Source organism: Paramagnetospirillum caucaseum (assembly GCF_000342045.1).
Taxonomy (GTDB): domain Bacteria; phylum Pseudomonadota; class Alphaproteobacteria; order Rhodospirillales; family Magnetospirillaceae; genus Phaeospirillum; species Phaeospirillum caucaseum.
In genome coordinates this window covers 1-51762 of the sequence record NZ_AONQ01000030.1, presented here as the reverse complement: position 1 = coordinate 51762, position 51762 = coordinate 1, and the positions used below count along the sequence as shown (strand labels likewise).

The following is a 51762-nucleotide window of genomic DNA, read 5'->3' as shown; positions in this document are numbered from 1 at the left end:
AGGGAGCTTTCTTTTCGGGCCTTTCTTTTTCCCCCTCCCCCGGCTGCGCCGGGGGAGGGCGGGGGAGGGGGCGTCACATGACCATCTCCTCCGCCTTCACCCGAAGCCCCGCTCTCCCGCGGGGCTTCGATGTCTCGGGGGGCGGTCTCTATCTGCTGCCCGCCGGCCTGGTGTGGGGCGAGCAGGCCGCCGCCGCCGTCATCTCGGGCAACGCCTGGCCCCTGGCCGACGGCTGGGCCGCCTTCACCGCCCTGGGGGTGATCACCCGCCGGGCGGCGGACGGAGCCGACATGGCCGTCGCTCCCTTCGCCGAGGTGGTGGAGTGGGCCGAGGGCGAGGACCCGCGTCTCGCCCGTCTGGTAGCCGGTATCATCCACCGCATGGGGGCGAAGCGCCGGCCCTGGGGTGGGTTGGAACTGGACCGGCCGCGCCTGATGGGCATCGTCAACGTCACTCCCGACAGCTTTTCCGACGGCGGCGAGGCGTTCGGGACCGAGGCGGCCGTGGCGCGCGGCCTCGCCCTGGCCGGGGCCGGCGCCGACATCATCGACGTGGGCGGCGAATCCACCCGGCCCGGCGCCGATCCGGTCGGCCCGGAGGAGGAAGCGCGCCGCGTTCTGCCGGTGGTGCGGGCCTTGGCCGAAAAGGGCCTCGTCGTCTCCATCGACACCCGCCATGCCGCCGTGATGGGAACGGCGGTGGAGGCCGGGGCCAGGATCATCAACGACGTCACCGCCCTGCTGGGCGACCCGGAGTCTTTGAGAGTGGCGGCGAAAAGCGGCGCCGATCTCTGCCTGATGCACATGCAGGGCGACGACCCGCGGACCATGCAGGCCGCACCGGCCTATGCCTGCGCCCCCCTGGACGTCTTCGACCATCTGGCCGGGCGGGTGCGCGACTGCGAGGCGGCCGGTATTCCTCGCGACAGGATCTGTCTCGACCCCGGTATCGGCTTCGGCAAGACGCCGGAGCATTGCGCCCAGGTGCTGGGCTCCCTGGCCCTGCTGCACGGCCTCGGCCTGCCGCTGCTGCTGGGCGTTTCCCGCAAGAGCTTCGTGGCGCGCCTCAGCAAGGGCGAGGCGGCTTCGGCCCGCCTGCCCGGGACATTGGCCGCCAACCTGGCGGGGCTGGGTGCCGGAATGCACATCCTGCGAGTCCATGACGTGGCGGAGACGGCGCAGGCGCTGGCTGTCTGGACAGCGGTGCGGGCTGATTGTTGAAAAGAGACATGACCGCATTGCATGCAATCAATAGGATATGATCTTATTGATTTTACGCCAATAGTATTGTAGATATACCGTCTGCTGACCTTATTCATAAATAGAAGATAGCGTTTCGCTCATCTTTTAAGTGTCTGTGGCCGGCTGGTCTTGGAAGTTTCAGAGCGTCAGAGGGAGGTCGTGATGGGTATTGAAGTCAGTAATCTCCAGACGAACATGAATGTTGCGCAGACTCCGGAAGAAGCTGCCCGGTTTTTCCTTGGAGAGGTGTCAAAAGGTCTTGCCCAGCTTGTTGCTGACAAACTTGCTGAAGTAAAGAGTCAGATCTTACTTGGCTCCAAAAGCAATTCAAGCATTGCGGGATGGGAGGAAATGATAACTGGTGGATTGTTGTGCATTGATTGGGACACGGCAAAATTCAAGGGGCCGCAACATATCCTGTGCAGTTTTGCTGCTGGCAGGGCCGATTCCGTTTCTCCGGCATCAATCGATATGTCCATTGGTATCAGCATTCGGGCGAATTTCTGAATGGCGAGGTTGAGGGGGCATCTTTGCGATGCCCCCTTCCCGATTGGCTGAACGCGGCATTGGCAGATATCCGTGCGACTCGTTCGACCTGTTTCCCCGTCTATCTCGATGGTGGCGGCAGGATGGATGCAAACAACTCGCCCGGCTGCCTGTGGTGGACAGAGGCCAGGGTGGCCACCGTGTCGCCCGGTTCGGCCGTGATACCCGCTCGCTTCAGGCGGGCCAGCACCTCGTCGGTACTGCTGCCGATCACCGGCGCCAGTTGGGCGATGGGTGCCCGCTCCGCCGCCCGTGCCAGACGGATCAATGGATTGCCCGGCGGCTTGGGCGGCACCAGGGCGACGAAGGCGGCGATCCCCAGGACGGTGACGCCGGCCAGCACCTGCATGTGGCGCTGGCGCAGCATCTGGGCGAACGAGCCGCGATGGCGAACCACATGCAGGACCGCCACCGCGGCGAAGGCCATGCCCAGCCATTCATGGATGGCCTCGACCGGTCCTTTGGCCAGATGGAAGAACAGGATCACCCCGGTGATCCCCACCACCACCGACAGGATGGCGGTTCCTGGGGTGGCGTAGCGGCGCAGCGCGGTTTCGAAACACGTCATGATGCCCTCTCGGCCGATATGATTGACCGGCGAAAGCTAGGGCAGGGCGGTAACGCCCGTATGTCGGGGGTGTCGCAGGATTGTATGGAAGTGTATCAAGCCTTTCCCCTTCCCCTCCTGCCGCCGTCCTGCTATCCAATCCCTCTTTCGGGCAGAGGGAAACGGAACACCGATGACGCGCAAGCTGTTCGGCACCGACGGGATCAGGGGCACCGCCAATACCGACCCCATGACCGCCGAGACGGCCATGAAGCTGGGCATGGCGGCGGGAAGGCATTTCACCCGCGGCGACCATCGCCACGTTGTGGTGATCGGCAAGGATACCCGCCTGTCGGGCTATCTGATCGAGCCGGCGCTGACCGCGGGGTTCATCTCGGTGGGCATGGACGTGGTGCTGCTCGGCCCGCTGCCCACCCCCGCCGTGGCCATGCTGACGCGGTCCATGCGCGCCGATCTCGGCGTGATGATCTCGGCGTCGCACAATCCCTATCAGGACAACGGCATCAAGCTGTTCGGCCCTGACGGGTTCAAGCTCTCCGACGAGGATGAGCTGACCATCGAAGCCTCCATGTTCAACGGCCTGGACTCCTACCGGGTGGGCTCGGACCATCTGGGCCGGGCCAAGCGCCTGGACGACGCGGTGGGCCGCTACATCGAATACGCCAAGTACACCTTCCCGCGCGGCCTGCGCCTGGACGGCCTGAAGATCGTGGTCGATTGCGCCAACGGCGCCGCCTACAAGGTGGCCCCCACCGTGCTGTGGGAGCTGGGGGCCGAGGTGATCCCGGTGGCGGTCACTCCCGACGGCTTCAACATCAACAAGGCTTGCGGCTCGCTGCACACCGAGACCATGCGCGAGCAGGTGGTGGCCCACGGCGCCCATCTGGGCATCGCGCTGGACGGCGACGCCGACCGGGTGGTGCTGTGCGACGAGCAGGGGCACATGATCGACGGCGACCAGCTGATGGCGCTGATCGGCGATCTGTGGCACCGCTCGGGTCAGTTGCGGGGCGGCGGCATCGTCGCCACCGTGATGTCCAACCTGGGTCTCGAGCGCTTCCTGGATCAGCGGGGGCTGAAGACCATCCGCACGGCGGTTGGTGATCGTTATGTGCTGGAGCACATGCGCCGCGAGGGCTTCAACGTCGGCGGCGAGCAATCGGGCCACATCATCCTGTCCGACCATTCCACCACCGGCGACGGTCTGGTGGCCGGGCTGCAGGTGCTGGCGGCCCTGGTCCAGTCGGGCCGGCCGGCCAGCGAGATGCTGCGGCTGTTCACGCCGCTGCCCCAGGTGCTGAAGAATGTGCGGGTGGCCAAGGGCTCGGTGGCCGAGGTGCTGGCCGCTCCGGCGGTCGAGACCGCCATTCGGGACGCCGAGGCCAGGCTGGCGGGCCAGGGCCGCCTGCTGATCAGGAAGTCGGGGACCGAGCCGCTGATCCGGGTGATGGCCGAAGGCGAGGACGAGACCCTGGTCGAGGCCACCGTCGACGGCATCGTGGAAACCATCCGCCGGGTGGCGGGCTGAGCAGACGAAAAAGGGGGCTTCTGCCCCCTTGCCGGTCTCTTGGGTTTCAGGCCGCCGCCGTGGCGGCCTCGGGAGCGAAGCGCTCCACCACCCGGTTCATGGTCTTGGCGATGTCCGGGCACAGCCGGACCAGGCGCTCGGCCAATTCGCGGGCGCGGTCGGTGTCCACCGGATGGCCGGCGACTTCCGCCTCGAGAATCTCGGCAAGCTGATCGATCTCTTCCCATCTGTACTGCATGACGTGCCTCGTGGGATGTGTGGCGATGCTTTCGTATAGGGAAATATACGCAGCCATATTGCGGTGCACAAGAGGGTGAACACCGGATATTGCAGGCTGCTACAAAATGTCACCCAGATGCAGCATATGGATGCCCACATTAAAAATGGGTCAAAAGCATTAAATCTCTCGATTGAAATGGAGAGTCGCCATGCGAGGAAGAGTTCTGATCGTCGCCGGGTCGGATTCGGGCGGCGGGGCCGGTATCCAGGCCGATATCAAGGCGGTGACCTGCCTGGGGGGCTTCGCCGCCACGGCGGTGACGGCGCTCACCGCCCAGAACACCCATGGGGTGACTGGCATCCACGAGGTGCCGCCGGCCTTCGTGCGGGCCCAGATGGAGGCGGTCTTAAGCGATATCGGCGCCGATTGCATCAAGACCGGCATGCTGGCCTCGGCCGCCATCGTCCAGGCGGTGGCCGAGGGGCTGGCGGCGCTGGCGCCCGGGGTGCCGCTGGTGCTCGACCCGGTGATGGTGGCCAAGGGCGGCGCCGCCCTGCTGGCCGACAGCGCCGCCGGAGCGCTGGTGGCGCTGCTGGTGCCGCGTGCCCGCCTGCTGACCCCCAACATTCCCGAGGCCGAGGTGTTGCTGGGCCGCCCCATCGCCGGCGTGGCCGACATGGAGCGGGCGGTGCTCGACCTGCTGGCCCTGGGGCCCAAAGCCGTGCTGCTCAAGGGCGGGCATCTGGAGGGCGACGATTTGGTGGATGTGCTGGTCGAGGCCGGCGGCGGGCTGCGGCGCTATGTGGGGCGGCGCATCGCCACCCGCTCGACCCACGGTACCGGCTGCACCCTGGCGTCCTCCATCGCCGCCGGGCTGGCCCAGGGCATGGCCCTAAGCGATGCGGTGGAGCGGGCCAGGGCCTATCTGGTCAAGGCCATCGAGACCGCGCCGGGTCTGGGCGGCGGCCACGGTCCCCTCAACCACGGGCACACGGTCAGCGGCGCTTCTTAGCAGGCTTGGCCCGCTCTACCGGCGGGAACCAGTCGTGCAGGCGGACCTCGGCCGGGAACACGGCCTCGTCCCGCCACCACGCCTGGACCGCGTCGGGGCGGTCGATGACGGCCTTCAGGCGGGGACGAAATCCACGCCGGGACAGTCATGCCCCGCCATGTGCAGGGGATGGGCCAGGCCGAATACCGCCCCGTCGAACACGTCCTTGGGCGGCATCTGGTGGTCGGGGCTGGGAGGCGGGCCGAACAGCGGCGCGTCCAGCTTGGCATAGGCGCCCATGCACCAGCGCGCGTCCATGTGGTAGAGGCCGCGGCATTTGAACGGCCGAACGTCGTAGATGGCGCAGGCATTGTCCACCAGGAAGACGCAGGGCCGCCCGGAATTCCAGGATTTCAGGCGCTCGACCAGCGGCGCTCCATCGGGACGGTGGCGCAGGGATCGGGCGATGTAGAGCACCTCGGTCACCGTGGCGCCCACCCGTTGGTGACAGCACCAGCCGCAGCCCTTGGCACAGCCGGCCGGCCTGGTGCCCAGGGCGAAGGCCGGGGTGGCGCGCACCGAGGACCACAGCCCCTCGGCATAGGCCTGGGCGTCGGCCACCGCCGCGATGACGGCGTCGGGTCCCTTGCGCAAGGCGGCCCCCGTCAGGGTGCGCACCGCCTCGAACGAGGCATCGCGGATGGGTGAGGTGCCGCCCCCCGATTTGGCGGAAGTCATGGCGTTAAGGGCGGCGGCGGCGTCGAAGGGGCTGGTCATGGCCGCGAGGATAGCAAGCGGCGTGAAATCCGCGCCAGCTTCAAATGCTTCGTTGCGAATCCCCCTTCGCCCTCATACACTCCGCCCGGGCCACGGTCCCCCAACGGGCCGCGTCCCTTCTGCGAGGGAGGGTTACCTGATTATGACCGATATTTCCAAGCCGGCTGCCAAGCCCGCCAATCCCAATTTCTCTTCCGGCCCCTGTGCCAAGCGACCCGGTTGGACGGTCGACGCGCTCAAGGACACGCCGGTCGGCCGGTCGCACCGCGCCAAGATCGGCAAGACCAAGCTGGAAGAGCTGATCAACCGCACCCGTTCCGTGCTGGGCATTCCCGCCGATTACCGCATCGGCATCGTCCCGGCTTCCGATACCGGCGCCGTCGAGATGGCCATGTGGTCGCTCCTGGGCGCGCGGGGCATCGACGCCCTGGCCTGGGAAAGCTTCGGCGAGGGCTGGGTGACCGACATCACCAAGCAGCTGAAGATCGAGGATACACGCGTCTTCAAGGCGCCCTACGGCACGCTGCCCAATCTGGCCGAGGTGGATTGCGACCGCGACGTGGTGTTCACCTGGAACGGCACCACCGGCGGCGTCCGCGTCCCCAACGGCGACTGGATCAAGTCCGACCGCAAGGGCCTGACCATTTGCGACGCCACCTCGGCGGTGTTCGCCATGGACATGCCCTGGGACAAGCTGGACGTGGTCACCTGGTCCTGGCAGAAGGTGCTGGGCGGCGAAGGCGCCCACGGCATGCTGGTGCTTAGCCCCCGCGCCGTCGAGCGCCTCGAGAGCTACAAGCCGTCCTGGCCGCTGCCCAAGATCTTCCGCATGACCAAGGGCGGCAAGCTGATCGAAGGCATCTTCAAGGGCGAGACCATCAACACGCCCTCGATGATCGCCGTGGAAGACCAGATCGACGCCCTGAAGTGGGCCGAGTCCATCGGCGGCCTCAAGGCCCTGATCGCCCGCTCGGAAGCCAACCTCAAGGCCGTGCAGTCCTGGCTGGACAAGTCCGACTGGGCCGCCAACCTGGCCGACGACGCCAAGATCCGTTCGTGCACCTCCATCTGCATGATCGTCAAGGCGGCGTTCTTCGCCCGCTTGTCCGCCGACGACCAGGCGGCGGCGGCCAAGAAGATCGTCACCCTGCTCGACAAGGAAGGAGTGGCCTACGACATCGGCGCCTATCGCGACGCTCCCGCCGGCCTGCGGGTCTGGGGCGGCGCCACGGTGGAAACCGCCGACGTCGAAAAGCTCCTGCCCTGGCTCGACTGGGCCTTCGCCCAGGTCAAGGCCGAGTTCGAGCCCAAGGTTTCCTAAACCAGAAACACCGTGAACCGGGCGCCGCCTTTCCAAAGGCGGCGCCCGAACTCCATGTGAGGAAGTCCAGATGCCCAAGGTTCTCATCAGCGACAAGTTGAGCCCCGCCGCCGTTCAGATCTTCAAGGATCGCGGCATCGAAACCGACGTGAAGACCGGCCTCGCCCCCGACGAGCTGAAGGCCATCATCGGCCAGTACGACGGCTTGGCCATCCGCTCCAACACCAAGGTCACCACCGAGATCCTGGCCGCCGCCACCAACCTCAAGGTTGTCGGCCGCGCCGGTATCGGCGTCGACAACGTGGACGTGCCCGCCGCCACCGGCCGCGGCATCGTGGTGATGAACACCCCCTTCGGCAATTCCATCACCACCGCCGAGCACGCCATCGCCATGATGTTCGCCCTGGCCCGCGAGATTCCCCAGGCCGATGCCAGCACCCACGCCGGCAAGTGGGAGAAGAACCGCTTCATGGGCGTCGAGCTGACCGGCAAGGTGCTGGGCATCGTCGGCTGCGGCAATATCGGCGCCATCGTCGCCGACCGCGCCCAGGGGCTGCGCATGCGCGTCATCGCCTATGACCCCTTCCTGTCGGTGGAGCGCGCCAAGGAACTGAACGTCGAGAAGGTGGAACTGGACGAACTGTTTCCTCGCGCCGACTTCATCACGCTTCACACCCCGCTCACCGACGCCACCCGCAACATCATCGACGCCAAGGCCATGGCCAGGATGAAGAAGGGTGTGCGCATCGTCAATTGCGCCCGCGGCGGCCTGGTGGTCGAGGAAGACCTGCTGGCGGCCCTGGAATCCGGCCAGGTGGCCGGTGCCGCTCTCGACGTGTTCAAGACCGAGCCGGCCAAGGAAAACGCCCTGTTCGGCAATCCCAAGGTGGTCTGTACCCCCCATCTGGGCGCTTCCACCTCGGAAGCCCAGGAGAACGTCGCCCTGCAGGTGGCCGAGCAGATGGCCGACTATCTGCTGACCGGCGCCGTGACCAACGCGCTGAACATCCCGTCGGTGTCGGCCGAGGACGCGCCCAAGCTGCGCCCCTACATGACGCTCGCCAACCAGATCGGCAGCTTCGCCGGCCAGCTGACCGAGACCGGCATCAAGGACGTCAAGATCGAGTATCTTGGCCACGTGGCCTCGCTCAACACCAAGCCGCTGACCGCCATGGTTCTCGAGGGGCTGTTGAAGCCCATGAACGAGGCGGTCAACATGGTCAATGCCCCGGTGGTGGCCAAGGAACGCAACATCAAGGTCACCGAGACCAAGTCCGAGAGCGAGGGCGACTACCACACCCTGGTGCGCCTGACCGTCACCACCGACAAGCGCGAGCGCTCGGTGGCCGGCACCCTGTTCGGCGGCGACAAGGCCCGCGTGGTGGAGATCAAGGGCATCTCCATCGAGGCCGAACTGGGCCAGAACATGCTCTACGTCACCAACCAGGACAAGCCGGGCTTCATCGGCGCGCTCGGTACCCTGCTGGGTGCCAACGGCGTCAACATCGCCACCTTCCACCTCGGCCGGTCCGAGTCGGGCGGCGACGCCATCCTGCTGACCCAGGTGGACCAGCCGGTCTCCGCCGACCTGCTGGAAAAGGTCCGGGCCCTGCCCCAGGTGGTGCAGGCCAAGTTCCTGACCTTCGCCTGATCAGGGCAGCCATCGATGGAAAAGGGCCGCGGCGGCAACGCCGCGGCCCTTACCATTTTGGCAAGGATTTCCCGCCATAATCATGCAAGGGAAAGTTATGTAATACATTGGTCATATTCCATCAGCTTTCGTTACGTGATTATACATAGGGCTAAGACCTTAGGGACGGCGAGCGGGGGGACGCATGGCGTGGATTTTCGGTGGCAAGAGCGGCGCCGCGGTCGAGATGCGTGCGGCTGAGGCCGTCAACGACAGTACGGAGGCGGCCGCCCGGATGGCCGGAATCGAGGCGGCTCTCGATCTGGTCATGGCCGGCAAGTACCATTCCGTTCCGGCGGGGACCTGCCCGGTGACCTCCAGGATCAAGGCCCTGGCGGCCAAGCTGGAAGCCCAGGCCCAGTCCAACCTGAAGCTGGACGTCGGCCTGTCGGTCAACGTCAACGAGGCGGTGACCAGGGCGGCCGGCATGATGCGCGACGTCAGCGAGGTGGATCGCCGCGCCCAGGCCATCGCCGCCGCCGCCGAGGAACTGGTGGCCAGCGTCGCCGAGATCGCCCGCACCTCCCATGCCGCCGCCGACGACGCCAGTTCGGCCCAGGAGGTGGCGGTGGAAAGCCACGGCGCCGCCGACCAGGCCATCGGCGCCATGCGGGCCATCGCCCAGGCGGTGCAGGCCGCCGCCGGCAAGGTGGATTCCCTGGCCCAGGCCTCGGTGCAGATCGGCGATATCGTCAACCAGATCGAGGATATCGCCAGCCAGACCAATCTGCTGGCGCTCAACGCCACCATCGAGGCGGCGCGGGCCGGCGAGGCCGGAAAAGGTTTTGCGGTCGTGGCCAACGAGGTCAAGAACCTGGCCAACCAGACGGCGCGCGCCACCGTGGACATCCGCTCGCGCATCGAGAATCTGCGCGTCGAGATGGGCGAGATCGTCCGCACCATGCAGGACGGCGCCAGCGCCGTCGAGCACGGCGAGGGCGTGATCAACGCCACCAGCGCGGGGATGAGCCGCCTGACCGATCAGGTCCGCAGCGTCTCGGTGAAGATGGCCGAAATCGCCGGCATCCTCAACCAGCAGACCGCCGCCTCGGCCGAGGTGTCGTCGGGGGTCGGCGCCATCGCCACCCTGTCGGCCCGCAACGTCGCCACCATCAACGACGTGGTGGACGAGATGGACGGCGCTTCCAAGGGCATCATCGCCGCCCTCAACGAGATGGCGGCGCTGGACATCGAGGACTTCACCCTGCAGGTGGCCAAGTCGGATCACATGCTGTGGCGCAAGCGCCTGGCCGACATGGTGGTGGGGCGCGAGGTGCTCAATCCCGACGATCTGGCCGACCACACCAAGTGCCGTCTGGGCAAGTGGTGCGCCACCCTGTCGGATGAGACCATCCTGCGCCATCCCGCCTATGCCGCGCTGGAGGCGCCCCACCGCGAGGTTCACCGTCACGGCATCGATGCCGCCCGTGCCTTCAGGGCCGGCGACCTGGACGGGGCGCTGGCCGCCATCACCCGGGCGGCGGAAGCCTCGGTCGGCGTGATGAAGTGTCTGAACGATCTGGGGGACCGGCGTCGCTTTTAAGGCCCGTCATCCGCAATTGTGTTTGCCCCTGGGGGCCAAACGCGATACATCGGCAGATGCCAGATAACCGGGCGGGCGCCCCTCGGGTGCCCTCCCTTTTTTCCAGGTTGCGACATCACAGATGACCGAGTCCGCCAATCGGGCCCTGCTGCCCGCCGGCCTGCGCGACATGCTGCCCCCCGACGCGGAGTTCGAAGCTTCCGTCGTCCACAGCCTGATGAGTCTTTTCGCCCGTCATGGCTATGACCGGGTCAAGCCGCCGCTGATCGAATTCGAGGAAAGCCTGCTGGACGGCGCCGGCGGCGGAACCTCGTCCCAGACCTTCCGGGTCATGGACCCCATGAGCCAGAAGATGATGGGCCTGCGCGCCGACATGACGCCGCAGGTGGACCGTATCGCCGCCACCCGTCTGGGGGCCCAGCCCCGGCCGCTGCGCCTGTCCTATGCCGGGCAGGTGCTGCGCGTCAAGGGCAGCCAGCTGCGCCCTGAGCGCCAGTTCGGCCAGGCCGGCATCGAGCTGATCGGCTCGGACGCCGCCACCGCCGACGCCGAGGTGCTGGTGATGACCGCCGAGGCGCTGATCGATCAGGGCGTGCCCGGGGTATCCGCCGATCTGGCCCTGCCCACCCTGGTGCCGGCGGTATTCGCCGCCTATAGCATCGTTGGCGAGACGGCTGAGCGCTTGCGCGCCGCCCTCGACCACAAGGATTCCGCCATGGTCGCCGCCCTGGGCGGGGCGGCCGCACCGCTGCTGCAGGCGCTGATCGCCGCCGCCGGGCCGGCCGGGCGCGCCCTGGCCGAACTGCGGGCCCTGGACCTGCCGCCCGCCGCCGCCGCCGAGCGCGAGCGGCTGGGCCGGGTGGTGGAACTGGCCGCCGCCGATCTGCCCAGCCTGACGCTGACCGTCGATCCCGTGGAAAACCGGGGCTTCGAGTACCATACCGGCCTCAGCTTCACCCTGTTCGCCCGCAATATCGGCGCCGAGCTGGGTCGGGGCGGGCGCTACCAGGGCGGCGGCGAGCCGGCCACCGGCGCCACGCTGTTCATGGATTCGGTTCTTGCCGCTCTTCCCGGACCAAAACCGGCAAAGCGGCTGTTCGTTCCGGCGGGGACGCCCCGGGCCTGGGCCCAGGCGTTCCGCGCCCAGGGCTGGGTGACGGTGTCGGGGCTGGACCCCGCCGCCGACCCGCTGGTTGAAGCAAGACGTCAGGGCTGCAGGCATCGCCTGGGCTCCGACGGTATCGTCGATGTGGAATTAGGTTAGGGGACGAGTAATGGCGAACGTGGCTGTGGTCGGCGCCCAGTGGGGCGACGAGGGCAAGGGCAAGGTCGTCGATTGGCTTTCCGAGCGCGCCGACGTGGTGGTGCGTTTCCAGGGCGGCCATAATGCCGGTCATACCCTGGTCATCAACGGCGTGACCTACAAGCTGTCGCTGCTGCCGTCCGGCGTGGTGCGCGGCAAGCTTTCCATCATCGGCAACGGCGTGGTGATCGATCCCTGGGCCTTGCTGGCCGAGATCGAACGCATCCGCGCCCAGGGCGTCGACATCACCCCCGAGGTGCTGAAGATCGCCGAGAACGCCTGCCTGATCCTGCCGCTGCACGCCCATCTGGACAAGGCGCGGGAAGAGGCCAGTGGCACCGCCAAGATCGGCACCACCGGGCGCGGCATCGGCCCGGCCTACGAGGACCGGGTGGGCCGCCGCGCCATCCGCGTCTGCGATCTGGCCGACACCAAGGTGCTGAAGGCCAAGATCGAGACCCTGCTGCGCCACCACAACGCCCTGCTGCGCGGCCTGGGGGCCGCCGAGGTGGATGGCGCCGAACTGCTGGCCAAGCTGCTGGACGTCGCCCCCAAGATCCTGCCCTTCGCCGACGTGGTCTGGCAGCACCTGGACGAGGTGCGCCATACCAGGAAGCGCGTGCTGTTCGAGGGCGCGCAAGGAGCGATGCTCGACGTGGACCACGGCACCTATCCCTACGTGACCTCGTCCAACACCGTGTCGGGCAATGCCGGCACCGGCTCGGGCGTCGGTCCGGGGCAGGTGGGCTACGTGCTGGGCATCTGCAAGGCCTACACCACCCGGGTGGGCGAGGGGCCGTTCCCCACCGAGCTGTTCGACGAGATCGGCAAGCGCATCGGCGAGCGTGGCCACGAATTCGGCACCGTAACCGGCCGCCCGCGCCGCTGCGGCTGGTTCGATGCCGTCATGGTGCGCCAGGCGGTCAAGGTGGGCGGCATCACCGGCATCGCCCTGACCAAGCTGGACGTGCTGGACGGCTTCGAGGAACTGAAGATCTGCACCGGCTACAAGCTGGACGGCAAGGTGATCTCGCACTTCCCCGCCTCCATGACCGGTCAGGCCGAGGTGGAACCCATCTTCGAGGTGATGCCCGGCTGGTCGGAAAGCACCCGTGGCGTGCGCACCTGGAAGGACCTGCCGGCCACCGCCATCAAGTATATCCGCCGCATCGAGGAACTGATCGAGGCGCCGGTGGCCCTGCTGTCCACCAGCCCCGAGCGCGAGGACAGCATCCTGGTGCACGATCCCTTCGCCACGTAATTTCGCGGCGAGTTCCCCGCGCTTTCGAAGCGAGTTGATTGTAGGACGGCCTTTCCGCCTTTAGACTGAGAAACAGTCCGGCCTCCAAACGGGGCCGGCCCATGGAAGGGGCAGATGTCGGAAATCGACGAGGCCGAGGTCGAACTCGATCCGGCCGAGGACGGCGATGGCGGTGACGTCAAGGTGGAGGTGGTCAAGCAGACCGGCCCACCCGGGGTGCTGCGCGACCGCTATACCATCCGTTCCAGCCAGCCGCTGCCCGAACTGTCCACCCCCTCGGCCGACGCCTTCGTCGCCGAGGACAAGCGCGATCCCAACCGCGCCCTGTTCGGCCTGATCTGCAAGCCGGAACTGCCGCCCCGCGTCAACGCCATGCGGGCCCTGAAGGGCGTCTCCACGCCGGGCCTGATGCAATTGGTGGAGTGGGGACCCATGAACTGGCCGCCGGCCGGCCGCCAGTGCATGACCGTGGTCTACGAGCGCCCGGGCGGCGACCGGGTGATGACCAGCATGCGCTCGGACGTGCCGCGCATCGACGAGTACCAGATCACCAAGCGGGTGATCGAGCCGCTGACCGCCGCCCTGAAGGAAATGGATTCGCGCGGCGTCCCCCACCGTTCCATCCGGCCGACCAACCTGTTCTACGCCGACGGCAATGGCGAGCGCCTGGCCTTCGGCGATTGTGTCTGCGCCCCGCCGGCCTTCGACCAGTCCGTCCTGTTCGAGACCGTCGAATCGGGCATGTGCACCCCCATCGCCCGGGGCAGCGGCGACCATACCGAGGATTTCTATTCCCTGGGCGTCACCATCGCCTTCCTGATTCTCGGGCGCAATCCGGTGGTGGGGCTGTCCGACGACGCCATCCTGGGCATGAAGATCCAGCAGGGCAGCTACAACATGCTGATCGGCGACGAGCGCCTGCCGCTGCCGATGATCGAATTGCTGCGCGGCCTGCTGTGCGACGACGGCAGCCAGCGCTGGGATGCCGAGGACCTGGACCTGTGGCTGTCGGGGCGGCGCATGTCGCCGCTGCAGCCCCGGGGCGAGAAGCGGGCGGCGCGCGGCTTCCCGTTCATGGGCAAGGAATACTTCAACGGCCGCGAACTGTCCCAGGCCATGTCCAGGAACTGGGACCAGGCTATCCCGCCGGTGGTCGAGGGCAAGCTGGAGCTGTGGCTGCGCCGCGCCGTCGAGGACAAGGACAAGGCCAACGTGGTGGCCGAGGTGGTGCGCATGGCGCTCAACTCCTCCACCGACAAGAAAAGCTCCACCGACCTGATGCTGTGCAAGGTTCTGATCCTGTTGGATCAGGCCGCCCCCATCCGCTACAAGGGCTTCAACGCCATGCCCGACGGCTTCGGCTCGGCCCTGGCGGCGGTGATGGCCAGCCGGGGCGATACCCGGCTGCTGACCGAAATCATCCTGCGCGAGGTGCCGCGCCTGTGGTTCGAGATGCGCGGCGAGTACCAGCCCGACAACTCGCTGATGGAATCCAATTTCAAGGAACTGCGCTCGTACCTGTCGCAGACCGGCATGGGCTATGGGCTGGAACGCTGCCTGTACGAGTTGAATGACGCCCTGCCCTGCCAGAGCTTGCTGCTGGGCGAGGAATACGTGGTCGAGGTCAAGGAGTTGCTGCCGGCGCTGAATGCCGCCGCCTCCAAGCGCGCCGACGGCAAGCAGATCCCCGTCGACCGCCATATCGCCGCCTTTCTTGGCGCCCGCATGCGCTCGGACATCGACCGCAACCTTACGGCGCTGAGCGATTCCAATCAGGGCGTCGCCATGATGGGGGCGCTCAACCTGTTCGCCGTGCTGCAATACCGCCTGGGGCCGGAATCCCTGCCGGGCCTGGCCGCCTGGGTCGGCGCCATGATCGCCCCCATCGTCCAGGGCTTCCACGGGCGGGAAAAGCGCAAGGAGCTGGAAAAGGAGATCCCCCGGCTGGTGCGCAAGGGCTCGGTGGTGGAGATCTACAACCTGCTGGAAAATTCCGAGGAGCGGGTGCGTGACGAGCAGGAATTCACCTTCGCCCAGGCCCAGTACGCCGCCGCCGAGGAAGAGATCAAGCACATCATCACCGAGACCGAGGAACGCGCGGCGGAAGCCGACAAGATCGGCCGCCAGACCGCGGCGGTTTCCGGCATCATCGTCGCCATGATCACCGCCTCGGTGGTGGTGATCTCGGCGGTTTTTTAGCGGGATCGGCCTGAGCTCCCGCGCCTGCCGCATTGCCATCGGCGGGCGGTGGTGCCATGCTTCGCCCCATGGCCAAGAAGATATCGGCAGTGGATCGGGCGCGGGCGGCGGCGGCGGCCAAAAAGGGCGGCGGCGCACCGGCGGGCATCAACCGGGGCGTGGTCCTGATGGTTCTGGCCGCCCTGGTGCCGTTCTCGCTGCCCACCGTGGTGCTGGTCGGCTTCGGCATGCTGCCGACCCTGGCTTCATGGGCGACCGAAAAGGGGCCCAACAAATACGCCTTCCTATGCGTCGGCGGCCTCAACTTCGCCGGCGTGTTCCCCTACCTGTTCACCCTGTGGTTCGGCGTCCACACCCTGGACGAAGCCTTCCGCATGCTGACCGATCCCATCATGCTGATGACCGCCTACGGCTGCTCGGCCATCGGTTGGGGTATCTATGCCGCCATGCCGCCCATGGTGGCCAGCTACCTCTCCGCCAGCAGCCAGCGCCGGGTCAACAACCTCAAGGCGGCGCAGAAGAAGCTGATCGAGGAATGGGGCGACGAGGTCGCCAAGAAGGGCTGAGGCGACGCCCGGGAATATTCGCCCTTTCCGCATAAGAAAAAGCCCCCGACCATGGGCCGGAGGCTGTTTTCGTCGTCCATGAGGGGCGTTACGCCCGGTTCTGGGCTTCGGCCTGGGCGGAGGCGGACTTCACCGACTTCTGCAGCTTCTCGAAGGCGCGGACCTCGATCTGACGGACCCGCTCGCGCGAGATGCCGTAGCGCTGGGACAGATCCTCCAGGGTGGCGGGGTCCTCGGTCAGGCGGCGCTGGATCAGGATGGCCCGCTCGCGGTCGTTGAGCGCCGCCAGCGCACTGGTCAGCATGCCCCGGCGCTGGCCAAGTTCCTCGCGTTCGCCCAGTTCGGTCTCCTGGTCCTCGTGGTCGTCCACCAGCCAGTCCTGCCATTCCCCCTCTCCCTCGGCGCGCACCGGCGCGTTCAGCGAGTGGTCGGGGCTGGACAGCCGCCGGTTCATGGTGATGACCTCGTCCTCGGTGACGTCCAGCTTGGTGGCGATCTTGGCCACGTTCTCGGCGGACATGTCGCCTTCCTCGATGGCCTGCATCTGGCCCTTGAGCTTGCGCAGGTTGAAGAACAGCTTCTTCTGGGCGGCGGTGGTGCCCATCTTCACCAGGGACCAGGAATGCAGGATGTATTCCTGGATGGCCGCCCTGATCCACCACATGGCGTAGGTGGCAAGGCGGAAGCCGCGGTCGGGATCGAAGCGGCGCACCGCCTGCATCATGCCGACATTGCCCTCGCTGATCAGCTCGCCCAGCGGCAGGCCGTAGCCGCGATAGCCCATGGCGATCTTGGCCACCAGGCGCAGGTGGCTGGTCACCAGCTTGTTGGCCGAGGGCAGGTCGCCGTGTTCGCGGAAGCGCTTGGCCAGGAGGTACTCTTCCTCCGGCGGAAGCATGGGAAACTTGCGGATGTCCTGAAGGTAGCGCGTCAGGTTGCCTTCGGGCGCGAGCGACAGACTGGAAGCGATTGCCGTCATCGTCTCATCTCCTCTTTCGGCGCGGAGGGTTTTCCCTCGTTTTCGGACCGGCCCGTCAGGGAGGGTCCGTCGTCACCGGCTGATGAGACGATAATGTCATAGCTCTGGGCTCAAGTATAGGCGTTTTTTATAGAACCTCTAAAAACTGTATCAATGCATTGATATCAGCAGGCATACGGCTTTCGAATCGGATATCATATCCTTTAGTAGGGTGCGAAAAACCAAGCAGGTAGGCGTGCAGGGCCTGGCGCGGGAAGCCGCCCAGGGTTTCCCGCACCTCAGGTGGTAGGACCACCCGCCGGCTACTGCGAATGCGCCCATAGACGGGATCGCCGATCAGGGGGTGGCCCTGACTGGTCATGTGGACGCGGATCTGGTGGGTGCGCCCGGTGGCCAGGCGGCATTCCACCAGACTGACGGCGCCGCCGGCGAAACTCTTCAGCACCCGGTAGCGGGTCAGGGCCGGCTTGCCGCCGCTCCTGACCACCGCCATCTTCTTGCGGTCGTTGGGGTTGCGGCCGATATTGCCCTCGATCTCGCCCTGGCGGGGCGACGGCGTGCCCCACACCAGGGCCCAATAGGCCCGTTCCAGGGTATGCGCGGCGAACTGGGCGGCCAGCCCCCGGTGGGCGGCGTCGGTCTTGGCGGCGACCAGCAGGCCGCTGGTGTCCTTGTCGATGCGGTGGACGATGCCGGGCCGCCGGACGCCGCCGATGCCGGCCAGGGACTCGCCGCAATGGGCCAGCAGGGCGTTGACCAGGGTCTCGTCGGGATTGCCGGGGGCGGGATGCACCACCATGCCGGCCGGCTTGTCGATGACGATGAGGTCCTCGTCCTCGTAGACCACGGTGAGCGCGATGTCCTGGGGCTCGGGCTCGGCCGGGGCGTCGGGGGGCACCTCGACGACGAAGCACTGGCCGGGTTTGACCCTGAGGGAGGGGTCGGATATGGTCGTGCCGTCCAGGCCGACCCGGCCGTCCTCGATCAGGGCCTTGACGCGGGTGCGCGACAGCTCCGGCAGGCGGACCGCCAGCCAGCGGTCCAGGCGGGTGCCGGCCTCCTCGGGCTCGACGGCGGCGGGCGTCAGGCGCTGGGACACGGGGACGTCCATCCATGAACAGGGATTGAAGCGGGGACCATGAGAGCGATCAAGACGTTGGTGGTATTCCTGGGGGTGCTGCTGCTGGCCGGTCTCGGCCTCCTCGGCTATGGGCTTTACAGCAAAGCGCCGGTGAAGGGAACGCCCTCGGCCACATCGGGCGCGATGGCGACCGCCTCTGCGGCTGAATTCGGCCAGCTGGCGGTGCCGGTTCCCGCCGGTTCGCGGGTCGAGCAGATGGTGGTGGCCGGCGAGCGCGTCGTGCTGCGCCTCTCCGGCGGCGGGTCCGAGCGCATCCTGGTGCTCGATCCCGGCCAGGGCAAGGTGGCGGGCGGTTTCGTGCTGACCCCCGAGCCGGCAGTCCGCTGACGGGGCGGGGAAGGAGCGACGCCATGCTGGTCCTCTCGGCGACACAGATGGCCTCCATCGCCGCCGCCGCCGAGGCCGCTTGGCCGGCCGAAGGCTGCGGCCTGCTGATCGGCCGGGGACGGCGGGTGATCACCGTCACTCGCGTCGTGCCTGCCGGCAACCTTCTCAAGACCGAAGGCAACGACCGCTTCGAACTGGACCCGGCGGTCCGCTTCGCCGCCGAACGCTCGCTGCGCGGCACCCAAGAACGGGTGATCGGCCACTGGCATTCCCACCCCGATGGCAGCGCCCACCCCTCGGCCACGGACCTGGCCCAGGCCTGGGAGCCGGATCTGATCTGGCTGATCGTCGGAACCGCCGCAGACGCGGACGGCCGTCCGCAGGCCGTTCAGATGCGGGCCCACCGCCTGGACCGCGCCGCCGGGCGGATGTTTCCGGTCCGTATGGAAATGGCGGAAAAAAGAGCTTGCCAGGACCCCGTCTTTCCGACATAAAGCGGGCCTCGCGCCTCGACGTCCCCATCGTCTAGAGGCCTAGGACACCGCCCTCTCACGGCGGTAACCGGGGTTCGAATCCCCGTGGGGACGCCATGGCTGCGATTTTCCTATAAAATCAAGCAGTTAGCACTCGCCAGAGACCGGCGTGTGGCACAGGTCTGTGGCACGTTTTGTGGCACATTCCTGATCAGATCGGGTGTTTTCCGCAGCGGAAAACTGCTTCAGCAGCCATGGACCTTCCCAAGGCAGGCGGCCCGGACCAGAATCGCATCACCCGGATCGGTCATCCAGGCGATTGCCGCGATGTAGCCGACATGGTTCAAGATCGTCCGGCAGTGCAGCGGGGTCAAATCACCACCACCATTGTCGGTCAGCAGCCATTGGGCACGGCACAGGCCCAAGACCCCGAGCAGGTAGCTATGCCCCTCTTCGTCCATGCCCAGTGGCAGGGAGAACGGATAGTCCGTGGACAATGCCCGCAGGCGGCGTTCGATGGCCGCCTCTGGATGGTCAACTGTTGAAACGCCCAACGTCACCCACCATGCCGTTCGACATGACGCAGCCACTGATAGACAATTTCATCAACCCCGCCGGGTTCCCAGGCGATACAGCGAAACTCAATTGCGATTTCGTCAATCTGGACCGGGCAACCACCGAACCCGGTGCCCTGTCTGTTGCTGGGCCAATTGGCAACCGACCAGGGTTGGGCCGGGCAAGGTATCGGCACCGGCCTTCTGGCCCACGCCTTGATCCGGTGTGTTCAAGCTGCCCGGTTGATTGGCGGATGGGCATTGGTGGTCAATGCCCTCGACCCTGATGCGGCCGCTTTCTGGGAGCGACGAGGCTTCCTGCCGTCGAAGGACGATCCGCTGGTTTTATTCCGGTCTATCGCCGATATCGCAGCGTCGGTCAGGACCGCCGGGGAATCAGGCTGAAGGCGTCTACAGCCATGGGTAATTGAGGCTGTTTACGGGCTTCTGGCCAATGACGCCGGGGAGGAGGCCAAGCGACATCTCGCCGCTGGTCGCGCCGTTGGCGATCCTCCACCAGACCACCGGGGCACCGGTCCGGATTGGCGCCGCCGGCCGGGGGCGGGCCCGGCCGGCGGCAACCTCTCGCGGGGTTACAGGGGCCGGTTGCTCAGGACCCAGTCGCCGTTCCTGACCTCGATCATGTGATAGGCGTCGTCGCCCAGGCCCAGATGGTCGGTGGGCGACATGTTGACCATGCCCGCCGTGCCGATGAAGTTCCTGGTCTTCTCGATCTCGTCCCTGACCTTGGCCTTGTCGGTGCCGCCGGCCCGCTTGATGGCCTCGGTGACGATCATCAGCGAATCCCAGCCGTGTCCCGCCAGGGTGCTGACGTCCATGGGCTTGTTCCTTTCCTCGAACATGCGCTTGAAGTTGACCACCACCGGCCGCTGGGGATCGTTGGCGGGAAGCTGCTCGGCGACGATCAGCGCGCCGGCCGCCAGGCGCATGCCGTCGGCGGCGTTGCCCACCAGCCGCAGGAACTCCCGCGACGCCACCCCGGGGGACTGATAGACCGGAATGTTGAGGTTGAGCTGGCGGATATTCTTGGTCACCACCGCCGGGCCGTTGCCGCTGCCGAACACGAACAGGGTCTGGACGCCGGGAGTGGAGCGGATCTTGGCGAGTGGCGCGGTCACGTCGGGGTCCTTGGGGGAATAAACCTCGTCGGCGACGATCTCGATGCCGTATTTGGGCGCCAGGGCCACGGTGTGGTCGTGCCCGGACTTTCCGAAGCCGACGTTCTCCGACAGGATCGCCATCTTGGTCAGGCCGCGGGACTTCATTTCCGCCAGGACCCGGTCGGCGGCCATGCGGTCGGTGGGCGGCACCTTGAACACCCATTTGCGCACCGGTTCGACGATGCTGACCCCGCCGCCCAGGGAGATGTAGGGCATCTCGGCGCGCTCGATCAGGCCCAGCACCGCCATGGAGGTGGGCGTGCCCGATCCGCCGATGATGATGTCGACCTTGTCGTTGTCGATCAGGCGCTTGACGAAGGTGGTGGCCTTTTCCGGCTCGGACCCGTCGTCATAGGTGATCAGCTGGATCTTGCGGCCGAGAACGCCGCCCTCGGCGTTGATCTTCTCCACCAGCATGTCCAGGGTCCGTTTTTCCGGATCGCCCATCAGCGACATCACTCCCGTCACCGACAGGAATGCGCCGATCCGGATATCCTCGGCGGCGCGGGCGCCTTGGCCCCCGCCGACGCACATCATGGCAGCCACAGCGGCTCCAGCGACAAACTTTGCGATCATGACAACCTCCCTCTCTGTCACATTGCTTTTTCTGTCTTCTCCCGGATGACTTTCACCCCCACGGCGGAAGTCCCGGGAATGGCACTGGTCTTGCGGACCGACACGGCGGCTCGGTGCACGCGGGGATCGGCAAGGCAAAGCCCCGCGATGCGTTCGGCCAGGGTTTCGACCAGTTCAACATGGCCGGCGGCGGCCAGATCCCGTACCCGCCGGCTGAGCCGCTCGTAGCAGACCACCGGTTCCGCCCCCAGCGGGCGGCGTTCGCAGTCGATCTCCAGATCGATGCGGACCGGCTGAAGCGCGTTCATCTCCCACGGATGCAGGCCGATGGACATCTCCAGGTCCAATCCTTCCACCAGCACCCGGTCGACGGCCGCCGCCGCCGCAACCGCGGCGGGCCGGTTCAGGCCGGCGGCGCGCACGGCGTTGCGCATCAGCATGGCGACGGTGACCGGTCCGACTCCTCCCGGAACCGGAGTGATCCAGCCGGCCACGCCGCGCACCGCGTCGGTGTCCACGTCGCCCACCACCCGGGAGCGGCCCTGGGGATCGGTGATCTGGTTGATGCCGATGTCGATGACCACGGCGCCGGGCTTGATCATGTCGGGGCCGATCAGGTGGGGCCGGCCCACGGCGACGAACACCGCGTCGGCCCGCCTGGAATGCATGGCCACCGAGCGGGTCATGTGGTGGCAGACGGTGACGGTGGCGCCTTCGGCCATCAGCAGGAAGGCGATGGGCTTGCCGACGATCTCGGAATGGCCGATCACCACCACCTCCAGGCCTTCCAGCCTGAGGCCGGTGCGGCGCAGCATCTCCACCGAGGCCAGGGCGGTGCACGGGCCGATGCTGGAATTGCCGTAGACGATGTTGCCGATGGAGGCGGGGTGCATCCCCTCCACGTCCTTGGCCGGCAGGATGGCGCCTTGCAGGGATTTCACCGACAGGTGCGGCGGCACCGGGCGCTGCAGGATGATGCCGGTGACGGAATCGTCCGCGTTCAGCCGCCTGATCTCGGCCAGGGCCTGCGCCTGGGCGACGTCGGCCGGCAGGGCGAGGCAGGAGAAGCCGATACCGGCCGTCTCCGCCGCCCGGCGCTGGTTGCGCACGTACACCTCCACCGGGGCGGTATCGCCGATGGTCATGGACACCAGACGGGGCGGCCGTCCCAGGGCGGCGAGGCGGGCCGCCTCGGCCGCCACCTCCTCCAGAATGGCCCCCGCCACCGGGCGGCCGAGCATGTCGTGATGGGTGGGGGACAGGGCAAGGGCGGCGGCGGGCATGCTTATCGGTCTCCGCTGTGGGGCCGGCGGGCCTGGCGCAGGGCCTGGGGCTGGAGGAAGGGCGAGTGGGGCATGACCACGGGGTCGAAGGCTTCCCCCGCCCGGATCAGGGATGCCGGCTCGCCCCAGCGGGCGCGGGGCAGGGCGGTGGCGCCGGCCAGCAGGGTCTCCATGGGCACGCCCGCCCCGGCCAGCAGCAGCATCTCGTCCACCAGGCCGCCGCCGTGGGGCACGCCCTGGCCGCCGGCGTCGGAACCGCAATAGAGCGCCACCCCCAATTGGGCGGCCCGCAGGATGGATTCGGCATGCCGCGCCAGGATGGTGTCGAGACAGGCGAGGATGTCCGGACCGAAGCCCGAGACGTCGGGCGCCAGATGGCGCTGCGCCGCTACGGGGGCCAGGGTGGGGGTCCAGGCGATGCCTTCCCCGGCCATGGCCCGCAGGCTCTCCTCGTCCATCAGGTAACCGTGCTCGATGGAGTCGAAGCCGGCCCGGATGGCCACCGCGAGGCCTTCCGGCCCGTTGCAATGGGCGAAGGTGGGGCGGCCGTGCCGGCGGGCGGCGGCGACGATGGCGGTGGCGGCGGCCTCGTCGAACTGGGGCTTGCCCTTGACCGTGCCGCTGGCGAAGTCGATCACCCCGGTCAGCAGCACCTTGATGTCGTCGGCGTCCAGGCACAGCTCCGACACCACCCGGGCGGCGTCGCTATCCTCGGCGATGGCGGCGCCCAGGAACGAGCCGTAGCGGCCGGGGCGGTGGAGGGCCGGGCCGGGCGAGCGCAGCCGGATGGGATGGCCGGCCGCCGCCAGCTCCCGCCGGGCGGCGTGGTTGATGCCGCGCGGGTCGCCGGCGTCGCGGATCAGGCCGAGCCCGGCCCGCCACGAGGCTTCGGCGTTGGTCCGGGCGACGGCCAGGGATTCGGCCTCGCCCGCCGCCATGGCCTGCTTGCGCCGGGCCGGGTCCAGCTCGGCGCCGTCCAGGAAGATGTGGACATGGGCGTCCACCAGGGAGGGCATGGCGAAGGCGGCGCCATCCCGGGCGTCGACGCCGCCTTCCACCCGCTCGACGCCCAGGATGGCGCCGCTCTCGTGGAGGATGGCGTAGGGACCGTCCGCGTGATGGCGCTCGCCATCGAAATAGGAGCCGACGACGAGGCGCTTCATGCCTTGTACAGCTTTCTGACCTGACGCAGGGCGTCGAGGCCCGAGCGGGTGATGAAGTCGCGGAAGACCTCCATGACGAAATCGTCCTCGGGCAGCAGATGGTACTCCTTCCACGGCGTGCCGAGGATGGTGTCGAAGCCCAGGGGGGTGGCGATGGTCAGGAAGGCGCATTCCAGCTTGTGCTTGAGGTCGGCGCCCTGGGTGGTCTTGGCCGGCAGTTGCTGGCCGATATTGCTGATGCCGCCGGTGATGTGGACCCCGGCCAGATCGGGATCGGAGCCGATCGTCCGGATGGCGTCCAGCGCCATGCGGGTCAGGCCCTCGCTGTCGGCGGCCATGGCGCTCACCGAGACGTCGATGACGAGGTCGTCGTGGGGCACCCCCAGCCGGTCGGTGTGGGCCACCATGCGCCGGGCCACGTCGATCACGTCCTGGGCCTTGACGTTGCGCCGTCCGGCGCCGTCCTCCAGGCGCTCCGAGGCCATGACGATCACCTTGCAGGGCCGGATGGCCAGCATGTCCAGCATGTCCAGGCGGGTCTCGGCGATGGAGTTGATCATGGGCTTGGCGCCACCCGCCTTGTCGGCGTCGTAGGTGGTGAGATAGATCCGCTGCAGCTCGGGCGAGGCGGAGTCGAACGACAGCGGGACGGGAACTGCCTCCTGGATGGCCTTGACCATGTCGCGGGCGAAGCCGTGATCCTTCTCGCCCGCCATGCCGGCATTGACGTTGAGGTAGCGGGCGCCGGCCTCGGCCTGCCTGACCGCCAGGGCCTGGATACCGGCGATATCCTTGGTCTCGAACAGCGCCTTGGTGCTCTTGAAGCCGGGATTGATGCGCTCGCCGATAATGGTCCATTGCTCGTTCAAGGAAAGCCTCCGTTGGTTACAGACCCATCCGGGCGATGAAGCGTTTCTGGAAGTCCGGGCGGGCTCCCAGGTCCAGGTGATGGGCGGTTCTGGCGATTTCGCCGGCCCGCCGCCGGGCGCCGTGGCAGGCCAGCATGCGGCCGACCCCGGCACCGGCCGCGTTGCCCAGTTGGCTGAAGCGCCCGGCCTCCAGGTCGGGCAGCATGCCGATGGCCACCGCGTCGCCCAGGTCGATGTATTTGCCGAAGGCGCCGGCCACCAGCACCCGGTCGAGAGCGGCCGGGCCGATTCCCTCGTGCTCCAGCATCAGGTCGAGGCCGGCGCGGATGGCGGCCTTGGCCAACTGCACGTTGCGGATATCGGCCTGGGTGAAGGTCACCGGCGGCCCGCCGGTCTCGGCCTCGCCGGCCAGGACCACCTCGCGGACGTGGCCGCGTTCGCGCACCAGGGGATGGTCGCCGCCGAGCCGCCCCCGCCGGTCGACGATCCCGGCCTTGCGCAGCTCCGCCATCAGCGACAGCACGCCCGATCCGCACAGCCCCACCGGGTCGGCGTCGCCGATGACGCCGAAATCGGCACGGTCGCCATGGATGCGGACCCGCTCCACCGCACCCGGCGCGGCCCGCATGCCGCAGGTCAGCGCGCCGCCCTCGAAGGCCGGCCCCGACGGGCAGGAGGCGCTGACCAGCCGCCCATCCCGGAAGAGCGAAATCTCTGTGTTGGTGCCGATGTCCAGCAGGGCCCAGCAGCCCTGGGGCTCTGAATCCAGGACGTCCAGCAGGGCCGCCACGTGGTCGCTGCCGACAAAGCCGGCGATGTTGGGGCCCACATGCAGCCGGGCGCCGGGGGCGAGGCCGAAATCCTCGGCCGGCCGGTCGTGGGCCTCCGACAGCAGCGGGCGGTAGGGCGCCTTGACCAGCCCCTCCACCGCCAGCCCCAGCAGCAGGTGCTGCATCACCGAATTGCCCACCACCGCGAGATGATGCACGGTCTCGGGTCGGCCGCCGGTCACGGTGTGGGCCAGGGCGGCGATCGCCGTCACCGCCAGACGGCGCAGCTCGCCCGCCGCCTCGGGGTCGCGAAGCGCCCGCCCTCCCCGGCTGATGACGTCGCCGCCGTAGATGGCCTGGGGATTTTCCAGCGCCGCCTGGGCCACCACCGCGCCGGTCTCCAGATCGATCAGCGAGGCGGCGAGGTTGGTGGTGCCCAGATCCACCGCCAGGCCGAGGCCGGACGCCGCGACCGGTTCGGCGATGCCGACGCGGGTGGCGGTCATGGCCTGGCCGTGCATCACCGCCGCGCCGTGGGTGCGGGCCGAGACGTGAACCCGGCAGGACTGGGAAATCCGGGTCTGGCAGGCGCGGCGCCAGCCGGACTCCAGCTCGGCGGCGGAAAAGACCTCGCGGTCGGGGGCCGATGCCTCGGGCAGATGATCGCCTTCCAGGCGGATGGCGCAGGAACGGCACTTGCCCCGCCCGCCACAGCTGGCTCCGATCCGCGCGCCCAGGCGCCGCGCCGTCTCCAGCAGCAATTCGCCGGCGGGCGCGCCGCCGTCGATCCCCGAGGGCTGGAAGGAGACGCGGATGCTCATCGGCAGACCTGACGGGTTTCCGCCGGCTTGCGGCAGCGTTCGAAATAACGGCATTCCCGGCACGAGCTGAGGCGGCTCCAGCGCTTCAGGTCGTCGCCCAGCGCCACCACCATGGACAGGGATTTCAGCGGCGACAGCAGGCCGCCCGCCACCACTTCGATTCCGGCGTCGGCCGGACGGCCGATTTCGGCCAGCACCGACTGGGCGGACAGCGGCAGGCCGGGGTCGCCGGGAAACAGCGCGCCGCCGGCCCGCAGGCCGTCCTTGCGCGCCTCGAGGCGCAGGCCGGCCAGCAGCCGCTGGCCCAGCCGCCACACCGCCTTGGTGCCGATCTGGTCGTACAGGGCGGCTTCCACCGCCGCGCCGCGGGCGAAGCAGGCGGAGGTATGCTCGGCGAAGGCCGGGCCCAGGGTGGCGAACACCACCGCCGCCTTGCGGGCGCCCTTGAAGCGGTTGACGAAGCTGCCCCTCAGTTCCGGCCCGTCCGCCAGGCGCAGGCAATCACGCCCCTCCATCCGGGCGGAAACCACCCGGACCGAGGCCCGTGGCATCAGCAGGGTCTCCATCTCGGCGGCCAGTCCGTGCAGGCGGCGGGTGACCGCCGGGCGCGCGCTGGTCTGGACCGAGGCCATGGCCTGGCGCGCCAATCCCCGGGCGAGGCGGGCGGGATCGATCCGCATCATGCTACCCGCCGGCGCTGACGCGGGCCGGCAAGGCCGGCCGCGGTGATGACGCCCTCGATCATCTCCAGGTGATGGTGGAACATCAGATGGACCCCGGCCACGCCGTCGATCCGGCGCAGGGCGCCGATCAGCTCCACCGCCAGGGCGGCGCCCTCGGCCACCGGGTCGGCGGCCTGTTCCAGCCGGCGCACCACGCCGTCGGGGATGCGCACCCCCGGCACCTTGGCGGTCAGCCAGCGGGCGGTCCGCGCCGAGGCCACCATGCCCACCCCGGCGATGACGTGGCAGCGGCGGTGCAGCCCGGCGGCCCGCAGCCGTTCCATGTACAAGGTGAAAGCCGGGATGTCGAAAACGTACTGGGTCTGGACGAACTGGGCGCCGGCGGCCACCTTGGCGGCCAGCCGCTGGACCCGGGCGGGCTCGGGCGGGGCGAAGGGATTATCCACCGCCCCGATGAAATAGCCGGGCGGCACCGTCAGGGCGCGGCCCGACAGGAAGCGCCCGCCGTCGCGCAGGGTCTTGGCGGTGGCGACCAGGGCCACCGCGTCCAGGTCGAAGACCGGCTTGGCCTCGGGATGGTCGCCGTTGAGCACGCCGTCACCGGTCAGGCAGACCACGTTCTCGATGCCCAGGGCGGCGGCGCCCAGCAGATCGTTCTGCAGCGCGATGCGGTTGCGGTCGCGGCAGGTCATCTGCATCACCGCGTCATGGCCGGCGCGGCGCAGCAGGGCGGCGGCGGCCATGCTGGACAGGGCGCAATGGGCCGCCGATCCGTCGGTGACGTTGATGGCGTCGACCCAGGGGCCCAGCTTGCCGGCCTGGGCCAGCAGGGCCGAACCGTCGGCGGCGGTGCCGGGGCCGATCTCGGCGGTGACCACGAAGTCGCCGGCCTCCAGCCTGGCCTGCAGCCGTCCCTTGGCGAACGCCCGGTCGGGCGGCAGGTCGGGGGCCGCCGGCTTGGGGTCGAGAATCTCGGCCAGCCAGGCGGACCGGCCGGCCCGGCGATGGTCGAGCAGCGGCTGGCGCGGCGGCAATTCCCCGTCCAGCCGCGACCAGATGTCCTTCCAGGCGCAGGCCATGGAGGCATCCAGCTCGCAGGTGCCGTTGGACCGCACGCCGCCGCACGGGCCGTTGCGCAATCCCTTGGGACAACGCATGGGGCAGCCCATGCCGGTGGCGTCCAGCGCGCACTGGCCGCACATGCGGCAGCCGAACAGCCGCCGCTTCAACGCCCGCTCGGCCCAGGCCAAAGGCTGCTCCAGCCGCCGGCGCCCGATCAGGCTCACCAGGGGGCGCAGCAGCGAAAGAGCCTGATGCCAGCGGGCGGGGGTCATCTCAGCCGCCGTATTTGCGGGCGGCGTCGAACATGGCCCGCACGTTCTCCACCGGGGTTTCGTCGGGAATGCCGAACGCGCAGTCGAGGATCAGGCTGCCGCCCTTGTTGAAGACGTTGTCCACCAGATGCTTGACGGCGGCGTCCACCTCGTGGGGCTGGCCGGTGGTCATCATCGACGGCGACAGGTTGCCGCGCAGCGCCACCACGTCGCCCAGCACCTCGAAGGCCTTGACCATGTCGGTGCGCTCGAACCAGTAGATGCACTTGCCGGCGGGAATGTCGGCGATGTGTTCGAGCCGCTTGGTGCAGTCGCTCTCCCACATGGGGATGGGGATGATGTCGGCGGCGATCAGGTCCAGCAGCATCTGGCGGAAGGGCGGCCACCAGAAGGTCATGAACTGCTGGTCCGACATGAAGGAATCGGGGGCCCAGTGGGTGGGGATGAACACGAAGGGATTGCCCGACGCCTTGACCGCCTCGATGGTGGTCCTGGTGATGATGATCCGCACCTTCTCCAGCATCTGGTGCAGCTTGTCCTTGCGGCGGAACAGATCGGTCATGATCTGCTTGGCGCCGCGGAAATAGTCGGCGATGTAGTCGTAGGGCGAGATGGACGAGAACATGTAGGAGGCGGGATAGCCCAGCGCCGTCATCTTGTTCTCGAAGGCCATGTGGCGGTTGAACAGCCGCTCGGCCTCCTCCCCGGCGGTGACCATCCGCTCCAGGGCCTGGCGCACGGCGGGCTTGGCGAAGGCGCGGGAGCCCATCACCAGGCGGGTGTAGTACATGCCGGGAAGGGTGGGCAGTTCGTCGAGCCCCTCGAACACGCCCGCCACCCGGGGCAGGTATTTGCGGAAATAGAAGCCGGTGGGGTCTTCCAGGAATTCGTCGTACTCGTCGGCCTTCATGTATTCCCGGTCGAGATACTGGAACGGCTGGTTGTCGCCGACCCCATGGCCCGGCCACTGCAATTGCTTGAAGTCCATGGCCTCCAGGGCGCGCCCCGAGGCGCTGGCCAGGAACATGGGGCTGTGGCAGTCAGGCTCGAACTCCAGGATGGCCCGTTCGGCCACGGCGGCGGTCCGCTCATAGTCGTACATCAGCTCGCGGCAGGTCATGCCGCCGTACTTGGCCAGCCAGAAGGTGGGCTGCATGCCGATGGGCATGCGGTCGGGCCGGCGCAGTTGGACGCAATCCATGACGCGGGCCCAGCGGGCGTCATAGGCGGCCTTGGCCTCGGGAGTCTGGACGGTATCGGTCATGGTGGGGGTCTCCATCAGGCGGCCTTGGCCCGGCCCAGCCATTCCTGGCACAGCGACACCGCCGCCATGGCGTTGAGGCCGAAGGCGTCGGCGCCGGTATAGGCGCGGACGGTCTCGTCCACCTGGCCGCCGCCGATCATGATCTTGAGGCTGTCGCGCAGGCCGGCGGCGGCGATGGCGTCGACGGTTTCCTTCATGGAATCGAAGGCCAGCGTCAGGAAGCCCGAGAGGCCGACCACCACCGGCTGGTGCTCCTTGATCTTGTCGATGAAGGTCTTCACCGGCACGTCGATCCCCAGATCGACCACCTTGAAGCCGTTCACCTCCAGCATGAAGGTGACGATGTTCTTGCCGATGTCGTGGAGGTCGCCGTGGACCGTGCCGATCATCACCACCGGCCCGGCCGACGCCGCGGCATCGGCTTCGCCGGCCAGCATCAGGGGCTTCACCATGGCGCCGATCTGCTCGAGCATTTCGCCGGCCATCATCAACTCGGGCAGGAAGTACTCCCCCTGCTCGAAGCGCGCGCCGACGATGTCCATGGCGGCGCGGCACAAATCCAGAATGTGCTGGGGCTCGCATCCGTCGTTCAGCGCGCCGCGCGCCAGTTCGAGAGCCACGTCCTCGTCCATGTCGGCAATGGCGGCCACCAAGGCTGAATCGTCCAACGCCATTTCGCTCCTCCCTCTCTAATCGGTGCTCGGCCCAAGGCCTTTTTCTGCGCAGGGGTATTGTCACCATATTAGTAGGCATACTGTCAATATTTTTAGGGGCGATTATCCGGACGGACTCTAGGGGTGATGAGGGGGTGTTTTCTGATAAATCCCGAATATACGGGGTATTTCCTACTATTTTTGGGGTCTGGCTGGCGCGGTTGTGGAAATATTGCACCGCAAAAACGATATCTTTTGTCATATAAAAAGTGCGTATACTGTCGAGTTAGCGGGTGCAGCATCCTCCCTGAAGGGCGCGTCCACGCGGGACGGGCCGTCCGTCAGGGGGGGCAGGGTGTCGGGCCGTCTTTACGGGGTCTGCAGCGCCGCCCGCAAGGCGGCCAGCCGGGCCTCCAGCGCCTCGGGCGTGTAGGGAGAGGCGGGAACGGCGCCCCACACCGGCTTGGGCCAGGCGGCGTCCCCGATGTTGCGGGCGATGACGTGGACGTGCAACTGGGCCACCACGTTGCCCAGGGCCGCGACGTTGATGCGGTGCGGCGCCACCGCCCGGCGCAGCGCCGTCGAGGCTCGCCCGATTTCATCCAGCAGGGCATGCTGGTCCTCGGGCGCCAGATCGGTGATCTCCACCACGCCGGGGCGCCGAGGGACCAGCAGCAGCCAGGGATAGGCGCTGTCGTTCATCAGCAGCACCCGGCAGAGCGGCCATTCGGTCACCGGGATGGTATCCGCCGCGATTCTGGGGTTAAGCTCAAACATGTATCGCGTCTCCACGTTGCGCGCGCCTTGGTGTTCAAGGTATCAGGAGGCGCCGTTTCCGAAAGGGCTTTTCCATGCGCCGCAACCGCACCAATCCGTTCCGCCGGCTGTTCTCGGTCCTGGGCCTGCTGCTGCTGGCCCTGGTGGTGGGAATCGGCGGGCTGGAACTGGTGGCGGGCTGGGTGGTGAAGCTGATCCGCGACAAGCGCCCGGCCTTTGCCGTCCAACTGAGCGACGACGATCTGCGCAAGCTCTACAACGCCGAGGACGTGGCCCGCTACCGCGACCTCCTGAAGCAGGGCTGGCGGCAGTTCGATACCGTCTACACCCCCTTCGTCGAATACCGCACGGCGCCCTATCAGGGGGCGCATTTCACCGTCTCCGACGACGGAATCCGCGGTAACGGCGCCGGCCGGCCCGATCTGGCCGCCGAGGGGCCGAAGGTCTTCGTGTTCGGCGGCTCCACCACCCTGGGGGCCGGTGTGGCCGACGACGAGACCATTCCCGCCCACCTGGAGCGGGCGCTGGGCGCGGCGGGGTTCGGTGACGTCAAGGTGTTCAATTTCGGCACCGTCTCCTATCACTCCACCCAGGAGCGCATCGCGCTGGAGCGGCTGCTGACCGCCGGCATCAAGCCGGACGTGGCGGTGTTCGTCGACGGCGACGCCGATTTCTATCACTGCGCCGTGCCCGACAGCAGCGCCTGGAACGAGCGCCTGTCCCAGATCACCCAGGCCCGGTCGCGCCAGCCGCTGTGGCGGGAACTGGCGGCCCGGTCCCATGTGCTGCAGATGATCCGTCACCTGGCCGGCGACAAGTCGGTGCTGGTGCGCGAATGGGGGCGGTTCTGCGAGACCGACGCCGAGGTGGACGCGGTGATCCGCCGTCTCGACACCAACCGCCGCATGATCGACGCCATGGCCGAGCGGCTGGGCTTCAGGGTGCTGTTCGTGCAGCAGCCGGTGCCCACCTATTCCTATGACAACCGCAAGCGTCCCTTCCCGGTCAAGGAGGAGGCGCTGGGCTATCACATGAATGCGGCGCGCGGCTATCCCCGCATGGCCGAGATGAAGGCCAACGGCCTGTTGTGGGACAAGGGGCTGCTGTGGCTGGCCGAGCTGGAGCCCCTCGAGGGCAACGCCTATATCGACGCCATCCACTATTCGCCGGCCTTCAACAAGGCCATCGGCGAGCGCATCGCGGCGACGCTGTCCGAGGGCGGCCCCCTGTCCGCCGCTAACTCCCGGTAGCGTTTCGCGGCGCAGCAGTTCAGCAATACAATTCATAATCTTGCTGCATCGGTGCCCTGCAATTCCTTTTGTTGCACACGCCGTCCGAGGCGGACAGAATGACGGCAATCAACGGGGCGGGAGCCTTGGGGCGCGGGATCGCCCGAAGGGGTCGTCGATCAGGATAGAGTCTGGGAGGACGCATGGTTTCGGCCAAGCCGGGCAAGACCATTGCTGCAACAGCTTCGGCGGCTGAGGCCGGGGCGTGGGATGATGCCGCTTTTCGGTGGAACGACGCCTTGGCCGAACTGGCGGGGGCGCCGGACGGCGCCCTGAACATCGGTTCGGTCTGCGCCGATCGCCATGTGCGCCTGGGCCGCGGCGCGGCGACCGCCATCAGCTGGCTGGGCCGCCGCCAGGAACGGCGCGACATCACCTATGGCGAACTGGCCGAGCAATCGGGGCGTATCGCCCGGGTGCTGGCCGGGCAGGGGCTCGAGCCGGGCGAGACCGTCGCCGTACTGCTGGGCCGGATTCCCGAACTCTACGGCGCGGCGCTGGGCATCTGGAAGGCCGGCGGCGTCTATTGCCCGCTGTTCGCCGCCTTCGGCCCCGGTCCCATCAAGGCCCGACTGGAACTGGGCAAGGCCGCCATCCTCATCACCTCGGATGAACTCTATGCCCGCAAGGTGGCGTCGTCGCGTGCCGCCCTGCCGCACCTGCGTCAGGTTCTGCTGGTCGGCGAGGATGGTGCGATTGCCGTCCTGCCGCAGGGGTGCGCCGATCTTCGCGCCCTGGTGGCCGCCGCCCAGCCCATGGAGGCGGTGCCGACCACCCCCGACGCGCCGGCCTTCCTGCACTTCACCAGCGGCACCACCGGCACGCCCAAGGGCGTGCTGCATCCCCATCGGGCGGTGCTGGCCCATCTGGTCACCGGGCGCAAGGTGTTCGGCCTGACCGAGGCCGACGTGTTCTGGTGCACCGCCGATCCCGGCTGGGTGACCAGCACCTCCTACGGCATCATCGCGCCGCTGGTCTGCGGCGCCGCCCTGGTCGCCGACGAGGCCGAACTGGAGCCCCGGCGCTGGTACGGCATCCTGCATGACGAGAAGGTGACCGCCTGGTACACCACGCCGACCGCCATCCGCACCATGATGCGCTATGGCGCCGCCCTTGCCCGCTCCTACCGCGAGAATTCGCTTCGCGTGGCGGCCAGCGTCGGTGAGCCCCTCAACGCCGAGGCGGTGATGTGGGGGCAGAAGGCGCTGGGCGTGCCGTTCCTGGATACCTGGTGGCAGACCGAGACCGGCGCCATCACCATCGCCAACGGCCCCGGCACCGACCGGCGGCCGGGCAGCATGGGCCGGCCCCTGCCGGGTGTCGAGGCGGTGATCATGCGTTGCGAGGCCGGCACGCCGAAACAGGTGGACGGCATTGACGTGGTGGGCGAACTGGCCATCCGCACCTGCTGGCCCTCCATGTTCTCCGGCGCCCTGGGCGAGGAGACCCGTTACGGCGATTGCTTCCGCGACGGCTGGTACTTCACCGGCGACCTGGTCAAGCGCGACAAGGACGGCTTCATCTGGTTCGTCGGCCGCGCCGACGACATGATCAAGTGCGGCGGCCTGCAGATCGGCCCCTTCGAGGTGGAAGGCAGCCTGATGGACCATCCGGCGGTGGCCGAGATCGGCGTGGTGGGCAAGCCCGACATGCTGGTGCGCGAGGTGCCGGTGGCCTTCGTCTCGCTCAATCCCGGCTTCGAGGCCGGCGACGCGTTGCGCGCCGAGCTGATCTCCTATGCCCGCCAGGAACTGGGGGCGGGGATGGCGCCGCGCGAAATCCACTTCGTCGAGGAACTGCCCAAGACCAATTCGGGCAAGATCATGCGCCGGGTGCTCAAGGCCAAGGCCATGGGCGAGCCGGACGGCGGCGACATCCTGTCGACCCTGCCGCCCTGTCCGGGCCGCTACGACGACGAGTGAACAAGAAAACGGGGCCGAAAGGCCCCGTTTCAGTGTGGGTGTCGCCCCATCATCCCCGCTTGCCGCAGGGACAGCCGCCCTGGCCGCCGCCGCAACCGCCCTTGCTCTCATCCACCAGTTCGCGGACGGTGGAGACGCATTTGCCGCAGCGCGGCTTGGAGTCGAGGTGGCGAAACACCGCCTGGGGGCTGCCGGCGCCTTCGGTGACGGCGGCGCGGACCTGGCGGTCGGTGAAGCCGTGACAGAGACAGACGTACATTAGGTGCCTCCTTGCCTATTGCCGGCCGCTGGAGCAGATGGTGTCGATTCCGGCCGCGTCGTTCACCGAGGCGATGCTCTGCAGGGCGCTGGCGCACAGGCCGAGAAGCAGGGCGAAAACCAGCAGGCGACCCGAAACCATCCGACGCTCCATGGCGTGATCCGCGACTTAATGCAGATGATAATCACTCGCATTGTTAATGCCAATAGTTATTTTGGGCAATACGCCGTTGCAGGCGCATGGCCGTCCTGGCGAAGCGGCATGGGCTGGTGTAGCTTCGCCCTTCCGATGGCATGACGGGTGACCAATGACCTTCGAACAGGGCTTGGCGTTCACCATCCTGGGCGCCACCGTCTTGATGTTCGCGCTGGACAAGCTGCGCTACGATCTGGTGGCGCTGCTGTCGCTGTCCGCCGGGATTTTGGCCGGGCTGGTGCCGCCCGACAAGGCGTTCCACGGTTTTTCCGACCCCGTGGTGGTGGTGGTTGCCGCCGCCCTGGTGGTCAGCGCCGGCATCGAGCGCTCGGGCGTCATCGAGCATCTGATGCGGCCCCTGTCGGCGCTGAAATCCCCGGACGCCCTGATCGCCACCCTGGTGGCGCTGGTGATGGTGCTGTCGGCCTTCATGAAGAATATCGGGGCGCTGGCCATCTTCATCCCGCTGTCGATCCGGCTGGCGCGGGCCGGCGGCATTCCGGTGTCGCAGATCCTGATGCCGCTCAGTTTCGCCTCGCTGCTGGGGGGCGTGATGACCCTGATCGGCACCTCGCCCAACATCATCGTGTCGCGGGTGCGCATGGACCTGACCGGCCAGCCCTTCACCATGTTCGACTTCACGCCGGTTGGGCTGGGCATCTGTCTCGCCGGCATCGGTTTTCTGACCTTCGCCTGGCGGGTGCTGCCCCACGACCGCCAGGGTAGCGCGTCCGGGAGCAGCTTCCGTATCGAGGATTACCTGGCCGAGGTGCGCATCGAGGCCCATTCGCCGCTGATCGGCGCCACGGTGGCCGACCTGGAGCAATTGTTCTCCGGCGGCACGGTGACGGTGGCGGCCATCATCCGCGACCAGGGCCACCGCTATGTGCCCGGCGGTCATTGGGAGTTCTCCGAGAACGACGTGCTGGTGCTGGAAGGCGACCCCATGACCTTGAAACCGCTGCTGGATTCGGCGGGGCTGGTCCTGATGGGCGGCGGCGGCCTGGGCACTGCGGACACCACGGTGATGGAAGCGGTGGTGATGCCCAATTCCATCCTGATCGGCAGCACCGCCGCCAGAAGCGCCCTGCGGCGGCGCCACGGCATCGCCCTGCTGGCCATCAGCCGGGGCGGACGGCACATGATCGAGCGGCTGCGCCAGACCGAGTTCAAGGCCGGAGACGTGCTGGTGGTGGAGGGCAACGGCGAGGCCATGCCCGGCACCCTGGTGCAGTTGGGCTGCCTGTCGCTGGGGCAAAAGGCCATGCCCGTCGCCCGCAAGTCGGCCTGGCTGCCGGTGGGAATCGCCTTCGCCGCCATGCTGTCGGTGGCTTTTGGCGTGATACCGGTGGGCCCCGCCTTCTTCCTGGCGGCGGTGTCCATGGTGCTGCTCGGCTGCCTGCCGCTGCGCGACGCCTACGAATCCGTCCACTGGCCGATCATCATCCTGCTGGGCGCCCTGATTCCCATCAGCGACGCCATGAAGAGCACCGGCGCCTCGGACCTTCTGGCCGGCTGGCTGGCCCTGGCCGCCTCGCAGGTTCCGGTCGCCCTGGCCCTGGGGCTGGTGCTGCTGGCCTCCATGCTGCTGGCGCCCTTTCTCCACCACGCCGCCACCGTGCTGCTGATGGGGCCGGTGGCCGCCGGCATGGCCACCAAGCTGGGCCTGGCCGTCGATCCCTTCCTGATGGCGGTGGCGGTGGGAGCGGCCAGCGACTTCCTCACTCCCATCGGCCACCAGTGCAACACCCTGGTGATGGGGGTCGGCGGTTATCGCTTCGGGGATTACTGGCGGCTGGGATTGCCGCTCAGCGTCATCGTCCTGGTCTCGGGAACCCTCCTGATCCTGACCTTCTGGCCGATTTAGTTTGACTTGTGCGCAGCGAAAGCGCAGGGTCCGCCCGTCCGGACGATTCGCGTCCGGCTTGCTCGCGGGCAGCGCGCAACGGCTTGGTCCCCCGATGGACCGCCTTCCGCCCCGAGCCTTCTTTCCCTTGCCCATAGCTTCCTGGCCGCGCGTCCGGGAGGAGCCCGACGGGAGCCGCATCATGCGTCGTCCGTCCCGCCGTCCGTCCCCGCCCAGTGTGGGCGCGAGGGATGACGGCCTGTTGATGAAAGAGACCTGATGACCGTTCTGTTTTCCGAACTCGGCCTGGCCGAGCCCCTGCTGAAGGCGCTCGAGGCCGAGGGCTACACCTCGCCGACCCCCATCCAGGAACAAAGCATTCCCCATCTGATCGAGGGCCGCGACGTCCTGGGCCTGGCCCAGACCGGCACCGGCAAGACGGCGTCCTTCGCCCTGCCGCTGCTGCAGCGCCTGGATACCTTCAAGAAGCGCGCCATGCCCAAGAGCTGCCGCGTCCTGGTGTTGACCCCCACCCGCGAGTTGGCGGTGCAGGTGGGGCAGAGCTTCAAGACCTACGGCTGCCACTACCGGCTGCGCCACGCCTTGGTGTTCGGCGGCGTCGGCATGGTGCCGCAGATCAAGACCATGGCCGGCGGCGTCGACGTGCTGGTCGCCACCCCCGGCCGTCTGCTTGACCTGATCGACCAGGGCGCCATCCGCCTGGACTCGGTCGAGGCGCTGGTCCTGGACGAGGCCGACCGCATGCTCGACATGGGCTTCATCCAGCCCATCCGCAAGATCGTCGCCATGGTGCCCAAGCAGCGCCAGACCGTGCTGTTCTCGGCCACCATGCCCGATTCCATCGTCGGCCTGGCCAATTCCGTACTGCACACCCCGGTGCGCGTCGAGGTGACCCCGGTCTCGTCGACCGTGGACAAGATCGACCAGAAGGTGCTGTTCGTCGACCGCGAGCACAAGCGCACCCTGCTGACCGACATCCTGGCCACCGACGACGTCAAGCGCGCCCTGGTCTTCACCCGCACCAAGCACGGCGCCAACCGCGTCGTCGAACTGCTGGAGAAGGCCGGTATCACCGCCGACGCCATCCACGGCAACAAGTCCCAGGGCGCCCGCCAGAAGGCCCTGGCCGATTTCCGCGACGGCCGCATTAAGGCGCTGGTCGCCACCGACATCGCGGCGCGCGGCATCGACGTGGACGGTATCACCCACGTCATCAACTTCGAGCTGCCCAACGAGCCGGAAAGCTATGTCCACCGCATCGGTCGCACCGCGCGCGCCGGCGCCTCGGGCATCGCCCTGTCCCTGTGCGACGGCGACGAAGTGGCCTATCTGCGCGACATCGAGAAGACCATCCGCCAGGCGGTGCCGGTGGATTACGAGCACGCCTATCACGCTCCCCACATTGCCACCCGTGGCCTGCCCGGGGGGCCTCGCGCCACCAAGCCGCCGCAGCCCCACCGTGGCGGTGGCGGCGGCAAGAGCGGCCACCCGCAGCAGAGCCGCGGCGGCAATCCCCATGGCGAGCACGGCTCCCATGCGGCCAAGGGCCGCGACGGCGCCAAGCACACCCACGCGGGCAAGCCGGCCTCGGCCAAGCCTTCGTCCGGCCGTCCGGCCGCCGGCAAGCCGGGCGGCGCCCGTCCCCAGGGTGGCTTCAAGGGCATGCCCGGCGGCAGCCGGACCGCGTCCGCGCGGGGATAATTTTGCGGGCAGGATGCCCGCGCTCCAGGAGCGGTTCCCGTTTCTGGAGCGCGGCCGTCCCGGCCGCTTGCCGGTTCAGCCCAGCACCATGCGGGCGAGGCGCGGCGCGTTGACGCTGACCGGCAATTCGCCGCCCTCGATCTCGGCCAGGGTGAACCAGCCGGCGGCCTCGGCGTCGTCGGCGGCCACCGCTTCCCCTTCCGGACTCAGGCAACGCACCACGTTCAGCACGTAGTGATAACGGACGCGGCCTTGCGCGTCGGGGCTGATCACCTCGAACACGTCCACCACGCCCCTGGCCTCGGCGGCCAGTCCCGTCTCCTCGGCCAGTTCGCGCAAGGCGGCGGCGGCCAGCGTTTCGCCCACCTCCACCAGCCCGCCGGGAAAGCCCCACTTGCCGCGATCCGGCTCCTTGGCCCTTTTGACCATCAGCAGGCGGCCGCCGCGCTCGACCAGGGCCAGCACGCCGGGCAGGGGATGGGACGGGTATTCTCGCGACATGGAGCCTCTCGATCTTGCCTCCCGGAGGATAGAGCCGCCCGAGGTCCATGTCACTTCCGGACGGCTTGCCTCGCGGCGGGGGCGGCCTTAGAATGGCTCGATTCGAATATTCATTCTGGTCAAGTGGGCCGACGGGGTTCTCATGGGGTTGGCCGTCTTGCGGGCACCGGAGGTGACAGCCGGTACGATTCCGAGACCGCGCGAGCGTATCGCGGCGCGGCTGGGGCTGCTTTTTGCCGCCCTGGCCGCCATCCTGGTGGGAATCATGGCCCTGGCGGTGTGGAGCCTGTGGCCCGACGAGGCCGACCGCAGCCTGGGCTGGCTGCTGGCCGGGCTGGTGCCGTTGCTGGTCGGGCTGTCGTTCCTTGGCGGTCTGGCCATCGGCCAGCGGGTCGACCGGCGCCTGGCGGCCCTGGACGGCTCGCCGCCGCCTCCCGCCGCTGAGCGGTGGAGCGACCCCCTGGGGCTCGCCGCCGCCCTGGACGACCTGGGCCGACGGTTCGAGCAATCCCAGCGCGCGGCGGAGCAGCGCAGCCGCGCCCTGGTCGCCAATGCCGAGCGGGTCGCCCAACTGGGTACCTCCGAGCGCGACCTGCAGAGCGGTATCGGCGTCTGGTCCGACGAGTTCCACGCCATTCTCGGTCTGGTGCCGGGAAGTTGCGTTTCCTCGCAAGAGGTGTTTCTCGAGTCGGTCCATCCCGGCGACCGCGCCGAGATGGCCGAAATCCTGCGTTCCACCAACGCGGAAACCGGCTGCCGCGAGGTTGATTTCCGCATCGTCCGCCCCGATGGCGAGGTGCGGATGCTGCATGGCCGTGCCGAGGTGTCGTGTGACGCGGCGGGGCGGCCGGCCCGGCTGAAGGCGACCATCCAGGACATCACCGAGCGCAAGCGGCTGGAGAACGAGCTGGACGGCCTGATCCGCGAATTGTGGCGTTCCAACGAGGAACTGGAGCAGTTCGCCTACGTGGCCTCCCACGATCTGCGCCAGCCGCTCAGGGTGGTGGGCAGCTATGTCTCGCTGCTGGAAGAGGAACTGATGGGCAGCCTGGGCGGCGAATCCCTGGAATACATGGGCTTCGTCCGCGATGGCGTGCGGCGCATGGACCGGCTGATCACCGATCTGCTGGCCTATTCGCGGGTCGGCCGGGTGATCGGCGACGCGCCCTTCACGGCGGCCGAGGCGGTTCGCTCCGCCCTGGCCGACCTGCAGATCGAGATCGAGGATTCCGACGCCACGGTGAATGTGGCCGAGGCGCTGCCGACCCTCTACGGCGACCGGGGCGAGATGGAGCGCCTGTTCCTCAATCTCATCGGCAACGCCCTGAAGTACCGCCGCCCCGACCAGGCCCCCCACGTGTCGGTGGAGTGCGAGGACGCCGGCGACCAATGGCTGTTCCGGGTCCGCGACAACGGCATCGGCATCCCGCCCGAGCATGCCGAGCGGGTGTTCGGCATCTTCCAGCGTCTCCACGCCCGCGACGAGTACGAGGGAACCGGCGTCGGGCTGGCCATCGTCAAGAAGATCATCGACCGCCACGGCGGCACCATCCGGGTGGAACCCCATGACGGACCGGGAGCGGTCCTGGCCTTCAGCTGGCCCAAGGGACCCCACCAGCCCGAAGCCGGGGGCTGATACGGATGGCTGGGCCTTGCGCCGGCCGGTAATTTGAGACAGGGTCTAGCGCGATATCGAAACATCGGGGCGGGAACGTGGCTTCCAAGGATATTCACGACATCCTGCTGGTCGAGGATGACCCGGGCGACGCCGGTCTGGTCCGTATCGCGCTGCGGCGCTCGCGCCATGTCTGCCGCCTTCACCACGTCAAGGATGGCGGTGAGGCCATGGACTTTCTGCGCCGGGCGGCCGCGCACGGCCAGGCGCCGCGCCCCGACCTCATCCTGCTCGACCTCAATCTGCCGGGACGCAACGGCCACGAAATCCTCGAGGAAATCCGGGGCGACACCACGCTCAGCTCCATTCCGGTGGTGATCCTCTCCACCTCGGGAGCGGACCGCGACGTCAAGAAGGCCTATGCCTTGGGCGCCAGCAGCTACGTGTCCAAGCCGATGGATGTGGAGGCCTTCACCGCCGCCATCCATTCCATCGAGGATTTCTGGTTCGGCACCGCCCAACTGCCCCCATGACCACGCCGCCCATCCGGGTCCTGCTGCTGGAGGACGACCCCGCCGACGCAAGGCTGGTGGGCCAGATGCTGCGCCGGGTCAAGACCCCGCCGTTCGAGGTCACCGTGACGGGGCGGCTTGCCCAGGCGGTGGAGCGCCTGTCCGATGGAGCCGAGCGCTTCGACGTGGTGCTGGCCGATCTGGGGGTGCCGGATTCGGCGGGCATCGCCACCCTGGACGCCCTGACCCAGGCGGCGCCCCGCCTGCCGGTGGTGGTGCTGACCGGCAACGACGACGACGCCGTCGCGCTGGAAGCCCTGAAGCGCGGCGCCCAGGATTACCTGGTCAAGGGCCTGGGTGACGCCTTCATCCTGTCCCGGGTGGTGCGCTACGCCATCGAGCGCAAGATGGGCGAGGAGGTGCTGCGCGAGGCCCGCGACAGCGCCCAGCAGGCGGCAAGGGCCAAATCCGTCTTCCTGGCCATGATGGGCCACGAAATCCGCACCCCGCTCAACGGGGTGCTGGGCATGGCCCGTCTGCTGCTGGAGACCAATCTCGACCCCCGGCAGGAGGCCTTCGCCGAGACGCTGGTGTCGTCGGGGGAATTGCTGCTGGGGCTGGTCAACGACATCCTGGACTTCGCCCGCCTCGACGCCGAGGGCATGACCCTGGCCGTCGAGCCCTTCGACGTGCTCGACACCATCGAGGAGGTGCGTCTGGTCCTGGCGTCCCGCGCCGCCGAAAAGGATCTGGCGCTGACCTGCCGCTTCGGGACGGGGGTGCGCCGCCAGGTGGCGGGCGACCGCCTGCGCCTGCGGCAGATTCTGTTCAATCTGGTGGGCAACGCCATCAAGTTCACCGATCGCGGCGGGGTGGAGATCGGCATCGAGCCCCTGGCCGCCGAACAGGGGCAGGTGCTGCGCTTTCTGATCAAGGATTCCGGCATCGGCATCGCGCCGGAGATCGGGGCGCAGTTGTTCACCGAATTCTGGCAGGGCGACAGCGGTGCCGCCCGGCGCTTCGCCGGAGCCGGGCTGGGGCTGGCCATCTGCAAGCGCCTGATCGACCTGATGGGCGGGGTCATCGGCTATGACAGCTTGCCCGGCCAGGGCACCACCTTCCGGGTGGACCTGCCGTTGCCGCCGGCCGAGACCCTTTCCGCCGATTACCCGGCGGCGGCGGAACGGCCCTGCCGCGTCCTGCTGGTGGACGACAACGAGGTCAACCGCGAGGTGGCGGCCGGGCTGCTGGAGCGGCGCGGCCATCAGGTGGTCTGCGTCCGCGACGGCTATGAAGCGGCGGCGGCGGCGAGCCGGGGCGGCTTCGATCTGGTGTTGCTGGACATGCGTATGCCCGGCATGGACGGCATCGAGACCGCCCGGGCCATCCGCGCCCTGCCCGGCGCGGCGGGCAAGGTGCCGCTTTACCTGCTGACCGCCAATCCGGTGAAGGAGGACGAGGCGCGCTGGCGCGAGGCGGGCATCCTCGGCTGCCTCGCCAAGCCGTTCCGCCTCGACGACATGAGCCGCCTGCTGGCCGGCGTGGGGGAGGAGCGGCCGGACGCGGGGGGCGGACCGAGCCTGGTGGCGGTGGCCGGCCTGCTGTCCGACATGGGCGACCTCGGCCGCGACCGTCTGGTCGGGCTGGTGGAGCTGTTCCGTTCGTCGTCCTCGGCCGACCTCGCCGCGCTGCGCACCCATGCCCAGGCGGGCCGGCTGGCCGAGGCCGGGCAACTGGCCCATCGCATGGCCAGCGCCGCCTCCAGCCTGCATCTGGTGCCGCTGGCCGCCAAGTGCCGGTCGGTGGAGGATGCGGCGCGGGCCGAGGACCCGAACACCCCCGTCCAGGCGGAGGAACTGGCCGATCTGTGGGAACGCTCCCTGGCGGCGGTGGGACGGGTGCTGGACCTGTGAAGGGGAGCGGGCGTCCCGCCCGTCCTTTCCTCAGCTGACCAGTTTGCGGATCAGGTCGCCGATCTCGCCCAGCGGCAGGATGGCTTTGCACAGTCCGGTCTGGGCGGCGGCGGCCGGCATGCCGTAGACCACGCAGGTGGCCTCGTCCTGGGCATAGAGCTGTCCGCCGGCCTCGGCCAGCACCCGACCACCCTTGGCCCCGTCGCTTCCCATGCCGGTCAGCACCATCGCCACCGCCCGGTTGCCCCAGGCGGCGGAGACGCTGCGGAACATGGGGTCGACCGCCGGCTTGCAGAAATTCTCGGGCGGAGCATCCGACAGCCTGATCAGCAACTCGCCGCCCTTGCGCTCGGCCAGCATATGCCTGCCCCCGGGAGCGACGTAGACCCGGCCGGCCATGATCTTCTCGCCGTCCTTGCCCTCGGCCGACGGCAGGCCGCTGGTCTGGGCGATATGCTCGGCCAGGATGCCGGTGAAGGTGGGTGGCATGTGCTGGGTGATCAGGATGGGAATCCGGGGCTTGACGGTGCGCAGCTTGGCGAAGATGTCGAACAGCGCCTGCGGACCGCCGGTGGACGAGCCGATGGCCAATACCTCCACCGGGCCGCTGGGCGGGATGGCGGCGGGACGGGGCGGGACGGTTCCGGCCGGGCGGGGGAGAGGAGAGGACGCCGGTGCGGCGGGGCGCAGCTTGCGGGCCGCCAGACTCTTGATCTTGTCGATCAGTTCACGCTTGAAGCCGCCGGTTCCCGACATGTCGGCGCCGGCCGAGGGCTTGGGGATGTAGTCGGCGGCCCCGGCCCGCAGCGCCTGGAAGGTCACCGTGGCGCCGCGCTGGGTCAGCGACGACAGCATGATCACCCTGACGCCGGGCACCGTCTTCAGGATGCCGGGCAGGGCGGTCAGGCCGTCCATCACCGGCATCTCGATGTCCAGCACCACCACGTCCACCGGAGTGCGGGCCAGGGCGGCGATGGCCTGCTCGCCGTTGGCGACCTGGGCGGCCACCGTGATGGCCGGGTCGGTGGCCAGGATGCGGGCCACCAGGCCGCGGACGATGGCGGAATCGTCCACCAGCATGACCTTGACGGAACCGGCGGCCGGTGGCGTGGAAGACCCAGGAAGCATGCGGCCCCGTCAGATGTATATTTCACTCATATTCGATGGTAGCCGCGCTTCGGTTCCCTTGTCCATGGGGATGGAATGGTAGATACGTCTATTGACATTATCACCTTTGTATGTTGGTATTAATCCCTACAGGAGGCCCGTGGCGATACCGATCGGCAGAGAACGGCAACGTCCCTTTCTCCCGCAATCGGGGGTCTATCACCAGCATCAGACCTTCGCGAAGAAGGCGTATCGCAGACTGTCGCGGATGAAGAAATCGCATCCGCGACTTTCTTTTTTCTCCTGGCGGACGTCGCGGATGGCGCAACTCCACCCGGTCCAATAGGTGCAATCCCGGCATTCCCGCCGCATGGCCTTTTCACCCGACACCTCGTGCTCCTCCTCTCCGGTGGCGGGGAAGAATAGTCGTCGAGTGCGACGGTTCCGTGACGGGGCGATGACGGTTCGGGAAAGAATGAACCGCTCAAGGCTTGACGCGCCCCGTCGCGAGGCCCCCTAATTCGGGCCCGTCCCTTCCGCCTCGCGAGGCAAACGTGCTGCCGTCTCCGGTTTCCGCCGACTTTCACCAGACCTTGCTCGCCACCATGGCCGAGGGGGTGGTGGTCCAGGATGCCGGCCGGCGGATCATCTTCGCCAACGCTGCCGCCTCGGCCATTCTCGGTCAGAGCTCCGAGGAACTGGTCGGCAGGATTTGCTGCGTCGAGGATTGGGACGCCACCCATCTGGACGGCACGCGGCTGGGCGGCGCCGACCATCCCGCCGCCGTCGCGCTGATGACCCGCCGCTCGGCCGGCCCCTTGGTGATGGGCATCCGCCGGGGAAGCGAGCGGGTGTGGCTGCGCCTGCGCGCCCAGCCCATCGCCCTCGAATCCGGCAGCGCCGTGGCGGTGCTGGTCACCTTCACCGAAATCTCGGACCTGATCGATTCCAAGGTCCGCCTGCGCGAGGCCATGGGGCGGCTGGAGCAGGCCCATGCCGCCAAGCAATCCCTGACCGAGCGCCTGGCGGAATTCCTGGGGCGCCAGTTGGACGTCTCCCTGGAAACCCTGGCCGAGAGCGAGCAGCGCTTCCGCCTGGCCATGGAACTGGGTACCTCGGTGGCCTATACCCTGGACTTGGACCTGCGCTACACCTGGGCCCATTCCTGCCAAGTGGGGTTTGGCGACGCCGAACTGATCGGCAAGACCGAGTACGACATCTTTCACCGCGATACCGCCGACATGCTATGCGCCATCTATCGCGGCGTGATCGAGACCGGCATTTCGGTGCGGCGCGACGTGCAGGTGCAAAGCCTGGCCATGAGCCGGCCGCAATATTTCGACCTGATCGCGCGGCGGCTCTACGACGCGCGGGGCGAGACCGTCGGCCTGATCTGCGCCGCCATCGACATCACCGAGCGCAAGCAGACCGAACTGGAACTGCGCCTCGCCAAGGAAACGGCGGAAAAGGCCTCCGCTTCCAAATCGCGCTTCCTGGCCGCCGCCAGCCACGATCTCAGCCAGCCCATGCAGGCGCTGCAGATGTATTGCGCCATCCTGGCCGAGCGTCAGCCCGAGCCCGGCGTCAAGGCCAAGCAATGCGCCAACCAGCTGTCGCGCCAGCTCAAGGCGCTGCTCAGCGTGTCGCGTCTCGATGCCGGCGGCATGACGGTGACCCGCAGCCGCATCGCCTTGGGCGACCTGCTCGACCAGGTGGCGGCGGCCAGCCGCCCGACGGCCGAGGCGAAGGGGCTGCGCCTGCGTGTGGTCAAGACCGCCCTGGCCTGCGAAAGCGACGCCACCCTGCTGGAACGCCTGCTGGGCAATCTGGTCTCCAATGCGGTGCGCTATACCGAACGGGGCGGGGTGGCGGTGGGCTGTCGCCGCCGCCGGGGGCGCATCCGCATCGAGGTCTGGGACAGCGGCATCGGTATCGCCGAGGAAAACCTGCCGTATATTTTCGAAGAGCTCTACCAGTTGAACAATCCGACGCGCCGCGCCGATGAAGGATTGGGGCTGGGCCTGGCCATCGTCGACAGAATCGCCCGAATCCTGGGCATTGCGGTTTCGGTCCGCTCCGTTTTCGGGCGCGGCTCCGTCTTTGCCATAGACCTGCCGTGTTCATATGACGTTTGACCTCCCGGCCGCAGTGGATATTATGCGCGCCCGGGGACGGTATGATCATGCCGGCCGGGGTTCCTTGGTTGGAGGTTTAAGGATATGAGGCGTCGTCTGCTTTCCGTGGCGGCTGCCATGGCGCTTTCGATGGTGTCGGCCTGTGCCACGCTGCCGGAAGACCCCGAGGACCGCGCCGAGGCCGAAGCCGTCAACGACCCGCTGGAGCCCACCAACCGGGCCATCTACGACGTCAACGTCTTCCTGGACAGCAATCTGGCCGAGCCCGTCGCCCAGGCCTACCACGACGTCGCCCCCAACTGGTTCCGCCAGGCCCTTCACAACCTGCTGGCCAACCTGCAGGAGCCCTACACCGCCGGCAACGACCTGCTGCAGGGCAATCCCGCCGCCGCCGCCGATGCGCTGGGCCGCTTCTTCATCAATTCCACCTTCGGCATGCTGGGCACCCAGGACGTGGTCGCCGAGAGCGGCGGGGCCAAGCGCCACAAGACCGATCTGGGCGTGACCTTCGCCGTGTGGGGGGTCGAGGAAGGCCCCTACCTGATGCTGCCGTTCTTCGGCCCGTCCAACCTGCGCGACGGCGCGGGGCGCGCAGCCGACTTCTTCGTCTCGCCCACCGGCCAGGTCTTCGCCACCCAGGGGCTCGACGTGATCAACAACGTCACCATGGGGACCGACATCGTCGATACCCGGGCCGAGCACCTGGACACCATGAGGGAGATCCGGCGGACCTCCCTCGACGAGTATGCGGCCATCCGCAGCCTGTACCGCCAGTTCCGCGCCGCCTCGCTCCAGGCGGCCCGCGACGGGCAGAAGGATAGCCGCGCACCGCAGCCGGGACAGGCCGCTGCCGCCACGTCCGGCCCGGCTTCCGCCTCGCCCGGCGGTTCCGCCGCTCCCTCGGCGGTGCAGGGACAGGGAACCGCCACGCCCAAGGATCCCGAGGTCAAGCCCAGCGCCGTCGAATTCGTCGACCCCAGGAAGTAGATTCCGCGCACCGCGTCGGACATGGAAAAAGGGGACGGGCCGTCGGGCCTGTCCCCTTTCTGCTGTTCTGGTGCCGGCTACAGGATTCGAACCCGTGACCCCCTGATTACAAAAGGGGGCTGTAACTGACAGGGCCGCAGGATAGCTGGGCTTGGGGATGGATAAGCCGGGCAAGCACGTCCAGCGACTTCAGCTATCAGGCTAACAGGCTGCGGAAAAACTCCCGTCATTCCCGCGAAAACGGGAATCCATGCACCCGCCACTCAGCACCTTGTGTCTAAGGCAAGTTTTTGCCCCAACATGGCCCCGCTTTCGCGGGGGTGACGAAACAAAAGTGGGTTGGTGGAGTTTTTCTGCAGCCTGCTAAATCGTGGAGCCGGAACCATTGCAAAACTGGCTGGAATTGCGCCGCTCGCTAGGGCTGGTCATGGCGGTCTTTACTGCGGCGGAGGCTGTCGCTTCCGCATTTTGCCTTCCGGTAGGGTTGGGATCGGGTTATCCTGCCGTCAATCAGGGGCAGATAGACCGCATATCTGGGAAATATCGACTCTAGATTGGCCTTATAGTCGCTTTATTTTCAATATCCAGGGAATTGGCACAATGAGAACAAGAATACTTATCGTTTCAGCCGCACTGTTCCTGGGCGCTTGCCAGACGACAGGCACAACCTCTTTGGCACAATTCGAGGGAAAGTTCGCCAGTGCCGCCCAGGTCGAAAAGCGCTTGGTTGGAAACACGACGTGTGGCGTGGGATCGACTGGGACGATTTCCTGCACGTACTGGATGCCTGGCGGACGACTCTCGACGCTTAGCAATCTGTCGCGAGGCGGGCCGACATCGGGCGAATACAAGATTAAGGAAAACGGAGACGTATGTCTGTCGTTCAACAGTCCTTTCATAACCCCATATTGTGGAAGGCTGGTGATTGACGCGACAACCAACGTCTCACAGACCATCGATGCAAGCGGGCAAGTCCTCTACACCGCAAAAGAAGTCCTTGAAGGCAATCCCAAGGGGCTTTAGCAGCCATGCCGCCGGAGCAGTGGTCGTGCACCGCTGTTCCCTGAGCAATCGCTTGAACGCCTTCTCCCCCTCCCTCCAGGGAGAGGGAGGAATAGCAGCTAATGGTTCTCGATCTGAGTATTGCCGCTAGGCCAAACGGTATGATGATGCTTTCCAACATCCACTATGTCCCCGGACAACCTGCGCAATGCCGTGGAGCGGCTGCCTGGACATAGTTTGGCATAGTGCACGAGCGGCCCGATGGGGCCGCTCGTGTAACTGGTTGAATTTGCGAAAAAATGGTGCCGGCTGCAGGGTTCGAACCCGCGACCCCCTGATTACAAATCAGGTGCTCTACCAGCTGAGCTAAGCCGGCGGTTCCGGGAAATTAGAGAGGAATGCCGCTTGCCGCAAGGGGGTTCGGATCAGTCGAGGCCCATGCAGAACGGCTCCTCGGCGATGAAGTTGGTCCAGCCCCATTTGCCGCGTTTGCCCGTCGCCGGATAGGCCCAGCTCCGCACCGGGGCCCACCTTCCGTCCTCGAACCGCAGCAGTAGGGCCGAGCGGGGGGGCAGGCCGGGGCCGAGCACCATGGGGCCCGCCGAATCGGTGCAGGACACCAGGGCGAGGGTGAAGCCCCTTTGCGCCATTTCGGGCAGGGTCCGTTCCGTCGGACTGGGGACGTGCGCCACCGTCAGGCCGGGGCGGCGCGGATGGGTGTGGCGCAGCAGCGATTCCAGAGCCATGCCGCTGGTGGAATTGTCCCGCGGCAGGATCAGGGCGATGCGGGAATCGGGGGCGATCTCGGCGGCCAGATTGCGGGCCAGGAAGCGCAACTGGGGCTGGGGCTGGTCGCGGTCGAAGCGTAGCAGGATCTGGGCGGCGACCGGGGCTCCCAGCATCAGTGCGATGGCGGTGCCGGCCAGGACGCGGCGGACGAGGGGAGGCGGCGCCCGCCGCCCCCCGGCCATGTCCCGCGCCGCCAGGACCAGGGCCAGGAGTGCGGCCAGCGACAGCTGGGTGTTGTAGCGGAAATAGGAATGCTCGCGGCCGAAATGCAGCAGGAAGGTCGCCACCAGGAACAGGTTGAAGAAGATGATGGTCAGGGCGCACAGCCTCAGGCTGTTGCGGCTGGCCGGACTCACGGCGGCGGGAGGGCGGACGGCCATGGCCAGTACCACCGCGAACAGGCCGAACTGGAAGGCCTTGTTCTTGGTGACCCAGGCCATGTCGCGCAGGATCTCGGCGATGCGGGAATCGCGCCAGGCCCCTGCCATGTCGCTGCCCAGTTCGCCTTCGGGAAAACGCAGGACCACATGGGTCCGCCAGGCGGCGTAAAGGACCAGGGCGGGCAGCGCGGCCAGCAGCAGCGTCCGCAGCGCCGGCCACCGTTCGCCGCGCGGCAGGGCGAGGACGGTCAGCAGGCCGGCGGCCCCCAGGGACAGGAACAGGCCGATGCCCTGCTGCTTGACGGCGACCAGCGCCGCCAGGACCAGCGCCAGGGCGGTCAGGCTTGCGGTCTCGCGGTCTCCCGACAGCAGGCGGCCGCCCAGCCAGATGGCGAACATCAGCGTGATGGCCAGCGGCGCCTCGCCATAGCCGGCGAAGGAGACGCGCGGCACGAAGCCGGGATTGACGGCGGTGGCCAGCAGCAGGCCGAAAGCCGCCATGCCCCAGCCGGGACGCCGTCCCCCGCCGAGCAGCCGGCCCAGAACCAAGGCGGCGGGCAGATGCAGCCAGAGAGTCGCCTGGGCGATTCCCGAGGGGGCGAAACCGCCGCCGGCCAGCGACCCCAGGAACGGTACCAGGGCGACGTTGTAGGGGGCGACGGGGGCATCGGAATGGGCGGGCGGCCCCAGGGCGGTGGGAAACGCCCCGTGGTCGAACAGGTAGGCGCTGTTGGGCAGGATCAGGGCGAAAACGTCGAGCTGCGACGGCTCCATGGGGGCCATCACCGCCAGCAGCGGCAGGGCGAGCAGCAGCAGGCGTCCGGCCTCCCGCAGGTCGTCGCGCCAGGGGCGCTTCCGGGTCAGGGCCGCGCCGGCCAGGGCGGCGGCCAGGAAGCCCCAGGCGGGAATGCGCAGGGAAAGGGGCGTCAGCACGCCCCACAGGGTCAGCAGCAGGCACAGCGCCCCCCAGCCGGCCATGGCCTGCACGCCGATGCCGTGGCGTCCGCCCAGGCAGGCGCGGCCCACCAGACACATGGCGGCGAAGGCGATCGCCACCTGCCAGACGGCGATCATCCCGCGCGCCGCATTTCGTAGAGGGCGACGGCGGCGGCGTTGGAGACGTTGAGGCTTTCCATCTCGCCGCACATGGGCAGGCGGACCAGATGGTCGCAATGCTCGCGGGTCAGGCGGCGCATGCCTTCGCCTTCGGCGCCGAGCACCAGCGCCACCTTGCCCGACAGCCCTGCCTCGGCCAGAGTCCTGGGGGCGTCGGCGGCCAGACCGGCGGTCCAGAAGCCGCCCTTCTTCAGATCCTCCAGGGCGCGGACCACGTTGGTGACGCGGACCAGCGGCATGCGCTCCAGCGCGCCCGAGGCCGACTTGGCCAGGGTGCCGGTCTCGTCGGGGGCGTGGCGGTCGGGGGCGATCACCGCCAGGGCGCCGAACGCCGCCGCCGAGCGCAGGATGGCCCCGACATTGTGGGGGTCGGTGACCTGATCCAGCACCAGCACCAGGGCCGAGGGGGCCATCCCGGCGCTGCGGATCACGTCCTCCATGGTGGTGGCGGGCAGGGGCTCGACCAGCAGGGCGACGCCCTGGTGTACCGAGCCGGGCGCCAGCAGCCGGTCGATCTCGGCCCGCTCCATGGCCTCCACCGGCAGCCTGGCGGGGGGCAGGGACTTGGCGGCCTCGGCGGTGGCCACCAGCCGGCGGGCGCGGCGCTCGGGATTGGCCAGGGCGGCATTCACCGCGTGGATGCCGTAGAGCCAGAGGGACGAGCCGCCGCCGCCGCCGCCGCCGCCTCGCGGACCCTTGCCGGACGATTCCCGGCGGTTGGGGTGGGGGGGGCGACGCTCATCTCTGTTTTTCATGGGGCTCTCCTGTTGCCTCGGCATTTAACCCTCTCTTTTCGGATTGACAAGCTCCGTTAAATTCCCATAAGTACAGCCCTCCCGTCGCCCCGGCCAAAAGCCGGATGACGGTGTGGAGGGGTGGCCGAGCGGTTAATGGCAGCAGACTGTAAATCTGCCCTCTTATGAGTACGGAGGTTCGAATCCTCCCCCCTCCACCATTTATCCCCCAATAGGGCCGGGTGCCCCGTTTCGGGACGGATGACGGGGAACGGTTTCTTCAGGTCGAGCACCAGGCGGTGCGGCCCAGCGGGACGATCTGGCGGGTGTAGCTCAATGGTAGAGCAACAGCCTTCCAAGCTGATGACGGGGGTTCGATTCCCCTCACCCGCTCCACTCCCCGCCGCCGTATCGACCGGGAGCATGGTTTGACACATGCGGCAGTGCGCCGCGATCGGACGGGTTGAAAAATGGCCAAGGCTAAATTCGAGCGCAACAAGCCTCACTGCAACATCGGGACCATCGGTCACGTTGACCATGGCAAGACCTCGCTGACCGCGGCGATCACCAAGATCCTGGCCGAGACCGGCGGCGCCACCTTCACCGCCTACGACCAGATCGACAAGGCGCCGGAAGAGAAGGCCCGCGGCATCACCATCTCGACCGCCCACGTCGAGTACGAGACCGTCAACCGCCACTACGCCCACGTGGATTGCCCCGGTCACGCCGATTATGTGAAGAACATGATCACCGGCGCGGCGCAGATGGACGGCGCCATCCTGGTGGTGTCGGCGGCCGACGGCCCCATGCCCCAGACCCGCGAGCACATCCTGCTGGCCCGTCAGGTCGGCGTGCCGGCGCTGGTGGTGTTCATGAACAAGTGCGACATGGTCGACGATCCCGAGCTGCTGGATCTGGTCGAGCTGGAAGTGCGCGAGCTGCTGAGCTCGTACGATTTCCCCGGCGACGACATTCCGATCGTGCGCGGCTCGGCGCTCTGCGCCCTGGAAGACAAGCAGCCGGAGATCGGCCGCGAGGCCATCCTGAAGCTGATGGCCGAGGTCGACGCCTACATCCCGCAGCCGGAGCGTCCCAAGGACAAGCCGTTCCTGATGCCGATCGAGGACGTGTTCTCG

46 protein-coding genes and 4 tRNA genes are annotated in these 51762 nt (G+C 67.9%); 27 read left to right on the top strand and 23 right to left on the bottom strand.

Going from position 1 to position 51762, the window contains the following annotated elements; genetic code table 11:
* The first annotated feature begins 77 nt into the window (after positions 1-77).
* The gene (gene folP / locus H261_RS12410; protein WP_008617984.1) at positions 78-1220 is read left to right on the top strand and encodes a dihydropteroate synthase; all 1143 of its coding nucleotides are present in this window, start codon (positions 78-80) and stop codon (positions 1218-1220) included.
* A 183-nt stretch (positions 1221-1403) separates the two neighbouring features.
* A complete protein-coding gene (locus tag H261_RS24835; RefSeq protein ID WP_152426842.1) occupies positions 1404-1748 on the top strand; it encodes a hypothetical protein in 345 nt (114 codons plus the stop codon).
* Between the two features lie 100 nt (positions 1749-1848).
* On the opposite strand, the gene H261_RS12405 is transcribed toward H261_RS24835, so the two are convergent.
* Positions 1849-2355: a DUF4405 domain-containing protein gene (locus H261_RS12405; protein WP_008617983.1), complete on the bottom strand. Its 507-nt coding sequence runs from the start codon at positions 2353-2355 to the stop codon at positions 1849-1851.
* Positions 2356-2527: 172 nt separating this feature from the next.
* Between H261_RS12405 and glmM the strand changes: the two genes are divergently transcribed.
* A complete protein-coding gene (glmM, locus tag H261_RS12400; RefSeq protein WP_008617982.1) occupies positions 2528-3883 on the top strand; it encodes a phosphoglucosamine mutase in 1356 nt (451 codons plus the stop codon).
* Positions 3884-3929: 46 nt separating this feature from the next.
* Here the strand turns inward: glmM and H261_RS12395 are convergent, their stop codons facing one another.
* Positions 3930-4121 carry a hypothetical protein gene (locus H261_RS12395; RefSeq protein WP_008617980.1) on the bottom strand — a complete coding sequence of 64 codons (192 nt, stop codon included), beginning with the start codon at positions 4119-4121 and terminating at the stop codon, positions 3930-3932.
* A 190-nt stretch (positions 4122-4311) separates the two neighbouring features.
* Between H261_RS12395 and thiD the strand changes: the two genes are divergently transcribed.
* Positions 4312-5115 (top strand): bifunctional hydroxymethylpyrimidine kinase/phosphomethylpyrimidine kinase, encoded by an 804-nt coding sequence (gene thiD, locus H261_RS12390; RefSeq protein ID WP_008617977.1) that lies wholly within the window; start codon positions 4312-4314, stop codon positions 5113-5115.
* A 114-nt stretch (positions 5116-5229) separates the two neighbouring features.
* On the opposite strand, the gene H261_RS12385 is transcribed toward thiD, so the two are convergent.
* Positions 5230-5871: a YkgJ family cysteine cluster protein gene (locus H261_RS12385; RefSeq protein WP_008617974.1), complete on the bottom strand. Its 642-nt coding sequence runs from the start codon at positions 5869-5871 to the stop codon at positions 5230-5232.
* A 142-nt stretch (positions 5872-6013) separates the two neighbouring features.
* Between H261_RS12385 and H261_RS12380 the strand changes: the two genes are divergently transcribed.
* From H261_RS12380 to H261_RS12350, 7 genes are all read left to right on the top strand, one after another.
* Positions 6014-7192: a phosphoserine transaminase gene (locus H261_RS12380; RefSeq protein WP_008617972.1), complete on the top strand. Its 1179-nt coding sequence runs from the start codon at positions 6014-6016 to the stop codon at positions 7190-7192.
* Between the two features lie 70 nt (positions 7193-7262).
* Positions 7263-8843, top strand: a complete 1581-nt coding sequence (gene serA / locus H261_RS12375; RefSeq protein ID WP_008617960.1) for a phosphoglycerate dehydrogenase — start codon at positions 7263-7265, stop codon at positions 8841-8843.
* A gap of 184 nt (positions 8844-9027) precedes the next feature.
* Complete coding sequence (locus H261_RS12370) at positions 9028-10425, top strand: methyl-accepting chemotaxis protein (RefSeq protein WP_008617958.1); 1398 nt, start codon at positions 9028-9030, stop codon at positions 10423-10425.
* Positions 10426-10546: 121 nt separating this feature from the next.
* Entirely contained in the window at positions 10547-11689 is a 1143-nt protein-coding gene (locus tag H261_RS12365) for an ATP phosphoribosyltransferase regulatory subunit (protein ID WP_008617949.1), read from the top strand.
* Positions 11690-11699: 10 nt separating this feature from the next.
* Complete coding sequence (locus H261_RS12360; RefSeq protein ID WP_008617946.1) at positions 11700-12989, top strand: adenylosuccinate synthase; 1290 nt, start codon at positions 11700-11702, stop codon at positions 12987-12989.
* A 114-nt stretch (positions 12990-13103) separates the two neighbouring features.
* Positions 13104-15188: a serine/threonine-protein kinase gene (locus H261_RS12355; RefSeq protein WP_008617944.1), complete on the top strand. Its 2085-nt coding sequence runs from the start codon at positions 13104-13106 to the stop codon at positions 15186-15188.
* Between the two features lie 56 nt (positions 15189-15244).
* Positions 15245-15754, top strand: coding sequence for an acyl-CoA synthetase (locus H261_RS12350; RefSeq protein WP_235062919.1), 510 nt, complete (start codon positions 15245-15247; stop codon positions 15752-15754).
* Positions 15755-15842: 88 nt separating this feature from the next.
* Here the strand turns inward: H261_RS12350 and rpoH are convergent, their stop codons facing one another.
* Both rpoH and H261_RS12340 read right to left on the bottom strand, forming a co-directional pair.
* On the bottom strand, positions 15843-16733 hold the full coding sequence (rpoH, locus tag H261_RS12345; protein WP_008617940.1) for an RNA polymerase sigma factor RpoH: 891 nt from the start codon (positions 16731-16733) through the stop codon (positions 15843-15845).
* A gap of 127 nt (positions 16734-16860) precedes the next feature.
* Positions 16861-17844: an RluA family pseudouridine synthase gene (locus H261_RS12340; protein ID WP_052004248.1), complete on the bottom strand. Its 984-nt coding sequence runs from the start codon at positions 17842-17844 to the stop codon at positions 16861-16863.
* 27 nt (positions 17845-17871) lie between these two features.
* Here H261_RS12340 and H261_RS12335 point away from each other — a divergent pair, with 27 nt between their 5' ends.
* From H261_RS12335 to H261_RS12325, 3 genes are all read left to right on the top strand, one after another.
* Entirely contained in the window at positions 17872-18201 is a 330-nt protein-coding gene (locus tag H261_RS12335) for a hypothetical protein (RefSeq protein ID WP_008617937.1), read from the top strand.
* A 23-nt stretch (positions 18202-18224) separates the two neighbouring features.
* The gene (locus tag H261_RS12330; RefSeq protein WP_008617935.1) at positions 18225-18695 is read left to right on the top strand and encodes a M67 family metallopeptidase; all 471 of its coding nucleotides are present in this window, start codon (positions 18225-18227) and stop codon (positions 18693-18695) included.
* A 20-nt stretch (positions 18696-18715) separates the two neighbouring features.
* Positions 18716-18791, top strand: a tRNA-Glu gene (locus H261_RS12325).
* A gap of 128 nt (positions 18792-18919) precedes the next feature.
* Here the strand turns inward: H261_RS12325 and H261_RS12320 are convergent.
* Positions 18920-19234, bottom strand: a complete 315-nt coding sequence (locus H261_RS12320; RefSeq protein WP_235062918.1) for a hypothetical protein — start codon at positions 19232-19234, stop codon at positions 18920-18922.
* Positions 19235-19360: 126 nt separating this feature from the next.
* Between H261_RS12320 and H261_RS12315 the strand changes: the two genes are divergently transcribed.
* Entirely contained in the window at positions 19361-19633 is a 273-nt protein-coding gene (locus H261_RS12315; protein ID WP_456095270.1) for a GNAT family N-acetyltransferase, read from the top strand.
* Positions 19634-19821: 188 nt separating this feature from the next.
* Here the strand turns inward: H261_RS12315 and H261_RS12310 are convergent, their stop codons facing one another.
* The 10 genes from H261_RS12310 to H261_RS12265 all read right to left on the bottom strand — a co-directional run bounded on the left by H261_RS12310 (position 19822) and on the right by H261_RS12265 (position 30602).
* Complete coding sequence (locus H261_RS12310) at positions 19822-20985, bottom strand: ABC transporter substrate-binding protein (protein WP_040476352.1); 1164 nt, start codon at positions 20983-20985, stop codon at positions 19822-19824.
* A gap of 17 nt (positions 20986-21002) precedes the next feature.
* The gene (locus H261_RS12305) at positions 21003-22268 is read right to left on the bottom strand and encodes a tetrahydrofolate dehydrogenase/cyclohydrolase catalytic domain-containing protein (RefSeq protein WP_008617931.1); all 1266 of its coding nucleotides are present in this window, start codon (positions 22266-22268) and stop codon (positions 21003-21005) included.
* 2 nt (positions 22269-22270) lie between these two features.
* Positions 22271-23431, bottom strand: a complete 1161-nt coding sequence (locus H261_RS12300) for an amidohydrolase family protein (protein ID WP_008617929.1) — start codon at positions 23429-23431, stop codon at positions 22271-22273.
* Positions 23428-24300 (bottom strand): dihydropteroate synthase, encoded by an 873-nt coding sequence (locus tag H261_RS12295; protein ID WP_008617927.1) that lies wholly within the window; start codon positions 24298-24300, stop codon positions 23428-23430. Before H261_RS12295 ends, H261_RS12300 begins: the two co-directional genes overlap by 4 nt.
* Positions 24301-24316: 16 nt before the next feature.
* Positions 24317-25891 (bottom strand): ASKHA domain-containing protein, encoded by a 1575-nt coding sequence (locus H261_RS12290; RefSeq protein ID WP_008617925.1) that lies wholly within the window; start codon positions 25889-25891, stop codon positions 24317-24319.
* The gene (locus tag H261_RS12285) at positions 25888-26574 is read right to left on the bottom strand and encodes a hypothetical protein (protein ID WP_040476351.1); all 687 of its coding nucleotides are present in this window, start codon (positions 26572-26574) and stop codon (positions 25888-25890) included. The genes H261_RS12290 and H261_RS12285 overlap by 4 nt, the downstream gene beginning before the upstream one ends.
* Complete coding sequence (locus H261_RS12280) at positions 26571-27908, bottom strand: methylenetetrahydrofolate reductase C-terminal domain-containing protein (protein WP_008617920.1); 1338 nt, start codon at positions 27906-27908, stop codon at positions 26571-26573. The genes H261_RS12285 and H261_RS12280 overlap by 4 nt, the downstream gene beginning before the upstream one ends.
* A gap of 1 nt (position 27909) precedes the next feature.
* Positions 27910-29172 carry a uroporphyrinogen decarboxylase family protein gene (locus tag H261_RS12275; protein WP_040476358.1) on the bottom strand — a complete coding sequence of 421 codons (1263 nt, stop codon included), beginning with the start codon at positions 29170-29172 and terminating at the stop codon, positions 27910-27912.
* A gap of 14 nt (positions 29173-29186) precedes the next feature.
* Positions 29187-29846 carry a cobalamin B12-binding domain-containing protein gene (locus H261_RS12270; protein WP_008617913.1) on the bottom strand — a complete coding sequence of 220 codons (660 nt, stop codon included), beginning with the start codon at positions 29844-29846 and terminating at the stop codon, positions 29187-29189.
* A gap of 348 nt (positions 29847-30194) precedes the next feature.
* Entirely contained in the window at positions 30195-30602 is a 408-nt protein-coding gene (locus H261_RS12265; protein WP_008617909.1) for an HIT family protein, read from the bottom strand.
* A 74-nt stretch (positions 30603-30676) separates the two neighbouring features.
* Here H261_RS12265 and H261_RS12260 point away from each other — a divergent pair, with 74 nt between their 5' ends.
* Together H261_RS12260 and H261_RS12255 are read left to right on the top strand one after the other, a co-directional pair.
* Complete coding sequence (locus H261_RS12260) at positions 30677-31852, top strand: SGNH/GDSL hydrolase family protein (RefSeq protein WP_008617908.1); 1176 nt, start codon at positions 30677-30679, stop codon at positions 31850-31852.
* Between the two features lie 182 nt (positions 31853-32034).
* Positions 32035-33813, top strand: a complete 1779-nt coding sequence (locus H261_RS12255; protein ID WP_040476350.1) for an AMP-binding protein — start codon at positions 32035-32037, stop codon at positions 33811-33813.
* A 49-nt stretch (positions 33814-33862) separates the two neighbouring features.
* On the opposite strand, the gene H261_RS12250 is transcribed toward H261_RS12255, so the two are convergent.
* Together H261_RS12250 and H261_RS26520 are read right to left on the bottom strand one after the other, a co-directional pair.
* Positions 33863-34072 carry a (2Fe-2S)-binding protein gene (locus H261_RS12250; RefSeq protein ID WP_008617906.1) on the bottom strand — a complete coding sequence of 70 codons (210 nt, stop codon included), beginning with the start codon at positions 34070-34072 and terminating at the stop codon, positions 33863-33865.
* Between the two features lie 15 nt (positions 34073-34087).
* Positions 34088-34213, bottom strand: coding sequence for a hypothetical protein (locus H261_RS26520; protein ID WP_268743958.1), 126 nt, complete (start codon positions 34211-34213; stop codon positions 34088-34090).
* A 166-nt stretch (positions 34214-34379) separates the two neighbouring features.
* Between H261_RS26520 and H261_RS12245 the strand changes: the two genes are divergently transcribed.
* Together H261_RS12245 and H261_RS12240 are read left to right on the top strand one after the other, a co-directional pair.
* Positions 34380-36134 carry an SLC13 family permease gene (locus H261_RS12245; protein ID WP_008617905.1) on the top strand — a complete coding sequence of 585 codons (1755 nt, stop codon included), beginning with the start codon at positions 34380-34382 and terminating at the stop codon, positions 36132-36134.
* Between the two features lie 258 nt (positions 36135-36392).
* A complete protein-coding gene (locus H261_RS12240) occupies positions 36393-37835 on the top strand; it encodes a DEAD/DEAH box helicase (RefSeq protein ID WP_008617904.1) in 1443 nt (480 codons plus the stop codon).
* Between the two features lie 75 nt (positions 37836-37910).
* On the opposite strand, the gene H261_RS12235 is transcribed toward H261_RS12240, so the two are convergent.
* Positions 37911-38336: an NUDIX hydrolase gene (locus tag H261_RS12235; RefSeq protein WP_008617903.1), complete on the bottom strand. Its 426-nt coding sequence runs from the start codon at positions 38334-38336 to the stop codon at positions 37911-37913.
* Positions 38337-38508: 172 nt separating this feature from the next.
* Here H261_RS12235 and H261_RS12230 point away from each other — a divergent pair, with 172 nt between their 5' ends.
* The 3 genes from H261_RS12230 (at position 38509) to H261_RS12220 (ending at position 42376) form a co-directional block, all read left to right on the top strand.
* A complete protein-coding gene (locus H261_RS12230) occupies positions 38509-39972 on the top strand; it encodes a sensor histidine kinase (RefSeq protein WP_235062917.1) in 1464 nt (487 codons plus the stop codon).
* A 77-nt stretch (positions 39973-40049) separates the two neighbouring features.
* Entirely contained in the window at positions 40050-40484 is a 435-nt protein-coding gene (locus H261_RS12225) for a response regulator (protein WP_008617901.1), read from the top strand.
* Positions 40481-42376 (top strand): response regulator, encoded by a 1896-nt coding sequence (locus tag H261_RS12220; RefSeq protein ID WP_008617900.1) that lies wholly within the window; start codon positions 40481-40483, stop codon positions 42374-42376. The genes H261_RS12225 and H261_RS12220 overlap by 4 nt, the downstream gene beginning before the upstream one ends.
* A 30-nt stretch (positions 42377-42406) precedes the next feature.
* Here H261_RS12220 and H261_RS12215 read toward each other — a convergent pair whose 3' ends face one another.
* Positions 42407-43504 (bottom strand): protein-glutamate methylesterase/protein-glutamine glutaminase, encoded by a 1098-nt coding sequence (locus H261_RS12215; RefSeq protein WP_040476349.1) that lies wholly within the window; start codon positions 43502-43504, stop codon positions 42407-42409.
* A 533-nt stretch (positions 43505-44037) separates the two neighbouring features.
* On the opposite strand from H261_RS12215, the gene H261_RS12210 reads away from it, so the two are divergent.
* Both H261_RS12210 and H261_RS12205 read left to right on the top strand, forming a co-directional pair.
* A complete protein-coding gene (locus H261_RS12210; protein ID WP_008617898.1) occupies positions 44038-45618 on the top strand; it encodes a PAS domain-containing sensor histidine kinase in 1581 nt (526 codons plus the stop codon).
* An 84-nt stretch (positions 45619-45702) separates the two neighbouring features.
* Positions 45703-46605 (top strand): MlaA family lipoprotein, encoded by a 903-nt coding sequence (locus tag H261_RS12205; protein ID WP_040476348.1) that lies wholly within the window; start codon positions 45703-45705, stop codon positions 46603-46605.
* Between the two features lie 1302 nt (positions 46606-47907).
* Here H261_RS12205 and H261_RS12200 read toward each other — a convergent pair.
* The 3 genes from H261_RS12200 to rlmB all read right to left on the bottom strand — a co-directional run bounded on the left by H261_RS12200 (position 47908) and on the right by rlmB (position 50647).
* A tRNA-Thr gene (locus H261_RS12200) sits at positions 47908-47983 on the bottom strand.
* Between the two features lie 49 nt (positions 47984-48032).
* Positions 48033-49850 (bottom strand): hypothetical protein, encoded by a 1818-nt coding sequence (locus tag H261_RS25450; protein ID WP_008617896.1) that lies wholly within the window; start codon positions 49848-49850, stop codon positions 48033-48035.
* Positions 49847-50647 (bottom strand): 23S rRNA (guanosine(2251)-2'-O)-methyltransferase RlmB, encoded by an 801-nt coding sequence (rlmB, locus tag H261_RS12190; protein ID WP_008617894.1) that lies wholly within the window; start codon positions 50645-50647, stop codon positions 49847-49849. Before rlmB ends, H261_RS25450 begins: the two co-directional genes overlap by 4 nt.
* A 114-nt stretch (positions 50648-50761) precedes the next feature.
* Between rlmB and H261_RS12185 the strand changes: the two genes are divergently transcribed.
* The 3 genes from H261_RS12185 to H261_RS12175 all read left to right on the top strand — a co-directional run.
* Positions 50762-50847 (top strand) — tRNA-Tyr (locus H261_RS12185).
* 101 nt (positions 50848-50948) lie between these two features.
* Positions 50949-51022, top strand: a tRNA-Gly gene (locus tag H261_RS12180).
* Between the two features lie 74 nt (positions 51023-51096).
* The coding region (locus H261_RS12175) for a GTP-binding protein (RefSeq protein WP_008617892.1) at positions 51097-51762 on the top strand (666 nt) is incomplete at its 3' end.

Excerpts from the sequence above, each read along its gene's own strand:
- folP (WP_008617984.1), top strand. The coding sequence starts at position 78 with ATGACCATCTCCTCCGCCTTCACCCGAAGCCCCGCTCTCCCGCGGGGC.
- H261_RS24835 (WP_152426842.1), top strand. The coding sequence starts at position 1,404 with ATGGGTATTGAAGTCAGTAATCTCCAGACGAACATGAATGTTGCGCAG.
- H261_RS12405 (WP_008617983.1), bottom strand. The coding sequence starts at position 2,355 with ATGACGTGTTTCGAAACCGCGCTGCGCCGCTACGCCACCCCAGGAACC.
- glmM (WP_008617982.1), top strand. The coding sequence starts at position 2,528 with ATGACGCGCAAGCTGTTCGGCACCGACGGGATCAGGGGCACCGCCAAT.
- H261_RS12395 (WP_008617980.1), bottom strand. The coding sequence starts at position 4,121 with ATGCAGTACAGATGGGAAGAGATCGATCAGCTTGCCGAGATTCTCGAG.
- thiD (WP_008617977.1), top strand. The coding sequence starts at position 4,312 with ATGCGAGGAAGAGTTCTGATCGTCGCCGGGTCGGATTCGGGCGGCGGG.
- H261_RS12385 (WP_008617974.1), bottom strand. The coding sequence starts at position 5,871 with ATGACCAGCCCCTTCGACGCCGCCGCCGCCCTTAACGCCATGACTTCC.
- H261_RS12380 (WP_008617972.1), top strand. The coding sequence starts at position 6,014 with ATGACCGATATTTCCAAGCCGGCTGCCAAGCCCGCCAATCCCAATTTC.
- serA (WP_008617960.1), top strand. The coding sequence starts at position 7,263 with ATGCCCAAGGTTCTCATCAGCGACAAGTTGAGCCCCGCCGCCGTTCAG.
- H261_RS12370 (WP_008617958.1), top strand. The coding sequence starts at position 9,028 with ATGGCGTGGATTTTCGGTGGCAAGAGCGGCGCCGCGGTCGAGATGCGT.
- H261_RS12365 (WP_008617949.1), top strand. The coding sequence starts at position 10,547 with ATGACCGAGTCCGCCAATCGGGCCCTGCTGCCCGCCGGCCTGCGCGAC.
- H261_RS12360 (WP_008617946.1), top strand. The coding sequence starts at position 11,700 with ATGGCGAACGTGGCTGTGGTCGGCGCCCAGTGGGGCGACGAGGGCAAG.
- H261_RS12355 (WP_008617944.1), top strand. The coding sequence starts at position 13,104 with ATGTCGGAAATCGACGAGGCCGAGGTCGAACTCGATCCGGCCGAGGAC.
- H261_RS12350 (WP_235062919.1), top strand. The coding sequence starts at position 15,245 with ATGCTTCGCCCCATGGCCAAGAAGATATCGGCAGTGGATCGGGCGCGG.
- rpoH (WP_008617940.1), bottom strand. The coding sequence starts at position 16,733 with ATGACGGCAATCGCTTCCAGTCTGTCGCTCGCGCCCGAAGGCAACCTG.
- H261_RS12340 (WP_052004248.1), bottom strand. The coding sequence starts at position 17,844 with ATGGACGTCCCCGTGTCCCAGCGCCTGACGCCCGCCGCCGTCGAGCCC.
- H261_RS12335 (WP_008617937.1), top strand. The coding sequence starts at position 17,872 with ATGAGAGCGATCAAGACGTTGGTGGTATTCCTGGGGGTGCTGCTGCTG.
- H261_RS12330 (WP_008617935.1), top strand. The coding sequence starts at position 18,225 with ATGCTGGTCCTCTCGGCGACACAGATGGCCTCCATCGCCGCCGCCGCC.
- H261_RS12310 (WP_040476352.1), bottom strand. The coding sequence starts at position 20,985 with ATGATCGCAAAGTTTGTCGCTGGAGCCGCTGTGGCTGCCATGATGTGC.
- H261_RS12305 (WP_008617931.1), bottom strand. The coding sequence starts at position 22,268 with ATGCCCGCCGCCGCCCTTGCCCTGTCCCCCACCCATCACGACATGCTC.
- H261_RS12300 (WP_008617929.1), bottom strand. The coding sequence starts at position 23,431 with ATGAAGCGCCTCGTCGTCGGCTCCTATTTCGATGGCGAGCGCCATCAC.
- H261_RS12290 (WP_008617925.1), bottom strand. The coding sequence starts at position 25,891 with ATGAGCATCCGCGTCTCCTTCCAGCCCTCGGGGATCGACGGCGGCGCG.
- H261_RS12285 (WP_040476351.1), bottom strand. The coding sequence starts at position 26,574 with ATGATGCGGATCGATCCCGCCCGCCTCGCCCGGGGATTGGCGCGCCAG.
- H261_RS12280 (WP_008617920.1), bottom strand. The coding sequence starts at position 27,908 with ATGACCCCCGCCCGCTGGCATCAGGCTCTTTCGCTGCTGCGCCCCCTG.
- H261_RS12275 (WP_040476358.1), bottom strand. The coding sequence starts at position 29,172 with ATGACCGATACCGTCCAGACTCCCGAGGCCAAGGCCGCCTATGACGCC.
- H261_RS12270 (WP_008617913.1), bottom strand. The coding sequence starts at position 29,846 with ATGGCGTTGGACGATTCAGCCTTGGTGGCCGCCATTGCCGACATGGAC.
- H261_RS12265 (WP_008617909.1), bottom strand. The coding sequence starts at position 30,602 with ATGTTTGAGCTTAACCCCAGAATCGCGGCGGATACCATCCCGGTGACC.
- H261_RS12260 (WP_008617908.1), top strand. The coding sequence starts at position 30,677 with ATGCGCCGCAACCGCACCAATCCGTTCCGCCGGCTGTTCTCGGTCCTG.
- H261_RS12255 (WP_040476350.1), top strand. The coding sequence starts at position 32,035 with ATGGTTTCGGCCAAGCCGGGCAAGACCATTGCTGCAACAGCTTCGGCG.
- H261_RS12250 (WP_008617906.1), bottom strand. The coding sequence starts at position 34,072 with ATGTACGTCTGTCTCTGTCACGGCTTCACCGACCGCCAGGTCCGCGCC.
- H261_RS26520 (WP_268743958.1), bottom strand. The coding sequence starts at position 34,213 with ATGGTTTCGGGTCGCCTGCTGGTTTTCGCCCTGCTTCTCGGCCTGTGC.
- H261_RS12245 (WP_008617905.1), top strand. The coding sequence starts at position 34,380 with ATGACCTTCGAACAGGGCTTGGCGTTCACCATCCTGGGCGCCACCGTC.
- H261_RS12240 (WP_008617904.1), top strand. The coding sequence starts at position 36,393 with ATGACCGTTCTGTTTTCCGAACTCGGCCTGGCCGAGCCCCTGCTGAAG.
- H261_RS12235 (WP_008617903.1), bottom strand. The coding sequence starts at position 38,336 with ATGTCGCGAGAATACCCGTCCCATCCCCTGCCCGGCGTGCTGGCCCTG.
- H261_RS12220 (WP_008617900.1), top strand. The coding sequence starts at position 40,481 with ATGACCACGCCGCCCATCCGGGTCCTGCTGCTGGAGGACGACCCCGCC.
- H261_RS12215 (WP_040476349.1), bottom strand. The coding sequence starts at position 43,504 with ATGCTTCCTGGGTCTTCCACGCCACCGGCCGCCGGTTCCGTCAAGGTC.
- H261_RS12205 (WP_040476348.1), top strand. The coding sequence starts at position 45,703 with ATGAGGCGTCGTCTGCTTTCCGTGGCGGCTGCCATGGCGCTTTCGATG.
- H261_RS25450 (WP_008617896.1), bottom strand. The coding sequence starts at position 49,850 with ATGATCGCCGTCTGGCAGGTGGCGATCGCCTTCGCCGCCATGTGTCTG.
- rlmB (WP_008617894.1), bottom strand. The coding sequence starts at position 50,647 with ATGAAAAACAGAGATGAGCGTCGCCCCCCCCACCCCAACCGCCGGGAA.